Genomic DNA, 40833 nt, shown 5'->3' on the forward strand with positions numbered 1-40833 from the left:
GATTTTGTTGTCTTCACACACACATGATCATCAGGGCGGCTGCACCCATCTCACCCACCCCACCCACACCGTCCACCCTGGTCAGACGACCAATGGCGGCTGCCGTACTAGCTAGCCGTCACTCTACCAGCACCTGCGTCTCATCACGAATTGAGCCAAGTGCCTACGCAACCAACCATAATTCACCGTACTCGTTTTCGAACCCTTTGTGAAAGTTACAGGAATTGCCACACTGGCCGACCATGACGAAGGAAGAGCTGCATCAGCACTTGGTGATTCTACGTTTCGTGGTAGCAGCCATACTTACCGTATTTCTCGCGCTCGGCGCGGCACTCGTCCTAGCAGTCGGCCTTTCGGTCGAGTGGAACTCGAAGGTCTTCGCAGGATACCTCATTAGCGTGACCTTGACAGCACCACCCTTCGTCGCAGCCGGAACCATAGCAGATAGGATCAGCCAATCGGTCGTGAAGCGGCTCTACACGAAAACGCTTATCCGCCTCGCAAGCACAATCCTAATCACGCAGCTTGCCGCATTTCTCGTTTTCATGCTAGACGCAGGAATTGCCCCCCTCCTGCTCGGCGAGGGAACTGGGATAATTATGCTGCTTTTCGGTGTCTGGCCGCGTCGGCCTGTCGTAAACCGTTAGCAACCGTGTCGGGCTGAGGAGACGCCGGTCAGGCGACGACGACCCAGGGTGCCCGCGCTTGGCCTGCACGGGCACCCTGTTCTCACCAAAAACGGAGATCTATCGCGTCACGCAACACTAGTGCGTCGAAGTCCGATTGTTTGAGTCCCCAGTTGGTGTGGGCTACGTAGCGCACCGGCAAGGTGACGAGCAACCCGCCTACCACATAACAGAGAACCAGTACCCAGCCACCGACCATAAGGAACATCACGGATAGTATGAATACAATCGGTAGCAGTCGAATCCACCAAACCGTCAGACGGTAGAAGAGCGTCCGCCTCGCCCCTGGTGGTAGTGAGTTCCTAAGCTTGTCATCCACCGACACGCTTCTCCTCTAATCCGTCCCGGCTACTAGCTGGCGCTATCGCCACAGCACTGATATCGCCGTGTGGATGAAGACGTTCGACATGGTCCCTCCCGCACTACGGCTAAACGCCTCCTGAGCCGCTTTACTACGTCCGGGGCTTATGAAGTCTCCTTCGACCACCCTCCACGACCCCATCCCCCCTAGGAAGAAACTCTTTCCAGGTCCAGCCGTGATCGCCGTACCATGCCAATTGCCTCCATCAACCGTCGGCCCAGTCGAGTAGCAAGCGCCGATACCTGCCGCACCACAGATTTGCGCATACCCCTTACTCTTCATCTCTGACGGCGCCGCTGAGGTCACCCCGGTCGTGTAGCCCACGCCACCCCAGCCGAGTCCGCCAGCTTCGAAATACAAGCCCTCCTCATTGCCGGTGATGCCCCAGCAGAAAATCCCACAAACAGACCAGGTAGCAAAGGGGTGCAATGTAGGACCCTGTACTGATGCCGCAACCTGCTTGCGGTCTGCCGACCTTTCACCCATCAGCTTTGCGACCTCCCTCGACGTGATCTCGCGTGACATCTTCACCGACTTGATCGTGTTCCTCATGACGGGCTGGTATCTCTTTGTACCGCCAGACCTGTAGAGGCTTTTTACCGACCGTCCGGTGACTTTCACCTTGCTCTTGCCAGAGGAGGTTTTGGTGACGTAGCCACGCTGCCCGTGGCCGTGGCTACCTTCTTCGAAGTACAGGCCGCTCGGGTCGCTGTACGTGGCAGGTGAGTTGTTGGCGTACGCGTATCCGTGTATCTGCTGGGGGTTGGTGAGGTCCATGATGGGGTCGACGCTGATGAAGCGGCCGAGAAAGGGGTCGTATTCTCGGGCGCCGATGTGGGTGAGGCCGGTGGGGTCTTTGGTGCCACCGACGAGGCCTTTGTCCATGGTGGTTGGCCAGGTGCCGGTGGTGTTGCCGCGGGTGTCGCCGTGAGGCAGGGTGCGGCGTTTGGCAACCACGAGGGTGGTGGCGTTGATGGTGAGTTCGGCGGTGCCGTGGTGATCGCTAATGATCCAGTGCAGGTTGTTGCTGGTGCGTACGGCGATGGTGGCGCCGGCGTGGCTGTAGTAGCGGGTTGCGGTTTTGGCGGTGGTGGTGTTGGTGTAGCGGACTTCCAGGCCGCCGGGTAGGTAGAGAGTTTTCCCGGTGGTGTCGGTTCGCGTCAGGCGGTTGCCGTCGGCGTCGTAGCGGAAGCTGGTGGCGCTGGCGCCTTCGGTGATGCTGTCGACGCGTCCTTCAGGATTCCAGGACAGGGTTTGGGTGGCTCCGCTGGTGGCGGGTCGGGTGATGGTGTTGCCTGCGTTGTCGTAGCTGTAGTTGCGGCTCCACGTGGCGCCGCCGGTGGCGGTGATGTTGGTGACGGTGTGCGGTCGGGGCGAGCCTGCGGGCGGGTGGGTGTAGGTGTAGAGGGTGTTGGTCGTGGCGTGTCGGGTCTCGGTCAGCCGGTTACCGGTGGCGTCGAACGTCCAGGAGTGCCAGTAGGGCGCCGGGCCACCGAGGCCGGCCACAGTGGGAGTCGCGGCGCAGTCACCGGTGTGGGGTGTCCACGCCTGGGTCATTCGCCGAAGGTAGTCGTAGCTGTAGCACTGGTTGTCGGCGGCCTGTCCCTGCGGTTGCTCTTTGATTTTGGTGACGTTGCCGGCCGGGTCGTAGTCGTAGGTCCAGTTCGCCGCTTCCGGCTTCAGCTCTGGTACCACGTTGGTCGCCTTGAGCCGACGTGTGGGTTCGTCGAAGTCGGAGGTGACCGCGACGCGGTAGCCGTAGGCGCCGAACTCGCGTCCGGTGAGCTGGTCGAGCTTGTTGTAGGTCACCGCCTCGTAGATCTGCACAGGCGACAGCAGGGACGCTTCAGCGTCGACGTCGTTGTAGCCGAACGTCAGCCGCTCCGACGGCAGGTCCGCCGCAGCCGGGAGGGTGACCTGGTGGACCTTGCCGTTGGCCCGGTAGCTGGTGGTCGTGGTGTAGACGCAGGGGGTTGGTGCTGCCGCCACGCACAGCTGCGATTCCGCCGCTGGTACCTCTGTTGAGGTGGAGGTGGGTCGGCCGTAGGCGTCGTAGGAGTCGGTTCGGTTGATCCAGGCCTGTCCGCCGAGGTAGCGGGTTGCGGAGGTGAGTTTGCCCTTGCCGTTGGGCAGGGTGTCGTAGACCCACTCGGCCCGCTTCGGCCCAGTTGTACTGCCGTCGCGCACGGTGGTCTTACGGCTGAGCTCGTCGTAGGTGTAGGCGAGGGTCACGGTCGCGGTTGCCGTGCCCGTCGGCGACGTAGTGGTCTCGATGTTGCCGCCCGCGTCATAGGTCGAGGTCGTCGTTCCCTTGTCCGGGTCGATCGACTCCACCTCCCTGCCACGCAGGTCATAGCGGTACGACCAGGTGTTGCCTTCAGGGTCGCGGACGGTTTTCTGCTGACCGAGCAGGGTGTAGGTGTACCGCGTCTCGTCGTACTCGGCCGGATCGGTCGAGCCCACGTCGGCCCGGTCCTTGTACTGCCGCAGCTTGCTGACCTGACCTTTGGCATCGAGGATCGTGGTAGTTGCGGTACCACCGACAGGGGGGGTGGTGTGGGTGCGGTCCCCGCCGTGGATGGTGGTGGTGCGCCATTTCTCCGCCCCGAGCGCCTTGAGGACTTCGGCGGTCTGCCGGCCCGCCCCGTCGTACTTCTTTTCGGTAATCGATGGGATCTGTCCCTGCGGCGTGCCGAGCGTCGTCGATGGTGCGGCGTTGGTGGTGTCGTGGTAGGGGGCGGATGTCCACTCCACTTCGCCGCGGGCGTTGTGGAAGGTCTCGGTCAGCAGGCGTCCGCCGCCGGTGACCTGCGTTTGGGTCTGCCGTGGCCGGAGGAATCCGTCGAAGAGTTCGATGGACTTCCGGTAGGTGCTGCCGGTGACCAGCAGCGTTTCGGTGGTGACCGCAGTCGGACCACCACTGTTGCGGACCAGGTAGCTGATCTTCATATGCGGGGTCTGGGTGGCCTTGTTCCGTCCTGGCTGCCACACGTTGGTGAGTCGGCCCAGCCCGTCGTACGTCTCATCAGTCACCGCCCCGTTCGGGTCGGTGACCTTCGTCGGCAGGTCCCACGCCGGCTCCCGATCCGTGGTCGTCACCTGGGTCAGAGCGTTGGTCACCACCGTCCGGGTCACCAACCCGCCATTGCTCGTGGTGTAACCGGTGGTGGTGGTGTAACCCCGGGCGTCGGTGGTCGAGGCAATCCGGCCGTTGTTGTCGTAGGTGTTCGATGCGGTGCGCACGTATTCCGGGGTGGAGCCGTTGAACCGGTCCAGGTCCTCGGTGCGGACCACGTTGCCTCGGGTCGGTGCGGCGCCGAACGACGAGTCGTTGGTGTAGCTGTCGTAGAAGGCTCGGGTCCGTTTCAGGACCGTGGTCGGGTTCGCCGGTTTCGTGGCAGCGGCGCAGGTGCCGGAGAGCACCTCGGTCTGGCTAACCCGGTCGAGCATCCACGTGGCCGCGTTACGGGCATAGCTGGTTCGGCTGCAGGTCTCGTCTCCGGTGGCGTCCTCGTCGCCGAAGTCGTCCACCTCGGCCGGGAAGCCGTCCGAGTTGTAGGTGGTAGCGGTTTTGGTGGTGCGGAATCCGCCGACGGCCAGGGCGGTGCGGGTACGGGTCGAGGCGGTATTGACCTGCCACGCGCGGGTGGTGACCCCGTTTCGTTCCCGGGTGGCGGTCGGTCCCACCCGCACCGGCTCGTTCACCGTGGAGGACACCTCGGCGCCGTTGACGCCGCTGCTGCTGGTGCCGTTGTAGGTGATCTCCTGCCGCACGAAGCCACGTAGCGCTTCGTGGTCGGTGATGGACCCGCCCCAGGTGCCGGACACCTGCACGTCGCGGGTGCCGGTGGGTTGCTTGTCGCCGTGCATGCCGCGCAGGTAGCGGTACTCGACGGCGGTTTGCAGGCCGTTGGTCGGGTCGCCTTGGCGCACGCGTACCCGGCCGTAGCCTCGCCAATCGCCCCAGGTGCGATGCTTGTCCTTGGTCAACTCGTCGGTGTTATACGCCCAGGCCGGGTTGTCCAGGTAGTCGTAGAAGGTCGTTTGGGGCGGTTGGTCGGTGACCAGGTCGTCCTGATCGACGCGGGTCACCACGTACTTGTGGAACCAGTCCAGGGTCGGGTCGCCGCTGCCCGGCCAGGAGAAGTACGCCGGCAGGCACCGCTTGGTATTCGAGTGCGGCGTCGGCAGGCTGCTGCGGGTGCAGTCGTGCCCCGAGTAGGTGATCAGGATGTCGCCGCCGGACTCGGTGCGGATCTGCTTGATCCTCCACCGGTTGAGCTCGGTGCGCTGATCCGCCGGCCCGTCGACCCGGTTGGCCAGCGGCTCGGCCCCGGGATTGAAGGTGATCTCCGGGTCGGAGACCGCGACACCGCCGGCGGTCGTGACATGCCCGGTGCGGATGACCCCGCGCAGCCACATCGGGGTGCTCTCACCGGTGCCGGCGTTGATGAACTCGTGCCGCAACGCCCAGGACTCCACATCCCGGTACGACGAGGTGCCGTTGCGCAGCTGCGCGGTGACCTTGGACAGCCGCCGCGCCGACCAGAACGTCGGCGCGTTAATTTCGTTGCACGGAGACTCTTTGCAGTACTGGTCCCATGGGGTGTCCGGCCACGAGTTCGGCTTCGGGTCCGACGTCCAGGCGGTGCCCGTCCAGCAGTTCGACAGGCAGCGTTCCTTCGTCTCGAACAGCACCCGTAGCGGCGCGGCGGCGCTGTACTCGGTGCCCTCACGCATGCCGTACTCGATACGGTCCAGGTAGCCGCCCCGGTCGTAGGTGGTCCGCTGCGTCGGCGTCAGGTTACGCCCGTACGCGCCGGGCTCCTTCTTATAGAAGTATGCGAGGGAGTTGTTGTTCGGGTCGACCACGTAGTCGAGGTTCCACCGCCACCCCTGGTCACAGCGGGCGTTGGCGAACGTCGAATTGTAGCACGGCTCGCCGGAATTGTTGCCGTACACCGGGGCGGTCCACGTCGAGTTGGTCACCGGCTTGTCCGAGGACCAGCCTGGCAGCTTGTGGTAGCCGAAGTAGAACTGCACCCCGTCGGTGGTTGTGAGCTTCCAGTATTCGTTGTCGTTGTCCCCGTTGTCCCGAGCCGAGCCGGTGAGCCGCTCGACTTTCGTGCCGTCGTCGTCTTTCAACCGCCACACTGAACCGTCCCGGATCAGCTCGCCTGCCCGGCCGTTCATCGACAGTGTCGCGTTGTCGTTGAACCAGCACAGGTCGCCGGTCTTGTGACTCGGGTTGTCGTCCGCGCAGGAGGCGTAGCGCCGTTCGATGAAGCCGGGCCAGGGATGCCCAGCCGTCGCCGACCCAGCCGCCCTGGTTGTTCGACATCGCGGTCATCCCGTCCACGCTGCCGGACGAATAGGCGAGGCTCACCGTCGGCTCGGGACCGCCCAGCCCTGGAGGCATGCGCATCTCGTACGACCAGGCGAAATCACCCGCCTGGGTCGAGACATCCCAGGTACCGGCAGGTGAGAGATCGGTCGCCTTGTAGTCACCGTTGTCGCCGCCGGAGTCCGCCTGTACCGCCAGCAGCGTCACCGCCTCACCGGACAGGCTCACCTGGGCCGACAAGGTCGACGCCTTCGGGTCGTTCACCGTCGGCACCGGCGTAGACGTCTGACATTGCGGCAGCTGCGGGGTGCTGACCGCGCAGGCGGGACGCTGCACCAGCCGCAGCCGCGACGCCCAGTCACCACCGAACGCGTGCGCGAACCCTGAATAGTCCACTCCGACCGCCACCCGGCCGGCGCCCGGCTTGTCGTCCGCGCGGCCCAGGCTCAACAGCACACCCTGCACACCGGCCCGCGCCGTCGCCTCACGGTCGAACAAGCGCACCGACACCGCTTCCGGGCCGGCCACACCTCGCGCACCGAAGCCCTCCGGCTCCACTGCGGATACGGTCACCGGTAGGTCACCGGCCCGATGCGCACCCGCTGCCGTGGGGCGGGCCGTTGCTGTGCCCGCCTGCGGCCAGGTCACCGGGCGTGCGCCACGCACCACCCGCGACTGCGGGAAGGCCGCCGCGCGTGCGGTTTCCGGCTTCGCATCGGTAACCCGTAGCCCGGCAACATCCTTCGGCTTTGGCGGATCCCACTTCGGCGTCGCCTCGGCAGCGGACGGCTGGTCGACAAGCGTCACCGCCAGCACCACCGCTAACGGCGCGGACAACCACCGCCACCGGGTCCCGACACTCGGCCTTGCTTTGGCCCGCCGCGGCGGACCATCGACTGCAACCCTCATTGCGCTGCTCCCCTATGCATGCTTCTTGCGACGGACCGGAGTTGGGAACGTGACGAGCCGGCGACACACGAGTCGGAGGATCCCGGGCAGCCTTACCGAGGTGACGGGCGAGCCTGACCAGCCAATGTCAGCGCGGCTGCCCGGGGATCCCGGGGGAACTACTGGACGGCTTGTTGGCAGATTTCCAGAGCGGACAACGTCCGTTGGAAGGCGTGGACGTCATCAATTTCGCCACGCCAATTGTTCGCGGCCGCACCCGACGACTGTCCGCGGCCAATCGCGAACGATCCGGTAGCCGACCACGTGCCGGTGAAGGATGTCTCGGCGGTCTCACCGCCGCAGTTGAGCGGGTCACCCATCACATAGGCGCGGATCTTGTTCGCGGCGGCGTCGTACACACCGGCCAGGTGCACCCAGGTTCCGTTGGTCGGCAGCCCCCATGCGGCGCCATCCGTGCAGGCGCTGGTGGAGAACCCACCATCGGTCGGGCGCATGGCGAAGCACCAGCCGCCCGCGCCGCCGTTGGCGTCCTTGTTGTACATCAGCTGGAACCGGCTGGCCGTCGTACCGTCCTGGCTCAACGCAATCTGATAGTCGTGTGCCGCCAGGTCGGAGGCGCGGACCCAGGCCATCACCGTGAAGCTCTTGGTGGTGTCCAGCACCGGCCCGGTGGTGGTGATCTGACCACCGGTCCCGGTGAACGATGCGGCGTTGCCGAGGTAGCCCGGCCCGAACGAGGCAGAGCCGGACACCGTGCCAGGCGACAGCGCGCTACCACCAGAGCCCGAGTCCGCGGCCGTCGTGCCGGAAAGCTCGTCGAGCTTCCAGCGGGCGTACTTGTTCGGCAGTGGTGACACCCAAAACTGATGCAGGTGCGTCGGGCTGACGTTTCCGGCGATGTCCCTGGCCAGCACGTTTAGCATGTGGACCATGTCCGTGGCCGGAGTGTGCGTCACCGACATCGTCTTCGGGTTCGTGCCCGACGCCGCGACTGTGGTCGCCGAGCCGCTGTCCACTGACCACGTGAAGTCCGCAATATCCGACCCGCCACTGACCGCGAAGGTACCCGCAGTGCCCACCACGGTGCCCCACTCCCGCAGGGGGTACTGCGTCGAGGACACCGATGACACCGCCGGTGGCGCAGTGTCCACGCTCAGCGTCTGCCACCCCGACCAGTCACCCGTCAGGTTGTTCTCGTCCTTGGACCGGGCCCGCCAGTAGTAGGTCGACCCGTTGGCCAGCCCGGACGGCACCCGCCATTCCGCGGTGCCCGGTGCCGCAGTTGTCGTCGGCGACGAGGAGTTGCCCGCCACCAGCGTCGCCGACGCCGAGGCAGAGGTGCGGACCTCGAAGGTGGTTTTCAGGTTCCCGTTGTAGGGGTCCGACACGTTCGCCCGCAACGTCGGCGTCGTCGTGCGTACCACTGCCGGCGACGTGCAAGCCTTGTAGCAGTCGGTCGTCGTTTTGAGCGGCTGCGGGGCCGGCGGGTTGGGCTTCTTGTCGTACGTCGCGATCAGATAGGTGTGAGCGGTATGAAACTTCTTCCACCGCTCCTGCGTCGACTCATACTCGCCGTCGCTGTTGCAGGCACACAACCCGACCGTGTAGGTCGTGGCGTTCGCCGTCGCCCGGTCCTGCACATCGTCTCTCAGGTTGGAGCGCTCGAAGACCGCGTCCGCGTCCGGTTGGATCGAGGGGCAGCCGCTAGCCTCGTTGGCGTTTCCCTCCCAAGAGTCCAGCCAGTGCGACGACGGCAACGGCCGCGTCGACCAGGCCATCCGGGCCCCGCTGGACACCGTGATCGCCGCCGTCCGGTACAGGTGCACCCACGTCGGATCACACGACCACGAGTGGTCCAACTTCATGGTCACCTTCGCCGACAGAATCTGCGTACCACGCAACGCCGAGACGTTGAAGTCGAAGAACGACCTGTACAACACCCCGTCATACGTGTTGCGGCCTACCCACGCCCGGTTGCCCACGTCCCAGTTGTCGTTCGAGTTGTTCGCGTACGCCCACTTCGACCGCAACCCGTTGAACGGCGGATCCACGAACACCGGCCACGTCACTGACGGGTCGTCCAACATCGCCTCATCGGCGAACACCGTCAACTCGCCATCATCAACCTGCACCTCGACACCCGTGCGACGAGAGTTGACACCGGGCTCCGCACCCGACGCCGGCTCGGCCTCCGCCTGGCCGACTGCACGCGCCGCGATCACCTCGCCCGGAAGCACCGAAGAGTCCCACATCGACGCCGCATGCGTGACCGCAACCGTCTCCCCCGTCGGATCCACCACCCGCAGCCCACCGTCGGCGTCCGGCTCAACCTGGAGATCCCCACCGAGGGCGTACCGGATCTGACGCACCGCCGGGTTCGCCGCTGCAGCCGGAGTCAGAATCTCCACCGCGTGCGAGAACCCCTCCCGCAACGCCGTCACATGCAGATTCACCCCAGGCAGCACACCCTCATACACGGCGGTAGCACCGGTCAGCCGAGGTGGCGGCAATGCCCCCAACGGCCACGACACCGTGAACGACGAACCGCCCTTCCGCCACGTCGCCATCGGTCCCGACCCGCCGGGCGAGAAGCGAACATCCGCCAACGTCGCCGCCGGCACCACCGCACCGCCCGACACCGACAGAGTCGGGTCGATCGCCGCCCATGAACCATCGCCCCGGCGTACCCGCTGCGGCACCGCCGCCACCGTCAACGTCTGCGAGCCCGACGGCTCCACCACCACCTGCTCGAACTCGGTCCGCTCACTCAACGCCTCCACCGGCACACCACACTCGGCAGCCAGCGCCGCAGCAGCCACCTCGTCCGCAGCCACCGTCACCGAACAATCCGAGACCGACGAAGGCGCAGCGAACGCGGCATCGGACCCATCGACCACACCAAGCCCCGACCCGAGCACGGCGACCGTCAACGCGACGACTGGCCAGCGCGACCGACGAGACCGCCTCCGAGCATGTAAGGACACAATGGAACTAGGCAAAATTACAGCCTGCCCCGTGAGAAATGATCACCACCCTGACCTGCGCATCTTCGAATGTCAATATCAACGACTGGCGATCTGGGTGGTTTGACCGACACTGTCGGGAAGATCACGTGTACGAAGAGTGGTCACGTCGAGTAGTTAGCGGTCTCGACAGGCGCACCTCGCGGCGGCGAGGCGACAGCGCGGCAATAAGCAGCTCAAGAAATCGAAAACGGCGGAGCTGCAATCAGCATCTGCCGCTGGCACAGCGCGGGTGCCGGCCGCCAGGGCAGCCGACGCTGCTCCGGTCGCCGACCTCGGGCGAGAGCATCGCTGACACCGGATGGGGCGAGACCAGGCGTCCGGACTCGGGTCCAGTCGTGAGGAAGAGAGCAACGAAATCAACGCCGGCCGAGTGTAGGCAGACGACCGAACCATCGGCTTTGCCTCACGCGACCGCTACGCGGACCCGCACTTCGCAAGAACGCGTTTTCCCAGCCCACTGCACATCCGGCCGAGGTGGTTCGCGCACTGCCAACCAGGGACTCACGTTTCCCCAGCTCAGGGACTATCGGTGGGCGATACTGGGATCGAACCAGTGACCTCTTCGGTGTGAACGAAGCGCTCTCCCGCTGAGCTAATCGCCCTCAGCGCGGCTGACTCTACCCGATCCGGCGCGCGAACCGCGAACCCGGGGTCAGTGGGTCGCGAGGTAGTGCAGCACCTGGGCGATCACGTCGATGCCGAGGCTGTACTTGATCGACAGCAGGGCGACGGCGCCGACGAAGACGAGGCCGACCGAGCCGATCACCAGGCGTACGGGCAGTGATTGCTTCTTCACCCAGCCCGTCCAGCCGTGGACGTGGCGGCGGGTGAAGGCGAGCAGGCGCTTGGCCCAGTGGAACTCCACGGCCCAGATGCCGAGGCCGGCGATCACCAGCAGCCAGCCGGGGCCGGGCAGCGGGATGAGGGCGATGCCGACGGTGACCACGATGGCGCCGAGCACCCCGAAGATGATCTTCAGCGCGATTCGGCCGGTAGGGTTGGCGCGGATCAGGGTGAGGGTGGTGGTTATCCGTTGTCGCCACGCTGGCGGGTCGCGTCGCTCGGACACGGCGACACCACCCCCCTTGCGCTGCACATCACTGGCCATCTCCCCACGATGCCCCGTCCCGGTCGATCTATCCCGACTTCCCCCCGGGTAGTAGCCACGTCCGTTGCGCACCCGGACAGCTGCCGCGCCGCGCTCACCTACCCGACCGCGGTCGATCACTGACCGACCGTGCCGGCTTCTCCGCTTCTTCGGCACCCCGTACCCCCGCTGTTCGGCTGTGTGGACCGCGACGTTCGACGGGTCTCGCCGGGTCGACGCATCCACTGAGGATGGCGTCCGCGACCATTTCAGGCCCCAGTGTGGCGCGGGCCCGTCACTGCAACCGCCGACTGGACGTTACCGGAGTAAGTCGACGACTCAACAAACCCGATGCCGGGCAGGATGAACCCACTGGGCAGAATCGGAAATCCTACATGAACTTTCACGTTCGCGAGGCCCCTCCGACCCCCTTCCCACCACTGGGTGAAGTCAGCGCATGGCGGAGCGTAGCCAGGAGTAGCGGCTGAGGATGGGAAAAGCGGAACACGCGCGTTCCGCAGCGGTGCCGGGGGGAGAACGTTCATGAGTGTCATCCGACCGACGACCGTAGAGGTCGAGACGTCGCTAAGGCTCGTCGCACCTGACGCCACCGCCTTGCCGGTGCGCGCCAGTCTGCGCTACGACCCTGCGGACCCGTATGCGGTCCATGTCCTGTTTCATGCCGAATCGGCTGGCGGCGAGGCGGTGAGTTGGTCATTCGCCCGCGAACTGCTGGTCACCGGGCTGGACGAGCCGGCGGGCATCGGGGACGTACGGGTCTGGCCCTGGGCCACCCCGCGCGGCGACTTCGTCGCGCTGGCGCTGTCGTCGCCGGACGGCAACGCCCTGTTCGAGGTACCCCGCAGCGTGCTGGTGCGCTTCCTGCGGCGGACCTACGTCGTCGTTCCGCGTGGCCGGGAGGCCGAGCACCTGGACGTCGACACCGCGGTGAACCGGCTGCTCGCCGGTCGCTGACAGACCGACAACCGGGGCCGCGCGAATCTGCCGAATCCGCGCGGCCCCCGCCCATCCCCTCCCAGTCCCCAGTCCCGCTACCACCAACGCCTCGTCGATCATGCAGTTGTGGCGTGTGGTATCCGCTATTTTGCCCGTTATGGCAGATACCACAACTGCATGATCGGCGAAACGAGCGGGGAGGCGAGCGGCGAAACGAGCGGGGAGGCGAGCGGGAGGCGGGTGGGGTCAGCCGTGGGTGGTCAGGCCGCCGTCTACCGGGATCACCGCGCCGGTGAGGTACGCGCCGGCTCGGGAGGCCAGATAGATCGCGGTGCCGGCCATGTCCTCGGGTCGGCCGATGCGACCGAGGGGGATCTGGGCCTCGATGGCGGAGCGGGAGCCCGGGTCGTCGAGCACGAACGCCATCATCTTGCTCTCGAACGGTCCGGGGGCGATCGCGTTCACGGTGATCTGTTCGCCGGCCAACTGGTGGGCCAGGCTGCGGGTCAGCATGTGCACCGCCGCCTTGGTGGCCGAGTAGGCGTACACCTCCATGAGCGGCACCCGGATGCCGTCGATGGAGCCGATGTTGATCACCCGCGCCGGGTCGTCGGGACCCGCCGCGGCGCGCAGGGCCGGCAGCAGCGCGGTGGTCAGCCGGAAGACGGACTTGACATTCACCGCCCACAGCTTGTCGAACGCGCTCTCCGGGTAGCTCTCCAGCGGCGCGCCCCAGGTGGCGCCGGCATTGTTGACCAGTACGTCCAGCTGGTCGACCCGATCCTGAACGGCGGCGGCCAGGTGCTGCACGCCCTCGTCGCGGCCCAGGTCGGCGGGGATCGCCTCGCAGCGGCCGTACGCGGACAGTTCCTTGGCCACCGCTTCGCAGACGTCGGCCTTGCGGGAGGAGATGATGACGTGCGCCCCGGCGGTGACAAAGCCCCGGGCGATCATCAGGCCGATGCCCCGGGAGCCGCCGGTGACCAGGACGGTCTTGCCCTCGACGGAGAACAGATCCTTCATGCCATCCCCTTGCGTTTCCGGCCTGGGCAGCCGGCGTCGGGGCCGCCGTCACGGACCGCGCGGGCGCCACGACGACCAGGTCACTACCGATCAGTAACCTAACCGTCCCGCCGCATTCGGGACAACCCTGTGCGCCCAGCGGCACCGCGACCCGCGATACCCGGGTGGCGAGAGATGCGTACGGGCCAGCCTCGGGCTAACGTCGCAGGTGATGGTCCCTTCCGGTCACCTAGCCACGGCGCTGTCCGAGGCTGCCGCCAACTCGGCCGAGATCGACACGATCACCCTCGGTGATCTCACGTCCGACTCCGGGTGGCGACGACCGGTGCTGCTGGACCGCGAGCTGATCGTGCTGACCACGAGTGGTCACGGGCTCGCCGAGGTGGATTTTCGTGCCCTGCCGTGCCGGCCCGGCACGCTGCTGCGGATCCGTCCCGGCCAGGTGCTGCGCTGTGCCGTGCCCCAGCTGGACGCCACGGTGGTCCGCTGGCATCCGGAGGCGCTGCACGGGCTCGACGTCGACGCCGACGAGGTGCCGGTCCGGTTCCAGCTCGCCGGTGAGGACGAGGACGCGATCATCAACGAGGTCAGCCAGCTGACCGTGGACGCCAGCCGGCACCGGGACACCCGGACCGCCCGCCGCCTGTTGCGTCATCAACTGAGCGTGCTGTTGCTGCGGCTGAGCATGCTGCCCACCGGAGCGGGGCGGACGTCGCGCCCGGAGGAGGAGACCTTCCAGCGGCTGTGCCGCGAGGTGGAGCGGGGTTACCAGACCAGCCGCCGGGTCGAGGACTACGCCGACCGGCTGGGCTGCTCGGTGCGTACCCTCACCCGGGCCTGCCTGGCGATCACCGGGCGCAGCGCGAAACAGGTGGTGGACGAGCGGGTCGCGCTCCAGGCCAGCCGGTTGCTGGCGGCCACCGACGAGCCCATCGCCCGGATCGGCCGACAGCTCGGCTTCACCGAACCGACGAACTTCGGCCGGTTCTTCACCCGCGAGGTCGGCATGAGCCCGGGCGTGTTCCGGGCCGCCCGTGAGCGGCCCGCCCCGGCACCGATGGTGCGTCCCCGCCCATCCGTCGACGGCCGAATCGACGTCCACCGGGCAGGACAGCGCACGTGACGCGCCGTTGGGCGATCAGGCCGGCTCGACGCGGCACCGGCCGCCGCACATTGGGCATGATGGCGGGGTGCAGATCTCCGCGCGTGGCGACTACGCGACACGGGCGACACTGAGCCTCGCCGCCACGTACCCGGCGTTGCTGTCCGCCCAGGTCATCGCCGCGGAGCAGGACATGCCCCGCAAGTTCCTGGAGGCGGTCCTGGCCGACCTGCGCCGGGCCGGCATCGTCCGGGCCCAGCGCGGCGCGGAAGGCGGCTACACCCTGGCCCGACCGCCCGGCGAGATCACCGTCGGCGCGGTGTTGCGCGCGGCGGAGGGCCCGCTGGCCGGCGTACGCGGCCGGCGTCCAGAGGAGACACGGTACGAAGGGGTGGCAGCGCACCTGCCCGAGTTCTGGGTGGCGGTCCGCGCGGCACTGCGCCGGGTGGTCGACGAGGTGAGCCTCGCCGACCTGGTGGACGGCCGGCTGCCTCCCCACGTCCGTCGCCTCACCACCCTGCCGGATGCCTGGGAACCCCGCTGATGCCCACCCCACCCTGCGCACCGAGCGACTGCTGACGGGCCACTCGCCCGGCTGCCGCCGGGGCGCCGGCGGCATCATCCGGGTGTTGTTCGTCGACCAGCCGAGCGGCTGATTCTCCACTGCGGATTCGGCCTGGTTTGGCGAATCGACGCAACGGGCATCTTCGAGCCCGTACGGGAAGTCTCGAAGGGAGCCCCACATGGGTGTGATGTTGCGTAAGCGCAAGAAGTTCGGACCGCTGACCCTGCACTTCACGCAGAACGGCTTCTCGTCCTGGAGCATCAAGCTCGGTCGGTGGTCCTGGAACTCGCGGGCCAAGGCGCACCGCGTCGACCTGCCGGGGCCGCTGCACTGGAAGCAGGACAAGTCCTGAAGCGCCGACGTTCAGCGGGGCGCCGGCGCGGCCGGCGCCCCGACTCTGTTTCTGCCCGCAGCGACCGTTTCCGCTGACCCGGGCGGATCGCCGGCTTCTCACTTGTGGTCAAGTGCCTGACCGCACGGGTGCGACGAGCACGTCGCCGCCGAGCCGGCCGTCCGGCGGGGTCCGGGTCGCTTGGCCGCTGTCGAGCAGGTCGGACAGCGCCCGCACCGCGTCCACCGCCCGGTAGGCGGTCTCCGTCACCGCGTACCGGCGCAGCTCGGTGACCGTGCGCGGGCCGTGCCGGGTCAGCTCGGCCAGCAGGGCACGGCCCAGTGGTGTGGGATCCACCGGGAGTGCCGGTGAGAGCGGCTCGCCGTACGGGTCGCGGAACCGCAACCCGCTCGCCCACAGGGCTTCCTTCAGCTCCTCCAGGCTGCGATCCGATCCGGTGCCGAAGCCGAGCCGCCGGTCGGCGTCGACCAGCTCGACCTCGGTGGCCAGCGCGAATCCGGCGTCGATCAGCCCCGCTCGCGGGGCGGCCGTCGGCCCCGCGACCACGAACGCCTCGGCGGCCCGCCCGTTCGCGGCGGCGGTCAGCGCCACCGGATCATCCGCCTCCAGGTAGGACAGCACCGGCGCGCCCGCAGCGCCGGCTGCCCGCAGAGCCACCGGCAGCCGGGTCGGCGGGCCGGGCATCAGGTGTACGGCGACCTCGGCCGGTAGTCCCGCCTCGGCGGCACCGAGTCGAGCCGGTAGTTCCTCGGTGCCCTCGGCGAGCACGAGGACGGTCAGCCGGCAGCCGCGCAGCCGCTCGGCGTGCTCGCCGGCCAGGCGTACGGTCTGCTCGGCCAGGTTCGGGTCGCTGCCGTCGTACCCGAGGGCGATGGTGGCTCGCCGGGCGCGGCGCAGCGCGGCCGGCAGCCACCTGTCCAGGTGTCGGAGGAACGGTGCGTGCCCTACGGCGTCGGTCGGCATCCTGCCGTTCTACCGCAACCCGTCACGCCGGCCCCGCCTGGACGGCGTGTCACACGGGGACCGAGATGCCGACGCCACCCCGGGTGTCTCCGCCGTAGCGCTGGATCTCGGCGGTCAGGTTGAGGCGTCCGATCCTGGTCCGGGCGGCGAGGGCGGCGTCGTCGAGCTGGTCGGCGGGGACCAGCCAGACCACCTCGAATTCCAGCCCGTCCGGGTCCTGACCGTAGAGGCTCTTGGTGGTGCCGTGGTCGGAGGTGCCGACCAGTGCGCCCGCCTCGGTCAGCCGCCGGGCGGTGGTGGCCAGTTCGTCGAGGGTGTCCACCTCCCAGGCCAGGTGGTAGAGGCCGACGGTGGCCCGGCCGGCGGTCGACCGACCGGCGCTCGCACCGATCTCGAAGAGGCCGAGGTCGTGGTCGTTGGTGGAGCCGGGCGCCTGGAGGAAGGCGGCACCCCGGAAACCCTCGGGGGTCATCGGTACCCGGCGGAAGCCCAGCACGTCGCGGTAGAAGGCGACGCTGCGCTCAAGGTCGCTGATGTAGAGGACGGCGTGGTTGAGGCGATGGATTCCCATGCGCCAAGGCTAGCCCGCTTTTTGTTGAGTGTTCAACTATTGGGTTATGATGCTGGTCATGACCCGCTGGCTGGACCCGGACGAACAACGCACCTGGCGGGCGTTCCTGACCGCTTCCCGGGCACTGATGGACACGCTCGACCGCGAGTTGCAACGCGACGCCGGGATGCCACACGCCTACTACGAGATCCTGGTACGACTCTCCGAGGCACCCGAACGTCGGCTGCGGATGAGCGAGCTGGCCGAGTCCAGTGGCTCCTCGCGCAGTCGTCTGTCGCATGCGGTGGCTCGCCTGGAGGCGGTCGGCTGGGTGCGTCGCGAGGACTGCCCCACCGATCGGCGCGGCCAGATCGCCCATCTCACCGACGAGGGTTTCGCCAAGCTGGCCGCCGCCGCGCCCGGCCACGTCGAGGGAGTACGCCGGCATCTGTTCGACCACGTCAGCCCGGCGCAGGTAGAGCAGTTGCGCCGGATCAGCGAGGTGCTGGCCGAACGTCTGAGGTGAGCGTGACCGGATCCTGACCGAACCACTCCGGCGCGGGTCTTGTACTAAACGTCGCTGAATGAGCACGATGGGGCGTGCCTTCCGGCTTCGGTGAACTGACTGATCAGGCGCACGACCTGGTCTCCGCCGGCGATCTCGCCGGCGCCCAACGGCTGCTCGCCGACGCGCTTTCCGGCGCCGACCCGCGGCCGGCCAACGCCACGTCCGAGTTGGCCGAGGCGGCCAGCCTGCACGCGCGGGTGCTGGTCGCGCTCGGCGAGCCACACTCGGCACGGGGTTGGGCCGCCTACGCGTACGCCGCCAGCGGCCGGCTCTACGGCCGCTCCGATCCGCGTACGGTGGCCGCCGCGGCCACCCTGGCGGCGGTGCTGCACCGGGTGGGCAGCTGGTCGCGGGCGGCGCGGCTGTACCAGGAAGTGATCATCGAGCTGACCGCGTCGGACGGGCCGGAGTCGCTGCGGGTGCTTGCCGCGCACGCCGATCTGGCCACCGTGGAGTACGCCCGGGGTCAGTGCCAGGTCGCCCGCGACCGGATCCAGGACGCGTGGGAGCTGCACCGCGAGGTCTACGGCGACGGGCACCCGAGCGGGATCAAGATGCTGGCCCGGCTCGGCTCGATGCAGCGCGACTGTGGCCAGTTCGCCGAGGCGCAGGACAACCTGGCCCTGGCCCGTGAACTGGCCCGCCAGCATCTTCCCGCCGACGACCCGCTGGCTGCCCAGGTGGCCACGCTGGCCCGGGCGGCGGCCAATCCGGACCACGTCTGCGCCGACACTCCACCGGTCAGCGTGGAGGAACCGGTCGTACCGTCCGCCCGTACCGCGCCGGCCGACGACCTCCCACCCGCGCCGGCCTGGCCGCATCCGCGCCTGCCCGACGACGACACCACCTCGGTAGCGCCCCCGCCGGCCGGGGCCGAGTCACCCGGTTCACCGACCGCCTGGCCCGACCACGATCCCGAACCGCCGACCGACACCTGGCCACCGACCTGGGCGGTGACATCGGAGGAACCGCCGCCGGAGCAGCCCGCCGGGACCGCTGCCGCGCCGTCCTGGGCCATGGAGGAGGACGAGCAGCGGTGGCGGGCGGCTCACCACGCCGCCCGGGAGGAGCACCCGGCGGAGGGCTACCACCCGAGCCACGGGTACCCGTCAGCCGATCCCTCGGCCACCGGTGCCACCTCAGCGGTCCCCACGCCACGGCAGCCGGTCGACGGCCCGGCCGGGCCGCCCGAGGACTGGTGGGTCGGGCCGGCGGTCGAGCAACCCGGTCCGAACCCGTATCCGGAGCCGCCGCCACCAGCGGGCGGTGCGGTACCGCCGAACGTGGTCGGGCTGACCGGTACGCCGCAGGCGCCCGGGGTGTACCGGCTGCGCCGGGTCGAGCCGGAACGCCCCGGGCCTCCGTCGCGCCTGCTGCCGGTGCCGGTACGCCGTGCCGCCGTAGCGGCGTCGGACGCCCAGCCGAACCGGCTGGTGCTGATCGTCGCGGCCGGAGTCGTCGTGGTGCTGCTCGGTGCCGCGGCGGTCATCGCCGGGGTGTCCCGGGTCGGCGGCGGCGATCCGGCGCCACCTGCGGCCAGCGGTGACCCGAGCGGCGCGGCACCCCCGGCGGCCACCGCCACGGCCACCGCCACGGCCAGCGATGCTCCCCCCGCATCCCCGGGTGCCCCGCCGACCGGGCTGTCGCTGCGTGACAACCGGGACAGTGTGACGTTGCGGTGGACCTACCCGGCCGGAGCGGAGGGGCCGGTGATCGTCTCGGGTGGCCGGAACGGCCAGCCGCAGAACCCCTTCGCGGATCTGCCTGCCGGCAGCGACAGCTTCGTGGTCTACGGGCTCAACCGCAGTCTCGACTACTGCTTCACGGTCGCGGTCGCCTGGTCCACGGACACCGTGGCCCGCTCCGGCGAGGTCTGTACCGAGCGCCGCTGACCGTCGGAGCGCGCTATCTTTGGCAGTTCAGGCATAAAAAAGGAACGGCTCCTAAAGCCGTTCTGAATGCGAATTCTAGCTAATCGGGAGACGGATTGTCAAGGCACTCCGGCGGTTCGCCGTCCGACGACGAGATCGGCCGCGAGCAGGAGTACGTCTCGATGCTCTACCAGCACCTCGACGACCTACGTGACCAGGCGGCGACGCGGTTGACCGAGCAACTGCGGGCCACCGGCGGCACGTTGCAGGCCCGCTCACAGCGCGACAGCTCGGTACGCATGTACGCCGACCAGGTCGAGCAGTTCTCGGCGGTGGAGAATGGCCTCTGTTTCGGCCGGCTGGACACCGACAGCGACCAGCGCCACTACATCGGCCGAATCGGCATCTTCGACACCGAAGGCGACTACGAGCCGCTGCTGATGGACTGGCGTGCCCCGGCCGCCCGCGCCTTCTACCTCGCCACCGCCGCCAACTCGCAGGGCATCCGGCGCCGTCGGCACCTGCGTACCCGGCAACGGAAGGTGGTCGGCCTCAACGACGAGGTGCTCGACCTGGCCACCGCCTCCCCCACCGCTCACGAGGAGGTGACCGGTGAGGCGTCGCTGCTGGCGGCGCTGAACGCCAGCCGGACCGGCCGGATGCGGGACATCGTGGAGACCATCCAGGCCGAGCAGGACCGCATCATCCGGGCCGACCTGCCGGGCGTGCTGGTGGTGCAGGGCGGGCCGGGCACCGGCAAGACCGCGGTGGCGCTGCACCGGGCCGCGTACCTGCTCTACACCCACCGGCGGGAACTGTCGACCAGGGGCGTGCTGCTGGTCGGCCCGAACGTGACGTTCCTGCGGTACATCTCGCAGGTGTTGCCCGCGCTGGCGGAGACGGGCGTGCTGCTGCGTACCCAGGGCGACCTTTTCCCGGGGGTCAGCGCCCACCGGGCCGAGCCGGCCACCACCGCCGCCCTGAAGGGCCGCCTGACGATGGTCGAGGTGCTGGCCAACGCCGTACGCGACAGGCAGCGGGTGCCCGACGAGCCGGTGGAGATCGAACTGCCGCAGCGGGAGGTCCTCGTCCTGGACCCGACCACCGTGCGTGCGGCGCGTGACCGGGCCCGGCGCAGCGGTCGGCCGCACAACCTGGCCCGTACGGTCTTCGACATCGAGGTCATTCACGCGCTCGCCGACCAGGTGGCCGAACGCATCGGCGCCGACCCGTTGGGCGGGGAGAACCTGCTCGAAGAGGCCGACCGCGCCGAGATCCGCCGGGAGCTGCGCGAGGAGCCGGAGGTCCGGGCGGCCCTGGACGAGCTGTGGCCGGTGCTCACGCCGCAACGCCTGCTCGCCGACCTGTACGCCGCACCCGAGCGCATCCACACCGCCGCGCCCATGCTCACCGATGCGGAGCGGGCCGCGTTGCATCGCGAGCCGGGCGGCTGGACACCGGCGGACGTGTCCCTGCTGGACGAGGCGGCGGAGCTGCTCGGCGAGGACGACCGGGCCGCCGCTGCCCGCCGGGACCGGATCCGGGCCCTGCAACGCGAGTACGCCGAGGGTGTGCTGGAGATCGCCCGAGGTTCCCGCTCGATCGACGTGGAGGACGAGGCCGAGGGCGGCGAGATCCTCGGCGTGACCGACCTGCTCGACGCCGACCGGTTGCTGGAACGGCAGGAGGAGGCGGACCGGCTCACCACCGCACAGCGGGCAGCGGCCGACCGAGGGTGGGCGTTCGGCCACGTCATCGTCGACGAGGCGCAGGAGTTGTCGCCGATGGCGTGGCGGCTGCTGATGCGCCGCTGCCCGAGCCGTTCGATGACCATCGTGGGTGACGTGGCGCAGACCGGTGCGCTGGCCGGCACGCCGTCCTGGGCGGAGGCGCTGGCCCCGTACGTGGCGGACCGGTGGCGGCTGACCGAGTTGACCGTCAGCTACCGCACCCCGGCCGAGATCATGGAGGTGGCTGCGGAGGTACTGCACGAGATCGATCCGGCGCTGCGCCCGCCCCGCGCCGTACGCTCCAGCGGCTTCCCGCCGCAACAGCGGGCGGTGCCGGCGGAGTCGCTCGGCGCGGAGCTGGTGGCGGTCGCCACCACCGAGGCAGCGGGGCTGACCGACGGGCGGCTCGGAGTGATCGTCCCGGCCGGCCGGCTCGACGACCTCGGTACCGCGCTGATGGCCGCCCTGCCCGAGGCGGCCGTCGGTGAGCAACCGGAGTTGGAGAGTCGCGTGGTGGTGCTGACCGTCGCCGAGGCCAAGGGCCTGGAATTCGACTCGGTCATCGTGGCCGACCCCGACCGCATCATCGCCGAGTCCCCCCGCGGCCTCAGCGACCTCTACGTAGCCCTCACCCGAGCCACCCAACGCCTAACCACCCTCACCGCTTGACGGCGTTGATCATGAGGTTAGCGGCACTCGCAGAGATCAAACCCGCCGTTAACCTCATGATCAACAAGGTGGGTGGGCGAGTGGGTGGGTTATTCGAAGTTGCCTTGGTGGGTGGTGGGGGTGGAGTTGTCGCTGGTGGGGCCGCTGGCCGGGGTGGTCAGGCCGCCGGTGGTGGCGTCGCCGGTGGTCGTCGGGGCGACCTTGCCGCGATGGCGCTCCGGTTGGCGGGCCACCCGACGGGCGCTGGCCGGGCCGGCGGTGCCACCGGTCGTGGTGATCGCGCCCTGGCCGCGCGTCGGCCCACCGTCGCGCAGCACGTTCGGGTCGATCGGCACGTCCGCCGGGTCGTCCGGGTCGTCACGCTGCAACTGGCTCTCCACGTCGGTCGGCGGCACGGTCACCTCGTCCAGGGCACCTTCGCCGTACCCGCCGCCGGCGATCCGCTCCTCGGCCCGGCGGGCGGCGTCCTGTCGCATCTCGTCCTCACGCACGATCCATCACCTCGCAGAAGGGTCGGTCTCGGTGCGTGCCCGGTGACCGGCGCGGCAAACCCGTGTACCTGCGGCAGGACCCGACGTACTTCCACCAGCCGGATGTACGCACCCTCCAGGCCCGGTACGGCCTGAAGGTGATCCCCTACACCATCGACGACGCCGCGGTGATGCAACGGGTGATCGACCTCGGAGTCGACGGCATCATTACCGACGCCCCGGATCTGCTGGTCGGCGTGGCCATCCGCAACGGTTTGCGGTGAGTCTCCGCGCGGGCGACGCACGTAGTGGGCCCCGCGCGGGTGGAACGGCCGGACCGCCGAGCGGGGCGATCAGAGCGGGAATCGCGGACCGGACGGCGTTACTGTCCCCGCCGGCAGGGGTAGACGCGGGGTGCCCCCGCCAAGTGCGCGAACCGCGCCGTGGCCGACACGCGGTAGCGGGGCGAGGGTCGCAGGTTACGACTCATCAATCCTGAGGAGGACAGATGAGCACGCAGGCTGCATCCACCAGGCCGATGAACCGCCCGGTGCAGGACGTCCAGAACCCCGCGGCCATGCAGGAGGCACCCACCCGTCAGATGCCGATGATGCAGGACGGGCACCGGGAACCGATGCCGGCACCGGGTACGGAGACGAAGCAGGCGTTCCTGACCACCGAGTTCTGGATCTACGCCGCTGCCGTCACCACCGTGGTCATCGCCGCCTTCTGGCGTGGCACCAGCTCGTACGGGCTGAACCTGAACAATCCCGGCCAGGCGTGGTTCCTCATCACCCTGCTGACCCTCGGTTACCTGGGTAGCCGTGGACTGGCCAAGGCCGGCAGCGCGAAGCGTTCCGGTGAGGAGCGCAAGCGGGGGCGGTGACCCCCGTACCGGCGGGGCCGCGACCGGCCCGCATACGCACGGTGGCCCTTCGGGATCTCTCCCGAAGGGCCACCGTCAGGTCGTGCCTAGAACTCCTCGAAGCCGCCGAAGTCACCGCCACCGAAGTCGCCACCGAAGTCGCCGGCAGCCTCGGTCACGTCGTCCTCGGCGCCCTCGAACGCGTTACCGATCATGTGGCCGGCGACCATGCCACCGGCGGCACCCAGCGCGGCGCCGGCCACCACCCCACCCATGCCGGAGCCCCGGCGCTGATGCGGGTGGCCGAACTTCTGCGCGCCGCCGTAGCCCTGCGGGCCGAACGCCTGGGCGCGCATGGCACCGAAGCGGCCGATCGTCTCCTGCAACCAGCCGTCGACCACCTGCACCCAGTCCGAGCGCTCCGCGTCGGTGTGCGCCACCTGGTAGCGGCCGAAGACGTCGTGGCCGGGCGCCAGGAAGCCGCCGCGCTTGTCGCACTCCAGCACCACATCGACGCCGTGCGGGTTGGTGACGAAGGTCAGTTCGAGTTCGTTGATGGTCTGCGCGTACTGCGGCCCGGCGAAGAACTCGATCTCCTGGTAGAACGGCAGGGTCTGCTGCACCCCGTGGATCACGCCCCGCTCCAGGTCGGCCTTCTTGAACCGGAAGCCAAGCTGGAGGAACGCCTCCAGGATGCGCTCCTGCACCGGCAGCGGGTGCACGTTGATCTCGTCCAGGTCGCCCTTGTCGACCGCGCGGGCGATCGCCAGCTCGGTGCGCAGCCCCAGCGACATGCCGTGCAGCCGCTGCCCGTACACGGCGGTGATCGGGGCCTCCCAGGGCAGTGGAAGCTGGAACGGGATGGACAGCGTCTGCTTCGGCGCGAGTTGCAGCGGCCCGCTGACCACCTGGCGGTGGAACTCCATCACACCGGCCTGCTCGCCGACCTCCACCCGGGCAACCAGACCGATGGCGATGTGCTCGATGTCCGCCGCGGCGTCCCCGCCGAGCAGGTTGACCTGACCGTCGAGAGCAAGCCCGGGCCGGGTGTTCGGGTTGGTCAGGACAGTGTCCACACTGGGACCGCCCACGCCCAACGCGCTCAGCATCTTCTTGAAGACCATTGGTACTCCTGCGGGGTCTGGTGCCCGAACTCCCATGGGGAGCGGACGCGGACCAGCGCACCCTATCGAGTGGGCCTGTGAGGTCGCTGAAAAGCGGCGGTCTCGGTGGCCGGACCCGGTTCGGCCCGGCCATCGAGACGAGGTGCGGTCAGCTCGCGGCGCAGCTCACCGCAGGAGCCGAATTGGTGCCGTTCCAGCTGCCGAGGAAGCCGAAGGTGGTGCTGGCCCCGACGCCGAGGCGGCCGTTGTAGGAGACGTTGCGTGCGGTTCTGCTCAACCTGCTCCTGTGACGGGCGGGGTGAGGGCGAACTCCGCTAGTAGGGGGTAGTGGTCGGAGGCGAGTTCGGTGTCGGGGTCGCGGACCACTCCCACGTGGGTGCGGCGGGTGGCCAGCTCGGGGGTGGCGAGCAGATAGTCCAGGCGCATGTCGGCGAACTCGGCACCACCGTGGGCGGTCGGCACGGTGGGTCCGGCGTCCGCTCCGAGATCCACCAGCCCGGCGGCGAGCAGCCGGGCCACCGCGCGGGTCTCCACCGTCCGCCCGTCGCGGCGCAGGTGCCGGCGGCGGTACGCGGGCGGTAGCCGACCCACCTGCTCGGCGTGTCCGACGTACGGATCGAGGGTGTTCAGATCACCGGCGAGCAGCGCCAGGCCGTCGCGACGGCGGCGCAGGGCGGCGGCCAGCCACCCCGCCTCGACCAGCCGGCGAGTGCCCGAATACGGGTCGAGGTGGGTGCCGAGCACCGTCAACGGACCGGCGTCGGTGCCCACCACCACGCGCTGCGCCGCGTGGTGCAACGGCCGCCGCACAGGTGCGGCGGCCAGCACCGGCCACCGCTGGGCCACCAGCAGCGCGACCGGTTGCCCCAGCCAGGAACGGGCCAGGTAGGGCCGGAGACCGACACCGCCGGCGAAGCCCACGACGTCGAGGCCACCGAGCTCCTGCAACGCGAGCACGTCCGGCCGCTGCTGGGCGATGACCCGGGCCACCAGCTCGCGCCGGTCCGGACCGCCACGGTCCCGGCCGCCGGTCCGGATGTTCCAGGTCATCACCCTCAGCACGGCTGGCTCAGCCCGGCTGGCCGGCCCGAGCCAGCTCGTCGTCGAGCGTGTCCACGTCCTCCGACTCGATGGCCGGTTGGTTGCCCTGCCGGACGTCCTCGTTGGGGCGCATGACCCAGTACAACAGCCCGATCCAGAGTGAGGTGAGCAGGATCGCGCCCATGAAGTCCGTCGGGTGGTGCATGCCCCGGTACATCCGGGAGATCGCCACCCCGACCGGCATCACCACGGCGAGCGCCACGAAGACCCACCGCCACCACCGGTCGGTCCGCGGAAAGACGATGACGGCGATCGCCACCCAGATGCAGAGGCTGGCCGCGATGTGCCCGGACGGGAACGACGAGGTCGGCATCGGGCCGTCCAGGTTCTCCACCGGCGGGCGCGGCCGGTCCACCGCCGCCGCGCTGGCCAGGAAGAGGGTCAGCTCGCCGAACATGGTCAACGCCACGAACAGCACCGGTCGCCAACGCCGCCAGATCGCCAGCACCAGCGGGCAGAAGACCATCGAGATCGCCAGGATGGCATGGGTGTCGCCGACCTTGCTCCACCACCAGCTCAAGTCGTTGAGCGAGGCGGTACGACGCTCGTCGAACCAGATCGGCACCGTCTCGTCGAGGCTGGCCAGGAAGGTGTTGTCGGCGTAGTAGCTGACGAACATGCCGAAGCCGTAGAGGGCGCCGAACACCAGCACCCAGCCGACGATGATCTCGGCGATGCCGGCCCGGGCGTGCGGCAGCAGCTTCTCCTCGTCCGGCGCGGGCGCGACCTCGTGCCCGGCCTCCGGCTCCAACCCCTCGGTCAGCGGCACCGCGGGTCGGCCCCGCTCCAACCGCCACAACCGGAAGGCGTACGCGGTGACGCCCAGCCAGGCCGCGCCGAGCAGCCAGGCACCGATCACGTCGGAGAGGAAGTGCACGCCGAGCGCGACCCGGGTGAACCCGATCAGGAAGACGACGGTGGCGACCAGGGCGATCGCCGGCCGACGCCAGCGGGGTGCCATCGCCGGCAGGAACACCAGCAGCAGCGCGCCGTAGGCCACCATCGACCCGAGCGCGTGGCCGCTGGGGAAGCTCTGCCCCGCGTACGCGCCGATCGTCACGTCCACCTCCGGACGCAACCTGTCGACGAGCGTCTTGAGCGACGGATCGAGAACCAGCGCGCCCACACCCGTGACGATCAGGAACACCGCGAGTCGACCCTGCCGGCGGATCAGCAACCCGACCACGGCCACGGTCACCAACCAGATGATGACCGTGCGCCCACCGAGGTCCGTGATGGCGTTGAGCACCGTCACCAGCGGCCCGATCGGCGCGATCTGGTCGTTGAGCCACTCGGCGACACCGTGGTCCACGTCGTACAGCGGTGACCACCGCACCCGGACCAGCACCAGCAGCAACCCGAATCCGACCCCGGCACCGAGCACGAGCGCCAAGCCGGCGAGCGTACGTTCGGTGAAGTGTCCAAGGGGTCGTCGCAGTACGTCCCTGACCGCGCCCACGGCAGCCTCCTTCGCTTCTGGCGTGCCGCAGTACCCGGTCCGCCGCCGCGGTACACCCGGCGACACCGTGGGTCAGAGCGCAGTCATCTCACCGGTGTCGTGCACGGGGATCCGCTGCGCGTTCGGTTCCCACAGGTCCGGCTGCGCCGGCTCCTGCATGCCGATGCGTACCGCCTCGAGTTGCGCCGCGAACGAGAGCCCCCCGAACAACGCTATGCCGGTGAGGTTCGCCCAGAGCAGCAACGCCATGATGCCGGCCAGCGCGCCGTAGGTCTGTCCGAAGTCCTCGCTGAACCGCACGTAGCCGGCCAGCCCCAGGCTGGCCAGCCACCACAGCGCGGTGGCGATACCGGCACCGAACAACAACCACGACAGGCCGGGCTGGTGCCGTCGGGGCGCGTGGCGGAACAGCACCGCGACGGCGAGCACCGTCAGGCCGAGGCTGAGCGGCCAACGCACCAGATCCCACATCATGCTGGCAAGATCACCCCAGGCGTAGTGGCGTTCCACCGAGTCGCCCATCGGACCCCCGCCGACCAGGATGAGGAACCCGGCGAGGGCCGGCAGGCCGGCGCTCACGGCGAGCACGGCCGCCCGCAGGTACTTCCACAGCGCCGGCCGGTCCCGTTCGACGCCGTAGATGCGGTTGGCGCCCCGCTCGATCTGAGCCATGGTGCTGGTCAGCGCGACCAGACCGGTGATCAGACCGAGGACGAGCGCCACCTCGCCGGTCTCCTCGACTTGCTCGGCGCCCGCCTCGTCGCCCCCGCCGAGCAGCTCGGCGACCATCTCGTCACTGGTGCCGGGGGTCAACGCCAGCACCGTGTCGGCGACCACCTCACCCCCCTCGGCCACGCCCAGCTCGGAGATCAGTCCGGTGAGAGCGATCAGGAACGGCACCACCGCGAGGCAGAGCTGGAACGCGAAGGCTCGGGAGTGACTGAACCCGTCGCCGTAGCGGAACCGGGTGAACGCGTCACGCAACAGGTGCCAGCTGCCCTCCCGGCGCAGCGTCTGCCAGGCATGGTCGGCGCAGAGCTGCTCGTCGGACATCAGCCGGGTCTCCGGCACGATCTTGGTGCTGCTCACCGTGCCGCCCCCTCCGCTCGCGACTGCGGGCTCGCAAGCTCACTCCTCGCGCTCACCGAGCCCACCCTCCGCTCGCGACTGCGGGGCTCGCAAGCTCACTCCTCGCGCTCACCGAGCCCACCCTTCGCTCGCGACTGCGGGGCTCGCAAGCTCACTCCTCGCGCTCACCGAGCCCACCTTCGCTCGCGACTGCGGGGCTCGCAAGCTCACTCCTCGCGCTCACCTCGGCCCTCCTCGACGAGGCGTTCGCCCCGCTCGGCGGCGGCCGACGCGTCCTCGGCCAGGTCAGGAGCCTGTTCCGGTCGCGGTACGCACAGCCACAACGCCCGCCGCCGAATCTGCACCCGCAGCTCGCGGCCTGGTTCGATCAGGTCACCGTCCAGCTCCCTGGGCTGACTCCGGCTGCTGGTTATCTCCACTCGACGGGCGCGGTACACCTCCAATCGTGGCACCCGGTCGCGGCGGCGTACCACCGCCCAGCCGAGGGAGAGCCAGTGCCGCAACGTGCGCGGAGTCAGCACGGCGACGTCGAGGTACCCGTCGTCGGGCTCCGCCTCGGTGAGCAGGGTCACCCCGCCCTGGAGCCGGCCGACGTTGGCGACCAGCACCGAACGGGCGCGACGGCGCAGCGGCGCCTGGTCGTCCAGCCGGATCCAGACCCGCATCGGCCGGTCCCGCAGGTGTCGCGCGGCTCCCACCACGTACGCGGGCCAGCCGATCCGGCGCTTGGTCGTCTCGTTTGTGGCATCGAGCATCTGGGCGTCGAAGCCCATACCGGCCATCACCGCGAAATGCTGCCCGTCCACCTCGCCTACATCGAGCAGGCGCCGACCACGCTCGACGGCCACCGCCAGCGCCGCGGGCAGTTCGTCGGAAAGCCCCAGGTTGGCGGCGAGCAGGTTGCCGGTGCCCTGGGGCAGCACGGCGAGCGCCACCTCGGAGCCGACCAGAGCGTCGACGCAGGCCATCACCGTACCGTCGCCGCCGCAGGCGAAGACCACGTCGACCCCGGCGGCGAGGGCCTTCTCGGTCTGGCCGCGACCGGGATCGTCGGGGGTGGTCTCGAACCACAGCGGTTCCGGCCAGCCGGCCGCGTCGAGCGTGTCGCCGACGGTACGGCGTAACGCGTCGAGATCGGTCACCTTGACCGGATTGACCACCACCGCGCTGCGCAGCGGCCCTTCGTCCCGTCCATCTTCCACGGCGTCAGTGTGCAGCACCGTGCCGGATTGAGCGACCCAACGCCGATGTGCCTCGCCCCACCCCGCCGGCTCGCCTCGACGACGTTTCGGCCGACGATCGTCAGGAGAAGCAGGTGGGGCGGCCATACCGCACCTATCCGGGGGAAGCGGGCCAGGCGGCCGTGCCGCACCCATTCACGCGGCGGTCCGGGCTCGGCGGGTCACGCGCCGTCAGGCGCTGACGCGCAACGCGACCTCGACCCGGCGGCGCACGTCGACCAGGTCGATGCCGATCTCGCGCAGTGCCGCCGCGTCGGCCTCGCCCAGGCTGCTGCCCCTGGTCCCGGTGTGGCGGCGGATCCGCTCGCGCAGGTCGTCGTCGGTGACCCCCGCGTCGCGGATCACCCCCACGGCCAGGCCGCCATCGTCGGCGAGGAAGGCGAGCAGGAGATGCTCGGTGCCGACGGTGACCATCCACCGGGCCGGGCTACCCGTACGGCGATCACGCCCCGGGACGGCACCGGCGCGACTAGCCTCAGACGCAGGCCGGGTGCCACAGCTGCGGGGGTGATGCGGATGGCCGCCGCCAGCGATGCGCCGGTGCTCGTCGGCGTCGGCCCGGAGGACGTCCTGCCGGTGGCCCGCCTCGCCGCCCGGGTCGCCGCCGCCCACGGACGCGGGCTGCACCTGCTGCACGCCTTCAACTGGGCCGCCTTCGACGCGCCGGCGGTCTCCAGTTCCCGGGCCGAGGCCGAACAGTTGATCTCCGAGGCGACCGCGGCGGCCAACGCGGACGCGCCGGGCGTTCCGGTCACCGCCGAGATCGCCGAGGGCTCGGCGGTGGCGAACCTGGTCCGCAGATCGGAGACCGCCTTCCTGGTGGTGGTCGGCGACGGCGGTATGGCCCACTGCGACCGCTGCATACCGGCGGACCGTCCCGCCGTCCAGGTGGCCGCCCGCGCCGAATGCCCGGTGCTGGTCGCCCGGCGGGAATCCCCACCCGCCGGCCCGGTCCTGGTCGGGGTCGACGGTTCGGCCTCCGGCGAGATGGCGCTGGACTGGGCGCTCACCTGCGCCACCCAGCACCAGGCACGCCTGCTGGCGATCTGGGTGGTCGACTCCGACGGCATCGTCGAGGAGGCCACCGAACGGCTCAGCGAGATGGTGTCCCGCCACCGGGCCGGCCATCCCGACGTCGGCGTCGAGTGTCACGTCATCCGGGGCGAGCCCAACGACGTGCTGGTCGACCAGTCCCGCTCGGCGCAACTCGTGGTGGTCGCCGCCCGGGGTGAGGAACCGTCGCGCGGGATGCTCGGCGCGGTCAGCCAGTCGCTGCTCTACCACGCCTCGTCCCCGGTGCTCGTGATCCGGGGTGTGACCGCCACACCCGACCTCTACGGGTCGTGACACCCGGGCCGGCGGGACCAATGGCCCTGATCCAGGGTCGCCGACTCCGCCAAGCTGACAGAGGAAACCGCGCGTTGCGGATGCAGGATTCACCGACCCGCGAGAGGCTCAGGCAGTATGGACACCGCCGTAGACCTGCGAAGGCCCCTGACCGATGATGAGCTGCGCCGGCTGGACGCCTACTGGCGCGCGGCGAACTATCTCACCGTCGGGCAGATCTACCTGCTGGACAATCCCCTGTTGCGGGAACCACTGGCCCCCGAGCACGTCAAGCCCCGCCTGCTCGGGCACTGGGGCACCTCCCCCGGGCTGAACCTGATCTACGCCCATCTGAACCGGGCCATCGTGGCGCGGGACCTCAGCGCCATCTACATCACCGGGCCCGGGCACGGCGGTCCGGCACTGGTGGCGAACACCTGGCTCGAAGGGACCTACAGCGAGCTGTACCACGACATCGGTCGCGACGAGGCCGGCATGGCCCGGCTGTTCCGCCAGTTCTCCTTCCCCGGCGGCATTCCGAGCCACGTCGCGGCGGAGGTGCCGGGCTCGATCCACGAGGGCGGTGAGCTGGGGTACGCGCTCAGTCACGCGTACGGCGCCGCCTTCGACAACCCCGACCTGCTGGTCGCCTGCGTGGTCGGAGACGGCGAGGCGGAGACCGGTCCGCTGGCGGGCAGCTGGCTGTCCAACGTGTTCCTCAACCCCGCCCGCGACGGCGCGGTGCTGCCCATCCTGCACCTCAACGGATACAAGATCGCCAACCCGACGGTGCTGGACCGCATCCCCCAGTCCGACCTGCTCGACCTGATGCGCGGCCAGGGTTACCAGCCGTACGTGGTGGCCGGCGACGATCCGGCCGAGGTGCACCAGATCCTGGCCGCCACCCTGGACCGGGCGCTGGACGAGATCGCGGAGATCCAGCGCCGCGCCCGTTCCGGGGCGACCATCGAACGCCCGCGCTGGCCGATGATCGTCCTGCGTACCCCGAAGGGCTGGACCGGTCCACGCGACGTGGACGGCAAGCAGGTGGAGGGCACCTACCGCGCGCACCAGGTGCCGCTCTCCGCAGTCCGCTCCAACCCGGAGCACCTGGCCGAGCTGGAGCGGTGGCTGCGCAGCTACCGACCGCAGGAACTGTTCGACGCGACCGGCGCGCCGGTGGCCGAGGTGGCCGAGCTGCCGCCCCGGGGGCCACGGCGGATGAGCGCCAACCCGGTCGCCAACGGCGGCTCCCTGCTGCGCGATCTGGTCCTGCCCGACTTCCGCGACTACGCCGTCGAGGTACCCCGTCCCGGTGCGACGATCACCAGCGCCACCGGTGCTCTCGGCAAGTGGATTCGCGACGTGATCACGGCCAACCCGCAGACGTTCCGGCTGTTCGGCCCGGACGAGGTCGCCTCCAACCGCCTCCAGGCGGCCTTCGAGGTCACCGGCCGGGCCTGGATGGCCGGCACGGTCGACGGCGACGACCACCTCTCCTCCGACGGGCGGGTGATGGAGGTCCTCTCCGAGCACCTGTGCCAGGGCTGGTTGGAGGGCTACCTGCTCACCGGCCGGCACGGCATCTTCACCAGCTACGAGGCGTTCATCCACATCGTCGACTCGATGGTCAACCAGCACGCCAAGTGGCTCAAGGTGACCCGTGGCATTCCCTGGCGGCAGCCGGTCGCCTCGCTGAACTACCTACTCTCCAGCCATGTCTGGCGGCAGGACCACAACGGCTTCTCCCACCAGGACCCGGGCTTCATCGACCACGTGATGAACAAGAAGGCCGAGGTGGTGCGGGTCTACCTGCCGCCGGACGCCAACACGTTGCTCTCCACGATGGATCACTGCCTGCGCAGCCGTCACTACATCAACGTGGTGGTGGCCGGCAAGCAGCTCGCGCCCAGCTGGCTCACCATGGACGAGGCCATCGCGCACTGCCGGCGCGGCGTGGGTATCTGGGACTGGGCCAGCACCGACGACGACAGCGGGCCGGACGTCGTGCTCGCCTGCGCCGGTGACGTGCCGACGTTGGAGACCCTGGCCGCGGCGGACCTGCTACGCCAGCACCTGCCCGAACTCAAGGTCCGGGTGATCAACGTCGTCGACCTGATGCGGCTCCAGCCGGCCGCCGAGCACCCGCACGGCCTGCCGGATTCCGAGTTCGACACGCTGTTCACCCGCGACAAGCCGATCATCTTCGCCTACCACGGCTATCCGTGGCTGATCCACCGGCTCACCTACCGCCGGACCAACCACGACAACCTCCACGTACGCGGATACAAGGAGGAGGGCACCACCACCACGCCGTTCGACATGGTGATGCTCAACGACCTGGACCGATTCCACCTCGTCATCGACGTGATCGACCGGGTGCCGGGGCTGGCCGCCCGCGCCGCGCACCTGCGGCAGGAGATGACCGACGCCCGCCAGTCCGCCCGTGACTACACCCGTCGGTTCGGCGAGGACGACCCGAAGGTGGCCGAGTGGCGCTGGGTCCGCGAGACCGACCCCACCAACCCGTGAGGAGACGCCCATCATGAGCGAGCACGGCGCAGGCGCGGAGATCCTGGTGGGCTACGACGGCTCGCCGGACGCCGCGGCGGCCCTGGAGTGGGCGCTGGACCAGGCCCGCCACGACGGCCGACCGGTTCGGTTGGCGTACGTCTTCGAGTGGCTGACCGTGGCCGGCTGGGTCGGTCCGGGCGTGACGCCGGGGATGTGGCCAGACGAGCAGGCCCGTCGGCAGGTCGAGGAGCTGGTCGGCAAGGCCGCGGCGGACGCCGCCGCCACCCACCCGGGTCTGGACGTACGCGGCGAGGTGCTGGACGGTCCGCCCGCGCTGATCCTGGAGGAGGCCTCGACGCAGGCCGGCCTGCTGGTGCTGGGCAGCCGCGGGCACGGCGGCTTCGCCGGTCTGCTCGCCGGCTCGACCGCGGTCAACGTCACCGCGCACGCGCACTGCCCGGTGGTGGTGGTCCGTCGCCGTCCGGCCGAGAGTGACCGGGCCGGGCACGTCGCGGTCGGCGTGGACGGCTCGGAGCATTCGCTGCTGGCCCTCGGCTTCGGCTTCGAACAGGCGGCCCTGCGTCGGGTGCCGCTGCACGTGGTGCGGGCCTGGCAGCCGCGACGCGAACAGTGGAGTCTGCGCGGCGAGCAGGCCCGCGACGCGGCGCTGGCCGACCAGCGCGCCGAGGTGGACGAGGCGTTGCGTCGCGGGCAGGACAGTCACCCCGATGTCGAGGTGACCGTCGAGACGGCCGCCGCCGCGCCGGCCGGTCTGCTCATCGACGCCAGCCGCAACGCGCAACTGGTCGTCGTCGGCAGCCGGGGACGCGGTGGGCTGCGGGGCATGCTGCTCGGTTCGGTCAGCCAGCAACTCCTCCAGCACGCTTACTGTCCGGTCGCGGTGGTCCGGGAACGCCGAGGCACGCCGTGGGTCGGCCGCGTCAGGCCGGCCCACGGGGGCCACCCCGAAGCGCCCGCAGCGCGTTGAGGATCACCAGAACGTCGATGCCCTCCTGAAGGAACGCGCCCGCCACGGGTGGCAGCCGACCGGCCGCCGCGAATCCCATCGCCAGCAGCGCCAACCCCATTCCCACCGTGGCACTCTGCACCGCGATCCGGCGGGCGTACCGGGCCACCTCGACGGCGTCGGCCAGCGGATCGAGGCGGTCGAGGCTCAGCACGGCGTCGGCGACCTCGGCCGAGGCGGTCGCCCCGGTGGCACCCATCGCCACGCCGACATGCGCCTCCGCCAGCGCCGGAGCGTCGTTCACCCCGTCACCCACCATCACGGTCACCGCCCGGCCGGCCTCGGCTCGAACCCGGCTCACCTTCTCCTGCGGGGTGCACCGGGCCAGCACGTCGTCGACACCCACCACGTCGGCGACCCGGCGGGCCTCCTCCGGCCGGTCCCCGGTGACCATCACGATCCGGGTGAGCCCGGCGGCACGCAGCCGCGCCACGGTCCGGTGGGCGTCGGGGCGTACCGGATCCTCCAGCAGGACCACGCCGAGCGGCCCGGCCTCGTCGGCCACCCAGACCAGCGAGTGTCCCGCCGCGCCGGCCCGGTGGCCGGCCTGCTCGGCCCACTCCGGCAACGTCCCGGAGAACTGGCCGACCCGGATCCGCCGCCCGTCGACCCGCCCGCTCACCCCCCGGCCCGGCTCCTCGGTCACCTCAGCCGGAGTGACCAGTCGCAGGCCGCGCTCACCGGCGGAGCGCACCAGTGCCGCCGCCAGCACATGCGAGGACAACTGCTCCACCGAGGCGGCCACCCGCAGCACCTCGTCGGGATCACCGCCGGGAGCCACGACGATGTCGGCGACCCGGGGACGGCCGGCGGTGAGCGTGCCGGTCTTGTCGACCAGGAGGGTGCGCGCCCGACCAAGGACCTCCAGCGAACCACCGTCACGGACCAGCACCCCGCGTCGGGCCACCCGGGACAGCCCGGAGACGATGGCGATCGGAGTGGCCAGCAGCAACGGACACGGTGTCGCCACCACCAGCACCGCCACCGCGCGGAGGAACTCGCCGGAGAGCACCCAGCCCAGCCCGGCCAGCGCCAGCGTGAACGGCACGAAAGCCGCGGCGTACCGGTCGGCCAGCCGCACCGTCGGCGCCTTACGGGCGGTCGCCTCCTCGGCCAGCCGGACGATGCCGGCGTACGTGCTGCGCTCGGCGCTCTCCGTGGCCCGCATCCCGAACGCGGCACCGGCGTTGAGCACCCCGCTGGCCACCCGAGCTCCGGTCGCCCGCTCGACGAGCCGGGACTCCCCGGTCACCACCGACTCGTCCAACGTCGCGGCGGCCTCGGCGACACCGTCGACGGCGACCACGTCACCCGGGCCGACCAACAACCGGTCACCGACCGCCACCCGGTCCACCGGCACCACCTCGACGCCACCTTCGCCGGTACGCCGCCGAGCGGTACGCGGTGCCCGCTCCAGCAGCGCCCGCAGGTCCCGGGTCGCCCGGCGCTGCGCGTACGCCTCCAGGGTCCGCCCCGTGGCCAGCATCAGCGCGACCACCGCACCGGCCAGATACTCGCCGACGACAAGTGCTCCGCCCAGCGCCAGCACGGCGATCACGTCCACACCGAACCGCCGTCGCAGCAACTCCCGCAGCACCGACGCGGCAGCCGGCAGCAACGCGACCAGGGTGGCCGCCGCCCAGAGCGCGTCGGCGGCGCCCGGCTGCCCGGCCAGTCCCGCCGCCGCACCGGCCAGCACCAGCAGCGTGAGTCCGGTCAGCGGGATCCACAGCAACCAGGTCCGGCGCTGCGCACCCGACCCCTCCGGTTCGGGTCGCGCCGGTTGGTCCGGCAAGCACTCACCCGCACTCCGGTCACCTGCCGACCGCCGCTGTCCCACCTGCGGATCGTCTCAACCCGGTCGGGCGGGCGGGGCGGAACGCGGGTCACAGGTCCCGCCCGGTCGGGACGTACGGATCCTGCGCGCCGCGGACCGATGTCGCACGATGAACCGGACTGCGCCCCCAGGCGTACCGGGGTGCGGCACGATGGGCAGAGACGGAAAGGTCGTGAGGATGAGCCATCAGACGCCGGCTTCCCACCGCCCGCTGACCACCGCCCTCGCGGAGGCCGCCGCGATGGCCGGCCACGCGCCGTCGGTGCACAACAGCCAGCCGTGGCGCTGGCGGGTGCTACCCGACGCGTTGGAGCTTCGGATGGTGCGTGACAGCAGGTTGGCCGTCACCGATCCGCAGGGCGAGCTGGCCACCCTCAGCTGCGGTGCGGGGCTGCATCACGCCCGGCTGGCGTTGGCCGCCGAGGGGTGGGCGACAAGCGTGCAGCGGATACCCGACCCGCACGATCCCGACCTGCTCGCCCGGCTCACCGAGGCGCGAGCCACCGGTGCCGACCCGGACGCGATGCGGTCGGTGCAGTGCATGCAGATGCGGTACACCGACCGGCGTCCGGTCAGCGACGAGCCGGTCTCCGATGACTCGTTGAGCGCCATCGTGTCGGCCGCCGGCCGGGAGGGTGCCCGGTTGGAGATCCTCGACCGCGACCAGGTGCTGCAACTGGCCGCGTCCGCCTCGCACGCCGCCACGATCGAGGCGGAGGACTCCCGGCTGCGGGATGAACTGAAGTACTGGACCAGCCGCGCGGGCGGCGGCACCGGGCTCACCCCGGAGGTGCTGCCGGAGCGGCCTCCGCAGACCACCGTGCCGGGCCGGGACTTCGGTCGCCCGGGCACCCTGCCGGTCGGGCCGGGGCACGACCGGGCGGCGTCCTACGCGGTGCTCCACGGCGACCAGGATGAGCCGGTCGACTGGTTGCGTGCCGGCGAGGCGCTGTCGGCCGCCTGGCTGGCCGCCACCCGGCTGGGTGTCTCGATGCTGCCGCTCAGCGGCGTGGTCGAGGCGCGGGCCACCCGGCAGACCCTGCGCCAACTGCTCTCCGGGCTCGGTCACCCGTACCTCGGCCTGCGCCTGGGGGTCGCCGACCCGGCCCACACCGGCCCACCGCACACCCCGCGGCTGCCCCGCGAGCAGGTGGTGGACACCTCGGCGGTGTCCGGCGACGCCGCCTAGCGCGGTGTCCGGGACGCCGCGTCCGCCAGCCTCGGGGCGTTTCGCGCCGCCGGTCGCCGGATAGCATCGCCGGGTGACCGTCGGTGCACCCAACCCCCGGCCCGAGCCGCCGTCGCTAGGCCTGAGCCCGCTGTCCCGAGTCCGCCTGGACGAACTGCTCCAGGAGATGCTGGATCGCGTCGGCGAGGTGGTGACCAGCCGGGAGCGACTGCGGGCGCTGCTCGACGCGGTCGTCGGCATCGGCACCGATCTGGATCTGCGCAGTACCCTGCGACGTATCGTGCAGGCGGCCTGCGACCTGGCCCAGGCCCGCTACGGCGCGCTCGGGGTGATCGGCCCCGACCGGATGCTGCACGACTTCATCACCCACGGCATCTCCCCCGAGCTGCACACGAAGATCGGCGACCTGCCGCACGGCCGGGGGGTGCTCGGCCTGCTCATCGACGAGCCGAAGCCGGTACGGATGCCCGACATCACCCAGCATCCGAACTCCTACGGCTTCCCGCCGCACCATCCGCCGATGCACGCCTTCCTCGGCGTGCCGGTTCGCATCCGCGACCAGGTCTTCGGCAACCTCTACCTGGCCGAGAAGCAGGGCGGCGCCGAGTTCACCGAGGACGACGAGGAGATCGTCGTCGCGCTCGCCGGGGCGGCCGGCGTGGCGATCGAGAACGCCCGGCTGTACGCGCTGGCCCACCGGCGGGAACGCTGGCTCGCCGCCACCGCGGAGATCACCTCGCTGCTGCTCGGCGAGGTGCGCCGCACCGACGCGCTGACCCTGGTGGCGCGGCGCGCCCGCGAGGTCGCCGAGGCCGAACTGGCCCTGGTGCTGCTCTACGACGGGGAGGCGGAGCACTTCACCGTCGAGGTCGTCGACGGCGTCGGCAACCAGTCCCGCGCGCTTGTCGGCACGGTACTGCCGGCCGCCGACACCAGCTTCGCCGGTCCGGTCGCCCAGGGGCGGCACGACTCGGTGGAGGATCTGGCCCACGCCGCGCCATGGCCGGCGGTGCTGCACACCGGGCCGGCGGTGATCTCTCCGCTGGCCACCGCCGACACCCTGCACGGCGTGCTGGTGATCGCGCACAGCGCCGATCACGGCGGCGCCACCGACGACGACGTGACCCTGCTGGACAGCTTCGCCGGTCAGGCGGCGCTGGCCATGGAACGCGCCCGTGGCCAGGAGGAACGCGAGCAGTTAGTGGTGTTGGAGGACCGCGAGCGGATCGCCCGGGACCTGCACGATGTGGTGATCCAGCGGTTGTTCGCCACCGGCCTGCAACTGCAGAGCGCGGTGCCGCTGACCGCGCGGCCGGAGGTCGCCAAGCGGATCAACGCGGCGGTCGACGACCTGGACACCACCATCAAGGACATCCGCCGCACCATCTTCGAGCTGCGCACCCCGATGAGTGCGGCGCTGCGCACCGAGATCCGCGAGGCGGTGGAGGTCGCCGCCGAGTCGTTGGGGTTCCGGCCGAGGCTGGAGCTGACCGGGCCGATCGACAGCGCCGTGCCGGACGAGGTCCGCCCCGAACTCGGCGCCGTGCTCCGCGAGGCGCTGTCCAACGCGGTACGCCACGCCGAGGCCACGGCGGTGTCGGTGTCGGTACGCGTCGACGCCACCCAGGTCGCCGTCACCGTCACCGACAACGGGGTAGGTTGCGACCCGGCCGCCGCCCGGGGCGGGCTGGTGAACCTGCGCGAACGCGCCGAACGGCACGGCGGCAGCTTCGAGGTGCGCGGCGCCGAGCCGCGCGGCACCGAGCTGCGCTGGTCGGTCCCGCTGGTGGCCTGAGCCGCTGCGGCTCGCCCGTGACAGGACTGCGCCGGGCCGGACCCGGCGGGTGGGGTCAGTGGGTCTTGCCGAGCAGGCGGGTGGCCAACACCGCGGCCTGGGTACGGCGTTCCAGGCCGAGCTTGGCCAGCACGCTGGAGACGTAGTTCTTCACCGTCTTCTCGGCCAGGAACATCTGGCTGGCGATCTCCCGGTTGGTCAGCCCCTCGGCGACGTACTCCAGGATGCGCCGCTCCTGCTCGGTCAGGGATTGCAGCTCACGGGGCTGCTCCACGCCGCTGCGGATGCGATCCAGGACCCGGGTGGTGATCGCCGGGTCGAGCAGCGACTGGCCGGCCGCCACCCGGCGTACCGCGTCGACGAGGTCGGTGCCGCGGATCTGCTTGAGCACGTACCCGGAGGCACCCGCCATGATCGCTGCGAACAGCGCCTCGTCGTCCTCGTACGAGGTGAGGATCAGGCCCTTGATCGAGGAGTCCACCGCCCGGATGTCCCGGCACACGTCGATGCCGTTGCCGTCGGGTAGCCGGGCGTCGAGGATCGCCACGTCGGGCCGCAGCGCCGGAATCCGGCGGGCCGCCTCCGGTGCGGAACCGGACTCGCCGACCACCTCGATGTCCCCACTGGCATGCAGCAGGTCGGCCAGACCACGACGGACCACCTCATGGTCGTCAAGCAGAAACACCCGGATCATGCCCCCTTTCTACCTCCTTCCTCCAACCCCCACCCGGGCCGAAAGTCCCAACCTCCCCACCCGCCTCGCCCCTCTTGACCATGAGGTTGTCACCACTGGCGCCGGCGTGGCGCGACAACAACTTCATGATCAACCATTCGGTGGGTGGGCCGAGGGAGGGCGGGGGGCCTGGGAGGTCGGGACGTGCGGCCCTGCTGGGTGGGGTGTGCGGGGCGCACCGTGGGGAGGTGCCAGGCAGGATGCGAGGGGGCTCGACCATGGAGACCGGCTACACCGTCGAACAGCTGCGGGCCGCCGCGACCGACGCGATCCGGGCACCGTCCCTGCACAACGTCCAGCCGTGGCGGTTCCGGCTGCGCGACGGCGGGATCGAGGTGCTCCTCGACCCGACCCGACGGCTGCCCGCCACCGACCCGAGCGGCTGGGGTGCCCGCGTCGCCGGCGGAGCGGCGCTGTTCAACCTGCGCCTCGCCCTTGCCGTGGCCGGCGCCCCGGCGACGCTACGACTGCGTCCGTACCCGTCGGAACCGGACGTGCTGGCCCGACTGGTGCCGGACCTGCCGCGCCGGTCCAGCCCCGCCGAGCAGAGCCTCCACGCGGCCGTTCCACGCCGGTTCAGCAACCGTGCCCCGTTCTGGCCCGACCCGGTCCCGGCCGATTCCCGCTGGCGGCTGGGTGAGGCGGCTCGGGCCGAGCACTGCTGGCTGGAGCTGCTCATCGGGGTGAGCGCCGTCAACGCCTTCGCCGAGATCGCTCGCGGCGCACACCGGGTGCTCGAACGCGACCCTGCCTACCGGGCGGAACGCGAGGCGTGGGTACGCGCCGGGGACGAACCGGACGGCGTCCCGGTCACCGCCAGCGGCCCCCGGGCCGAGCCGCAGGACCTGCTTCCGTCGCGTGGCTTCGGCGGCACCCAGCGGGCACCCGGACGCGACTTCGAGCCGGAGCCGCTCGTCGCGGTGCTCGGCTCCGCCGGCAACACCGCCGTCGACCAGGTGGTCGCGGGCCAGGCGTTGCAGCGGGTGCTGCTGACCGCCACCGACGCCGGGCTGTCCGCATCGATGCTGTCCCAACCGATCGAGGTGCCGTCGGCCCGGGAGCAGCTCCGGCTGTCGCTGGGACGGTTCGGTACCCCGCAGATGGTGATGCGGATCGGGTACGGCCAGCCGGGCTGGCCCACCCCTCGCCGACCGGTGGAGGAGGTGCTGGATCTGCCGGTGCACCTCGCCTAGTACGGCAGCCGCCATTGGTCGTCTGACCAGGGTGGACGGTGTGGGTGGGGTGGGTGAGATGGGTGCAGCCGCCCTGATGATCATGTGTGTGTGAAGACAACAAAATC

General features: G+C 70.1%; 33 protein-coding genes, 1 tRNA gene and 1 pseudogene. 17 read left to right on the forward strand and 18 right to left on the reverse strand.

The features are described 5' to 3' along the window. Positions 1–242 precede the first annotated feature (242 nt). Complete coding sequence (locus AC2CHE_RS19135; protein ID WP_484506266.1) at positions 243–647, forward strand: hypothetical protein; 405 nt, start codon at positions 243–245, stop codon at positions 645–647. A gap of 400 nt (positions 648–1047) precedes the next feature. On the opposite strand, the gene AC2CHE_RS19140 is transcribed toward AC2CHE_RS19135, so the two are convergent. From AC2CHE_RS19140 to AC2CHE_RS19160, 5 genes are all read right to left on the reverse strand, one after another. Next, entirely contained in the window at positions 1048–5787 is a 4740-nt protein-coding gene (locus AC2CHE_RS19140) for an RHS repeat domain-containing protein (RefSeq protein WP_484506294.1), read from the reverse strand. 160 nt (positions 5788–5947) lie between these two features. Continuing rightward, positions 5948–7210, reverse strand: coding sequence for a hypothetical protein (locus tag AC2CHE_RS19145; RefSeq protein WP_484506267.1), 1263 nt, complete (start codon positions 7208–7210; stop codon positions 5948–5950). A 248-nt stretch (positions 7211–7458) separates the two neighbouring features. Next, a complete protein-coding gene (locus AC2CHE_RS19150) occupies positions 7459–10140 on the reverse strand; it encodes a LamG-like jellyroll fold domain-containing protein (RefSeq protein ID WP_484506268.1) in 2682 nt (893 codons plus the stop codon). A gap of 716 nt (positions 10141–10856) precedes the next feature. Next, positions 10857–10928 (reverse strand) — tRNA-Val (locus AC2CHE_RS19155). 50 nt (positions 10929–10978) lie between these two features. Further along, complete coding sequence (locus AC2CHE_RS19160) at positions 10979–11659, reverse strand: TIGR02611 family protein (RefSeq protein ID WP_484506269.1); 681 nt, start codon at positions 11657–11659, stop codon at positions 10979–10981. A gap of 297 nt (positions 11660–11956) precedes the next feature. Here AC2CHE_RS19160 and AC2CHE_RS19165 point away from each other — a divergent pair, with 297 nt between their 5' ends. Next, entirely contained in the window at positions 11957–12388 is a 432-nt protein-coding gene (locus tag AC2CHE_RS19165) for an SsgA family sporulation/cell division regulator (protein ID WP_007457244.1), read from the forward strand. Between the two features lie 228 nt (positions 12389–12616). Here AC2CHE_RS19165 and AC2CHE_RS19170 read toward each other — a convergent pair whose 3' ends face one another. Next, positions 12617–13393: a glucose 1-dehydrogenase gene (locus tag AC2CHE_RS19170; RefSeq protein WP_484506270.1), complete on the reverse strand. Its 777-nt coding sequence runs from the start codon at positions 13391–13393 to the stop codon at positions 12617–12619. 211 nt (positions 13394–13604) lie between these two features. On the opposite strand from AC2CHE_RS19170, the gene AC2CHE_RS19175 reads away from it, so the two are divergent. From AC2CHE_RS19175 to AC2CHE_RS19190, 4 genes are all read left to right on the forward strand, one after another. Beyond that, on the forward strand, positions 13605–14516 hold the full coding sequence (locus AC2CHE_RS19175) for a helix-turn-helix transcriptional regulator (RefSeq protein WP_484506271.1): 912 nt from the start codon (positions 13605–13607) through the stop codon (positions 14514–14516). 67 nt (positions 14517–14583) lie between these two features. Continuing rightward, complete coding sequence (locus AC2CHE_RS19180; RefSeq protein ID WP_484506272.1) at positions 14584–15039, forward strand: RrF2 family transcriptional regulator; 456 nt, start codon at positions 14584–14586, stop codon at positions 15037–15039. Next, positions 15020–15151, forward strand: coding sequence for a hypothetical protein (locus AC2CHE_RS19185; protein WP_484506273.1), 132 nt, complete (start codon positions 15020–15022; stop codon positions 15149–15151). The genes AC2CHE_RS19180 and AC2CHE_RS19185 overlap by 20 nt, the downstream gene beginning before the upstream one ends. A gap of 87 nt (positions 15152–15238) precedes the next feature. Further along, a complete protein-coding gene (locus tag AC2CHE_RS19190; RefSeq protein WP_484506274.1) occupies positions 15239–15412 on the forward strand; it encodes a DUF4236 domain-containing protein in 174 nt (57 codons plus the stop codon). 108 nt (positions 15413–15520) lie between these two features. Here the strand turns inward: AC2CHE_RS19190 and AC2CHE_RS19195 are convergent, their stop codons facing one another. Both AC2CHE_RS19195 and AC2CHE_RS19200 read right to left on the reverse strand, forming a co-directional pair. Then, entirely contained in the window at positions 15521–16375 is an 855-nt protein-coding gene (locus tag AC2CHE_RS19195) for a hypothetical protein (RefSeq protein WP_484506275.1), read from the reverse strand. Positions 16376–16424: 49 nt separating this feature from the next. Then, a complete protein-coding gene (locus AC2CHE_RS19200) occupies positions 16425–16946 on the reverse strand; it encodes a VOC family protein (RefSeq protein ID WP_484506276.1) in 522 nt (173 codons plus the stop codon). A 49-nt stretch (positions 16947–16995) separates the two neighbouring features. Between AC2CHE_RS19200 and AC2CHE_RS19205 the strand changes: the two genes are divergently transcribed. From AC2CHE_RS19205 to AC2CHE_RS19215, 3 genes are all read left to right on the forward strand, one after another. Beyond that, positions 16996–17451 carry a MarR family winged helix-turn-helix transcriptional regulator gene (locus AC2CHE_RS19205; RefSeq protein ID WP_484506277.1) on the forward strand — a complete coding sequence of 152 codons (456 nt, stop codon included), beginning with the start codon at positions 16996–16998 and terminating at the stop codon, positions 17449–17451. Between the two features lie 74 nt (positions 17452–17525). Then, positions 17526–19385: a tetratricopeptide repeat protein gene (locus AC2CHE_RS19210; RefSeq protein WP_484506278.1), complete on the forward strand. Its 1860-nt coding sequence runs from the start codon at positions 17526–17528 to the stop codon at positions 19383–19385. Between the two features lie 161 nt (positions 19386–19546). Beyond that, positions 19547–21763, forward strand: a complete 2217-nt coding sequence (locus AC2CHE_RS19215; protein ID WP_484506295.1) for a HelD family protein — start codon at positions 19547–19549, stop codon at positions 21761–21763. An 89-nt stretch (positions 21764–21852) separates the two neighbouring features. Here the strand turns inward: AC2CHE_RS19215 and AC2CHE_RS19220 are convergent, their stop codons facing one another. Beyond that, positions 21853–22254, reverse strand: coding sequence for a hypothetical protein (locus tag AC2CHE_RS19220; protein WP_484506279.1), 402 nt, complete (start codon positions 22252–22254; stop codon positions 21853–21855). Positions 22255–22289: 35 nt separating this feature from the next. Here AC2CHE_RS19220 and AC2CHE_RS19225 point away from each other — a divergent pair, with 35 nt between their 5' ends. Then, positions 22290–22517, forward strand: a complete 228-nt coding sequence (locus tag AC2CHE_RS19225) for a glycerophosphodiester phosphodiesterase (RefSeq protein ID WP_484506280.1) — start codon at positions 22290–22292, stop codon at positions 22515–22517. 224 nt (positions 22518–22741) lie between these two features. Continuing rightward, positions 22742–23119, forward strand: coding sequence for a hypothetical protein (locus AC2CHE_RS19230; protein ID WP_484506281.1), 378 nt, complete (start codon positions 22742–22744; stop codon positions 23117–23119). Between the two features lie 86 nt (positions 23120–23205). Here the strand turns inward: AC2CHE_RS19230 and AC2CHE_RS19235 are convergent, their stop codons facing one another. The 7 genes from AC2CHE_RS19235 to AC2CHE_RS19265 all read right to left on the reverse strand — a co-directional run bounded on the left by AC2CHE_RS19235 (position 23206) and on the right by AC2CHE_RS19265 (position 29526). Further along, complete coding sequence (locus AC2CHE_RS19235; protein ID WP_484506282.1) at positions 23206–24222, reverse strand: sporulation protein; 1017 nt, start codon at positions 24220–24222, stop codon at positions 23206–23208. 148 nt (positions 24223–24370) lie between these two features. Then, positions 24371–24499, reverse strand: coding sequence for a cellulose binding domain-containing protein (locus AC2CHE_RS19240; protein WP_484506283.1), 129 nt, complete (start codon positions 24497–24499; stop codon positions 24371–24373). Continuing rightward, on the reverse strand, positions 24496–25272 hold the full coding sequence (locus AC2CHE_RS19245; protein ID WP_484506284.1) for an endonuclease/exonuclease/phosphatase family protein: 777 nt from the start codon (positions 25270–25272) through the stop codon (positions 24496–24498). Before AC2CHE_RS19245 ends, AC2CHE_RS19240 begins: the two co-directional genes overlap by 4 nt. 19 nt (positions 25273–25291) lie before the next feature. Then, positions 25292–26782: a phosphatase PAP2 family protein gene (locus AC2CHE_RS19250; RefSeq protein WP_484506285.1), complete on the reverse strand. Its 1491-nt coding sequence runs from the start codon at positions 26780–26782 to the stop codon at positions 25292–25294. Positions 26783–26854: 72 nt separating this feature from the next. Beyond that, positions 26855–27871, reverse strand: a complete 1017-nt coding sequence (locus AC2CHE_RS19255) for a YihY/virulence factor BrkB family protein (protein WP_484506286.1) — start codon at positions 27869–27871, stop codon at positions 26855–26857. A gap of 206 nt (positions 27872–28077) precedes the next feature. Continuing rightward, entirely contained in the window at positions 28078–29073 is a 996-nt protein-coding gene (locus AC2CHE_RS19260) for a diacylglycerol/lipid kinase family protein (RefSeq protein WP_484506287.1), read from the reverse strand. 210 nt (positions 29074–29283) lie between these two features. Next, positions 29284–29526 (reverse strand): Clp protease N-terminal domain-containing protein, encoded by a 243-nt coding sequence (locus AC2CHE_RS19265; RefSeq protein WP_484506288.1) that lies wholly within the window; start codon positions 29524–29526, stop codon positions 29284–29286. 102 nt (positions 29527–29628) lie between these two features. Here AC2CHE_RS19265 and AC2CHE_RS19270 point away from each other — a divergent pair, with 102 nt between their 5' ends. The 3 genes and pseudogenes from AC2CHE_RS19270 to AC2CHE_RS19280 all read left to right on the forward strand — a co-directional run. After that, complete coding sequence (locus AC2CHE_RS19270; protein WP_484506289.1) at positions 29629–30459, forward strand: universal stress protein; 831 nt, start codon at positions 29629–29631, stop codon at positions 30457–30459. A 117-nt stretch (positions 30460–30576) separates the two neighbouring features. Continuing rightward, positions 30577–32970 (forward strand): phosphoketolase family protein, encoded by a 2394-nt coding sequence (locus AC2CHE_RS19275; RefSeq protein ID WP_484506290.1) that lies wholly within the window; start codon positions 30577–30579, stop codon positions 32968–32970. 13 nt (positions 32971–32983) lie between these two features. Next, positions 32984–33871 (forward strand): annotated as a pseudogene (locus AC2CHE_RS19280) (universal stress protein); the annotation flags it as partial. 22 nt (positions 33872–33893) lie between these two features. On the opposite strand, the gene AC2CHE_RS19285 reads toward AC2CHE_RS19280, so the two are convergent. Next, the gene (locus tag AC2CHE_RS19285; RefSeq protein WP_484506291.1) at positions 33894–35819 is read right to left on the reverse strand and encodes a heavy metal translocating P-type ATPase; all 1926 of its coding nucleotides are present in this window, start codon (positions 35817–35819) and stop codon (positions 33894–33896) included. A gap of 175 nt (positions 35820–35994) precedes the next feature. Between AC2CHE_RS19285 and AC2CHE_RS19290 the strand changes: the two genes are divergently transcribed. Next, positions 35995–37005, forward strand: a complete 1011-nt coding sequence (locus AC2CHE_RS19290; protein WP_484506292.1) for an Acg family FMN-binding oxidoreductase — start codon at positions 35995–35997, stop codon at positions 37003–37005. Between the two features lie 166 nt (positions 37006–37171). Further along, on the forward strand, positions 37172–38800 hold the full coding sequence (locus tag AC2CHE_RS19295) for a GAF domain-containing sensor histidine kinase (protein WP_484506296.1): 1629 nt from the start codon (positions 37172–37174) through the stop codon (positions 38798–38800). Positions 38801–38855: 55 nt separating this feature from the next. Here AC2CHE_RS19295 and AC2CHE_RS19300 read toward each other — a convergent pair whose 3' ends face one another. Continuing rightward, entirely contained in the window at positions 38856–39494 is a 639-nt protein-coding gene (locus AC2CHE_RS19300; RefSeq protein WP_484506293.1) for a response regulator, read from the reverse strand. Between the two features lie 257 nt (positions 39495–39751). Between AC2CHE_RS19300 and AC2CHE_RS19305 the strand changes: the two genes are divergently transcribed. After that, positions 39752–40726, forward strand: a complete 975-nt coding sequence (locus AC2CHE_RS19305) for an Acg family FMN-binding oxidoreductase (protein ID WP_484506297.1) — start codon at positions 39752–39754, stop codon at positions 40724–40726. The last annotated feature ends 107 nt before the right edge of the window (positions 40727–40833 follow it).

This window comes from Micromonospora sp. ATLC16 (genome assembly GCF_057196645.1).

Coding starts and splice junctions, on each gene's coding strand:
- AC2CHE_RS19135 (WP_484506266.1), top strand. CDS start 243: ATGACGAAGGAAGAGCTGCATCAGCACTTGGTGATTCTACGTTTCGTG.
- AC2CHE_RS19140 (WP_484506294.1), bottom strand. CDS start 5,787: ATGCGTGAGGGCACCGAGTACAGCGCCGCCGCGCCGCTACGGGTGCTG.
- AC2CHE_RS19165 (WP_007457244.1), top strand. CDS start 11,957: ATGAGTGTCATCCGACCGACGACCGTAGAGGTCGAGACGTCGCTAAGG.
- AC2CHE_RS19170 (WP_484506270.1), bottom strand. CDS start 13,393: ATGAAGGATCTGTTCTCCGTCGAGGGCAAGACCGTCCTGGTCACCGGC.
- AC2CHE_RS19175 (WP_484506271.1), top strand. CDS start 13,605: ATGGTCCCTTCCGGTCACCTAGCCACGGCGCTGTCCGAGGCTGCCGCC.
- AC2CHE_RS19185 (WP_484506273.1), top strand. CDS start 15,020: ATGCCTGGGAACCCCGCTGATGCCCACCCCACCCTGCGCACCGAGCGA.
- AC2CHE_RS19190 (WP_484506274.1), top strand. CDS start 15,239: ATGGGTGTGATGTTGCGTAAGCGCAAGAAGTTCGGACCGCTGACCCTG.
- AC2CHE_RS19195 (WP_484506275.1), bottom strand. CDS start 16,375: ATGCCGACCGACGCCGTAGGGCACGCACCGTTCCTCCGACACCTGGAC.
- AC2CHE_RS19200 (WP_484506276.1), bottom strand. CDS start 16,946: ATGGGAATCCATCGCCTCAACCACGCCGTCCTCTACATCAGCGACCTT.
- AC2CHE_RS19205 (WP_484506277.1), top strand. CDS start 16,996: ATGCTGGTCATGACCCGCTGGCTGGACCCGGACGAACAACGCACCTGG.
- AC2CHE_RS19215 (WP_484506295.1), top strand. CDS start 19,547: ATGCTCTACCAGCACCTCGACGACCTACGTGACCAGGCGGCGACGCGG.
- AC2CHE_RS19230 (WP_484506281.1), top strand. CDS start 22,742: ATGAGCACGCAGGCTGCATCCACCAGGCCGATGAACCGCCCGGTGCAG.
- AC2CHE_RS19235 (WP_484506282.1), bottom strand. CDS start 24,222: ATGGTCTTCAAGAAGATGCTGAGCGCGTTGGGCGTGGGCGGTCCCAGT.
- AC2CHE_RS19245 (WP_484506284.1), bottom strand. CDS start 25,272: ATGACCTGGAACATCCGGACCGGCGGCCGGGACCGTGGCGGTCCGGAC.
- AC2CHE_RS19265 (WP_484506288.1), bottom strand. CDS start 29,526: ATGGTCACCGTCGGCACCGAGCATCTCCTGCTCGCCTTCCTCGCCGAC.
- AC2CHE_RS19270 (WP_484506289.1), top strand. CDS start 29,629: ATGGCCGCCGCCAGCGATGCGCCGGTGCTCGTCGGCGTCGGCCCGGAG.
- AC2CHE_RS19275 (WP_484506290.1), top strand. CDS start 30,577: ATGGACACCGCCGTAGACCTGCGAAGGCCCCTGACCGATGATGAGCTG.
- AC2CHE_RS19290 (WP_484506292.1), top strand. CDS start 35,995: ATGAGCCATCAGACGCCGGCTTCCCACCGCCCGCTGACCACCGCCCTC.
- AC2CHE_RS19295 (WP_484506296.1), top strand. CDS start 37,172: ATGCTGGATCGCGTCGGCGAGGTGGTGACCAGCCGGGAGCGACTGCGG.
- AC2CHE_RS19300 (WP_484506293.1), bottom strand. CDS start 39,494: ATGATCCGGGTGTTTCTGCTTGACGACCATGAGGTGGTCCGTCGTGGT.
- AC2CHE_RS19305 (WP_484506297.1), top strand. CDS start 39,752: ATGGAGACCGGCTACACCGTCGAACAGCTGCGGGCCGCCGCGACCGAC.